A 56373-nucleotide genomic window follows, 5' to 3' on the forward strand; every position below is an offset into this window, starting at 1 on the left:
CGGTTGCCGGCGATATTGCGGCCAAATTCGACCGGCCCGGCTGCGGTGCCGGTGCACGCGCCTTCGCGACACTTCTCTATGCCGACCCCGAAAGCGCTGAAATATGCGAGATACTGCGCAGCCTGCGTCCGACATCGGCTGCCGCGTTCGGCTGTACCGATCTCGATGGCATCGTCCTTGCGCGCTTTCTTGCGCCGAACGGACAGGCCTTGAGGGCGGCTCTCAGGCCCGTGCTGGAAAAGTTTCGCGGCGGCGAAGGCCTGCCGCGCGTATGGATGATGTGAAGCGATTGTAAGGAAGAGGCGAAAAATGAACCTCACGCCCCGTGAAAAGGACAAGCTTCTGGTCAGCATGGCCGCCATGGTCGCCCGCCGCAGGCTGGAACGCGGCGTCAAGCTGAACCACCCCGAAGCCATCGCGCTGATCACCGATTTCGTCGTGGAAGGCGCGCGTGACGGACGTTCCGTCGCCGATCTCATGGCCGATGGCGCGAAAGTCATCACTCGCGAACAGGTGATGGAGGGCGTTGCGGAGATGATCCACGATGTCCAGGTGGAGGCGACATTTCCAGACGGTACGAAGCTCGTCACCGTCCATGAACCGATAAGATAGGAGCGCGCCATGATCCCCGGAGAAATCATCGCGGCGAGCGGCGAGATCGAGCTGAACGCCGGTCAGCCGACCGTAACCCTTTCCGTCGCCAACACCGGCGACCGGCCGGTTCAGGTCGGAAGCCACTATCATTTCTACGAGACCAACCCTGCGCTCGATTTCGACCGCGAAAAAGCGCGCGGGATGCGGCTTGACATTGCCGCCGGCACCGCCGTGCGTTTCGAGCCCGGCCAGACGCGCGATATCACACTTGTCCCGGTCGCCGGAGCGCGCACGGTCTACGGCTTCAACGCCAGGGTCATGGGGGAGCTTGACTGATGCCGGCTCGTATATCCCGGGATACTTACGCCGCAATGTACGGCCCCACCGTCGGCGACAAGGTTCGACTTGCCGATACGGAACTTTTCATCGAGGTTGAAAAAGACCTGACAACCTATGGCGAGGAAGTGAAATTCGGCGGCGGAAAGGTCATCCGCGACGGCATGGGCCAGAGCCAGCTTTCGCGCGCGGACGGCGCTGTCGATACGGTGATCACCAATGCGCTGATCGTCGATCACACCGGCATCTACAAGGCCGACGTCGGCCTCAGGAACGGGCGCATCGCCGGTATTGGCAAGGCGGGCAACCCCGATACGCAGCCGGGGGTGGACATCATCGTCGGACCCGGCACGGAGGCGATCGCAGGCGAAGGCAAGATCCTGACCGCGGGCGGGTTCGATGCGCATATCCACTTCATCTGCCCGCAGCAGATAGACGAGGCGCTTTATTCCGGCGTCACCACGATGCTTGGCGGCGGGACGGGCCCTGCAACCGGCACCAACGCAACGACTTGCACGCCCGGCCCCTGGCATATCTCGCGCATGCTGGAGGCCGCCGAAGCCTTCCCGATGAACCTTGCCTTTGCCGGCAAGGGCAATGCTTCATTGCCCGATGGCCTTCTTGAACAGATCAGGGCCGGTGCCTGCGCACTCAAGCTGCATGAAGACTGGGGCACTACACCGGCGGCCATCGACAATTGCCTTTCGGTTGCCGACGATACGGGCGTCCAGGTGATGATCCACACCGACACGCTGAACGAGTCCGGCTTTGTCGAAAACACCGTCGCTGCCTTCAAGAACCGGACGATCCATGCGTTCCATACCGAAGGTGCGGGCGGTGGACACGCGCCCGACATCATCAAGGTCTGCGGAGAGGCGAACGTGCTTCCCTCCTCCACCAACCCGACACGGCCCTATACCGTCAACACGGTCGACGAACACCTCGACATGCTGATGGTTTGCCACCATCTCGATCCGTCGATACCGGAAGACATCGCCTTTGCCGAAAGCCGCATCCGCAAGGAAACGATTGCGGCAGAGGATATTCTGCACGACATCGGCGCCTTTTCGATCATCGCGTCGGACAGTCAGGCCATGGGCCGCGTCGGCGAGGTGCTGATCCGCACATGGCAGACGGCCGACAAGATGAAACGTCAGCGCGGGCGCCTGGCGGAGGAAACTGGCGACAACGACAATTTCCGCGTCCGCCGCTACATCGCCAAATACACCATCAACCCGGCCGTCGCCCACGGCATGTCGGCGCATATCGGTTCCGTGGAAGCCGGCAAGCTTGCCGATCTGGTGCTCTGGTCGCCGGCCTTCTTCGGCGTGAAGCCGGATCTCGTCCTCAAAATGGGCTCGATTGCCGCCGCCCCCATGGGCGACCCGAATGCGTCGATCCCCACGCCGCAGCCCGTGCACTACCGGCCGATGTTCGCAAGCTTCGGCAAAATGCTCACGCGCAGCCGCGTCAGCTTCGTCTCGCAAGCTGCGGTCGAAGCGGGCATCGCCGAAAAGCTCGGCCTTGAGAGCGAGGTTCTGGCCGTCGACAACACCCGCTCGGTGACGAAACGCGATATGCGGCTGAACGACAGCCTGCCGAAAATCGAAGTCGATCCCGAAACCTATGAAGTGCGAGCGGACGGCGAATTGCTCACCTGCGAGCCGGCGGATGTTCTGCCCATGGCACAGCGCTATTTTCTGTTTTGAATTTGGAGCCGAGATCATGGCGCTTCGCGCATCCGAAGTCTTGCCGGCAAAACATTGGTCAGGCAATGCCGTGGATGAGATCACCCTGGAAAAAGACCGGCGTCACCGCCGCCGCGTCCTTTTGAAGAGTGACGGTGGCATTGAGTTCCTACTCGATCTGGCCGAAGCCACGTTGCTTCGCCATGGTGATGGCCTGAAGCTTGATGACGGGCGCATTATCGCGGTGCGCGCCGTTCCCGAGCCGCTTCTGGAAGTACGGGCGTCCTCCCCGCTTCATCTGCTGCAACTCGCCTGGCACCTCGGAAACCGGCACCTGGAAGCGCAGATCGAGGAGAGCCGTATCCTGATTCGCCGCGACCATGTGATCGCCAACATGCTTGAAAAGCTCGGCGCGACGACGGCTGAGGTCATTGAGCCGTTCGATCCGGAAGGCGGTGCTTATGCCGGCGGGCATAATCATGATCACTCCCATCATCACGGGCATGGCCATGGTCACTGACGCCGCCCTCTATCGCCTGCTTACCTGGCTTTCGCCGTCCTATCCCGTCGGTGCCTTCGCCTACAGCCAGGGGCTGGAAAGCGCGATATCCGGCGGCGGCGTACGGGACGTGGACACTGTCAGGCAGTGGCTTTTGGATAGTCTGGAGTTCGGAGCGCTCTGGAGCGACGCCATGATCTTCGCCCGCAGCCACGATGCGGCGTTTGCCGGCGACCGGGATGCGCTTTTTGAGATCAACGCCTTCGCCTGCGCCTTTCAGCCGACGCGCGAATTGCGCCTGGAAACGCTTGCTCAAGGCCGCGCGTTCATGGAAGTGACCGCAAAGGCATGGCCCTGCGACGCCATCGCTCACCTCTCAGGGTCAGGCCGAGAGATCGCCTATCCGCTCGCTGTGGCAAGTGCCGCCGCCGGACACGGAATTGCTTGCAATGCCGCGCTCGATGCATGGCTTCACGCCGCCGTTTCCAATCTCGTCTCGGCGGCGATCCGTCTCGTTCCCCTTGGCCAGACGGAAGGCCAGTGCCTCATCGCCGGAATCGAGGACGATCTTCGGAACACGAGAGATCGCGCGATCGACACTCCGCTCGATGCGCTTTCCACGGCGTCGCTCGCTATGGAAATCTTGTCCATGAACCACGAAATGCAGGAAACGAGGCTCTTCCGCTCATGACTTCGCAACATGGCCCCCTTCGCATCGGCATCGGCGGCCCGGTCGGTTCGGGCAAGACCACCCTCACCCAGCGTCTTTGCGAGGCGATGCGGGGCCGCTTTTCAATCGGCGTCGTCACCAACGACATCTACACCCGCGAGGATGCGCTTTATCTCGCCCGTCATCAGGCGCTTTCGGAAGACCGTATCATCGGCGTGGAGACCGGCGGCTGCCCGCATACCGCGATCCGCGAGGATGCTTCCATCAATCTGGCCGCAATCGCCGATCTGGCCCGCCGCCATCCGGATCTCGACGTGGTCTTCATCGAATCCGGGGGCGACAATCTCGCCGCGACCTTCTCTCCCGAGCTTGCCGATCTCACGATCTATGTCATCAGCGTGTGCCAGGGCGGGGACATCCCGCGAAAAGGCGGTCCGGGCATCACGCGCTCCGATCTCCTCATCATCAACAAGGCGGACCTCGCGCCCCATGTCGGGGTCGGTCTTGAGGCCATGGCGCAAGACGCCGAAGCATCGCGCAAGGGCGCACCCTTCGTCTTCACCGATCTGAAACGCGGCGAAAGTGCCAGCGAAATTGTGGATTTTATCGTCCGGCAAGGCGGCCTCGTGGCGCATGAACCGGCGAATTGATGTCGCCTTACCGATCTTCCATCGTCAGTAGCCCTGCCCTCACCGCTCGAGCTATCGTCGCCGCAGGTTTTTGATGCGCGACGAATCGGGGACGGATGATGGCGAAAAGGTTGAGGGTTGCGGTTCTTTTCGGCGGGCGGCCGCATGAGCATGTGGTTTCCCTCATGTCGGCTCAAAACGTTGTCGCAAGCCTCGATCCTTCGAAATACGAGGTCGTGCCGATTGCCGTGAGCCGTTCTGGCCGCTGGTTTTCAATGGAATTGAATGATGGAACGCTGCCAGGCAAAATCTCCGAAGAGGGCGACGAGATCTGCCTGTTTCCCGGCGGAGGCGGCCGGGCTCTTCTGGTTCCGCACTTCGGAACACCTCGAGAGATCGCGCCGATAGATATCCTTTTTCCGGTCCTGCATGGCCTGCATGGCGAAGACGGCACGATACAAGGTGCTGCCGAGGTTGCGGGCGTTCCGCTTGCCGGCTGCGCTCTTGCGGGCTCTGCATGTGCGATAGACAAGGATATCGCCAAGCGCCTATTGCGCGAGGCTGGATTGCCGGTCGCAAAGTCGGTGACGATCCGATCCGGCGAAAAACCGTCGTTCGAAGAGATCGCCGAAGTTCTCGGAACACCCGTGTTTGTGAAGCCGGCACGGCAGGGTTCGTCCGTCGGTGTTGGCAGGGCGAGCTCGGCGGAAGAGTTCGAAAGCGCTCTCGCGGAGGCATTTCGGTGCGACCGGAAGGTACTGGCAGAGGAATTCATCCAGGGTCGCGAGATCGAATTCGGCATCCTCGAAAAGCCTGACGGATCGGTCCTCGTATCCGTTCCGCGCGAAATCGCTCCCGCCGACACGCATCGCTTCTACACCTACGAGGCCAAATATATTGACGCGGATGGCGCTCATCTGAGTGCACCCGCAGACCTTTCGCCGGATGTGGCGGAGAAGCTTCGGGGAACGGCTCGCCGGGCCTTCAGGACGCTTGAATGCGACGGCATGGCCCGTGTCGATTTCTTCGTGCGGCCCGACATGAGCTTCGTCGTCAACGAAATCAACACGATCCCGGGTTTCACCGATATCAGCATGTACGCGAGGGCTTTTGCGGCAAGCGGCATTCCCTATCCGGAAATTCTCGATTGTCTGATAGAATTCGGCTTCTCCCGGGCAGAACAAACTGTCTGAGAACGATCCACTGCCAGCAGAGCCTCGATTTCGGGTTCCTGGATTGGGAACCTATACAAGCTTCTCAACCAAACAACCCCAGATCCTATTCAACCAATCCGGGCAGAAATAGCGATACCTGCGGTACGAAGGTCACGAGCATAAGGACTGCAAGCACCGCAAGGTAGAACGGCAGGATCGTCCGCACCGTTTCTTCCATCTTTATGCCGCCGATGGAACATCCAACGAAAAGGCACGTCCCCACGGGTGGTGTGGTTAACCCCAGACCGAGGTTCATCATCAAAAGAATTCCGAATTGCGTCGGATCCATTCCCAATTCGCGTGCGACGGGCAGAAAGATCGGCGTCGTGATCAGGATGAGCGCCGCCATGTCCATGAATGTTCCCAGCGCCAGTAGCGCCAGGTTGACAAGCAGGAGAAGGACAACCTTGTTGTCCGAGACCGACAAGAGCCCTTCCAGGACCAGAGACGGTACCCGGTACAGGGACAGGAGATAGGCGAACGCGGAGGCGGTTGCGACCAGGATCAGAACCATCGAGGTGGTGCGCACGGTGGCCAGAAGGCTGTCCCGCAAGACCGCATAGCTGAGCGTGCGGTATAGAAGGGCCGTGACGACAAGAGTGTAAATCACCCCGATTGCTGCGGATTCCGTGACAGTGAAGATGCCGGACAGCACACCGCCCACGATCAGCACACCGGTCAGAAGGCCCGGAACAGCACCCGCCGCAAATCGCAGTGTCTGCGCCAGCCCCGGGAAAGGAACCGAAGGGTAGTCCCGGCGCAAGGCCACAAGATAGGCCGCGGCGCCGAGTGACAGGCACATAAGAACGCCCGGCACGATTCCGGCGAGAAATAGCCCGGTCACCGAGGCCGCGCCGCCCGCGGCCAGGGAATAAAGGATCATGTTATGGCTCGGCGGGATGACGATCCCGGCAAGAGAGGACGTGACGGTGACATTGACGGCGTAGTCCTTGTCGTAACCCGCCTTTTCCATCATCGGGATCATCATCGACCCGATGGCCGACGTATCCGCCACCGCCGATCCTGAAATGCCGCCAAACAGCATGCTCGTCATGACGTTGACCGTCCCGAGCCCGCCCCTGATACGACCGAAAAGCGCCGTGCAGAGGTTTATCAGGCGTTCGCCGATTCCGCCTCGCAGCATAAGTTCTCCCGCGAAGACAAAGAACGGCACGGCAATCAGGGAGTAGCTGTTGATCCCGCCTATGGCCCGCTGAAATGCGATGGCGACGGGGATACCCTCCCAAAGGAAGGTCGCCACGGCCGCAAGGCCCAGCGCATAGGCGATCGGCAAGTTGATCGCGAGCAGCAGGATGAAGAGAAAGAACAGAATTGCCAGGCCCATAGGCGTTCAGGCCTCTATCACCGGCCGTGGGCGGGATATGAACCGCTCGGCGCAAAACAGAATTGTCAGACCGCCAGACAGCACTAGCGGCAGATAGGTCCAGGCCTGACTGATCCCCAGTAGCGGCATCTTGCTGGTGGCAGTCCGCCCGATCAGCAACGCGCCGCCCCACACCATCGCAACGCCGAAAAGCAAGACCGCCACGTATCCGGCAAGATCAAGCCAGACACGCGCGTGCGGTGGCAACATGTCTCTGAGCATCGTCACCGACAGGTGTGTGGCCTCCCGCAATCCAACAGCTGCCGACAGGAAGACGACATACTGGATCGTGAGCAAGGTGACCGAGGTGGTCCAGGTCGGTGTATCGTTCAGGACGTAGCGGCCCCAAACCTGCCAACCGGCCATCGCGATCATTGCGATGAGCGCCAGCGCGGACGCTGTCTTGACCAGAAAGGCCAGACCGTCACACAGACGGGCAAGGGCGACCGTCACGACCGCCGGCTTGCCAGAATGCGTAAGGAATGGGAGCAGCCTGTGGCCAGGACGCTCCAGTTCGTTGAGATCATTCCTCAAGTCATCGATCCTATTGAACGGCCTGAATGTCCTTCAGGAACACCTCGATCTTCGGATCGGTGATCAATTGCTTATACGCGCTGTCCATCGCATCGACGAAGGGCTGCTTGTCGGCGACTTCGATAATCTCGACACCAGCCGCCTTGATAGCCTCCAATGCCGTTTCCTCGCGCTCATGCCACAACTTTCGCTGAAGCTCGGCGGATTCCACCGCCGCCTCGCGGAAGATCTGCTTATCTTCGTCGGACAGGCTGTCCCACAGTGTCTTGGTAACGACCAGCGCCTCGGGAACTCGCAAGTGTTCATCCAGCGTATAGTATTTGATTACCTCATGATGGCGCGTGGAGACCACCGAGGGCGGGTTGTTTTCCGCACCGTCGATCACGCCGGTCTGAAGCGACGGGAAAACCTCGGCAAACGCCATGGGCGTTGCATTTGCGCCAAGCGCCTCGGCCGTCGCGACGAAGATCTCCGCATTCGGAACCCGGATTTTCTGCCCTGCCACATCGGCAGGCGTCTTGATCGGCTTTTCCACGGTGTAAAAGCTGCGCGCACCCGCATCGTACCAGGCCAACGCCACCATGTTGGCCGGCGCCAATTCGTCGGACAGGCGCTTTCCGACCTCACCGTCCACGACATTGAACATGTGCTCGGTGCTCCGAAACACGTAAGGTAGGCCAACCACCTTTAGCGCGGGCGCGACATCGCCCAACTGCCCGCCGTTGAAGACGGCGAAATCGATACCGTCGAAAGTCATCTGCTCCACGGCCTGCTGCTGGTTTCCAAGCTCGGCGCTATGGAATGTGCTGGGTACGAAGCGGCCGTTGGTGCGCTCGGCGACGAGTTCGCCGAATTTTTCCATGCCCAACGACACCGGATAATCGGGAACATGAACGTTCCAGCCACGCAGGTCGCGCGCCTCGACCGGTCCCGCCACGGCGGCGAGCGCCGCGGCGGTGAGTAATATTTTCGTCAACGATCCAAAGTGTTTCATGGTTTCCTCCCATTTTTTCTCGATACATCTGCGATCGGCTTTCCAGGCCGCTCGTCAGAATTTGGTGCAACCCGCAGCCCGCCTCCCCTTCATCGCGCAAGCCATCCACCGTCCACGGGAAGGGTAATCCCGTGCACGTAATCGGCAGCGCTCGATGCGAGAAAAAGTACGGCGCCGGAGATGTCCGATGCCTCAGCCCAACGCCCGGCCGGAATGCGCTCGACAATAGCGCGGTTGCGCTCGGGATCCTCCTGCAGGGCCTTGGTGTTGTTCGTCCTTACGTAACCGGGCGCGACCGCATTCACGTTGATGCCCTTGGACGCCCATTCACAGGCCAGGAGCCGCGTCAGGCCTGCGACCCCGCTCTTGCTCGCCGTATAGGACGGGATCCGGATACCTCCCTGGAACGACAGGAGCGAGGCGATATTGACGATCTTGCCACGCCCCTCGGGCACCATCACACGCGCCACCGCCTGGCTCAGGAAGAACAGTGATTTCAGGTTGACCTGCATCACGTCGTCCCAGTCCGTTTCGGTGAAGTCGAGCGCATCGGCCCGACGGATAATGCCTGCATTGTTTACAAGAATGTCGATCCTGCCCGCCCAGGCGAGGACTTCGGAGACAATGCGGTCGATCGGCTCGAGGCTGCTGAGATCGGCCTCGATCGCAAGCGTGCGGTCCGGCGCATCGATCGCGGCGAGCGTCTCGTCCATCGACGATCTGCCGACGCAAGCCACCAGCGCTCCCGCCGCGGCCATATCGCGGGCAAAGGCCTGGCCAAGCCCGGTATTCGCCCCCGTGACGATCGCCACCTTGCCTTCGAGCGCGGAACCGAATGTCGCAGTCATCTGAGATCCGCCATATCTACGAAATCCATGTCGTTGAAGTCCTGATTGTCGCCGGCCATCGACCAGATGAAACCGTACCGCCCCGTTCCAGCGCCGCTATGGATGGACCAGCCGGGAGAAAGCACCGCCTGTTCGTTCGCCACGATCAGGTGCCGCGTCTCATCGGGCTCGCCCATCAGATGGACGACGCGCGTATCCTCGGCCATGTCGAAATAGAGATAAGCCTCCGTCCGCCGGTCATGGGTGTGGCATGGCATGGTGTTCCAAACGCTTCCGTCCGCGATCAGCGTCACTCCCATCGTCAACTGGCACGACGTACAGACGTCCGGATGGATGTATTGCCGGAGCGTTCGAATGTTCGCGCCCGACTGAGTGCCGAGCTCGATACGATTGGCTTCGTCCATGGTAATCTTCTTGAGCGGATGCGAGGCATGAGCCGGCGTGCTGATACCGTAAAAGCGCGCCGGCGCTCCGGTATCACGGCTTGCGAAGCGGACGTTCTGCGCGCCCTTCGGGAGGTAGACCGCCTCAAGTCGACCGACGTCATGCCGCTCATCACCGACCAGCACCGTTCCGGGCCCACCGATATTGAAAACACCCAGCTCGCGCCTGTCGAGGAAGCCTGGAGATCCAATTTGCTTGTTCGAGATCAACTCGATCGGCTCATCCAGCGGCACAACGCCCAACAGGACCGTGCGATCCAAATGACTATAGGTCATTGCCAATTCGCCCGGTCTGAACAAACCCTCCACGAGATAATGCGCACGAAGGGCGGCGGTGTCGTAACCTCTTGACTCGCCAGGGCTGCTGACCTGTCTGACATCCATATTGCTATCCATCGTAATACCGGGCGGAATGCGATTCCGCGAAGGAGCGCCGGTTCAGCTCCAACCCGCGCATAAGGTGAGCCCGCATTGATTCCGCGGCGGCTTTCGGATCCCTCCTCTTGATTGCACCGGCGATCTCGGCGTGCTCGTCCCTCAGGCTCGCCTGGTAGATTTCGCGCTCGTCGTCCGGCATCTGCCTCATGGCAGATTGGGGGATGATGAAAGGTCCGAGAAAACGCAGGAAATCGGCGACATAATTGTTCTGCGTCGCCTCTGCGATGGCCAGATGAAAGGCGAAATCCTCCTTCTGACCTCCCGCGCCGACAAGATGTGCGGCGTGATGGCTTCGCATCGCCGCCTCGATCGCCTCGAGATCGGTATCGGTTCGCCGCGCGGCCGCCAGTTCGGCGCTCGCGACCTCCATGCTGAGCCGCAATTCCATGGTTTGCAGCATATGCTCCGCAAGGCTGAGTTCCTCTCGGTCGAGGCGGAAAGGCTGATGACTGAGATCGTCCGAGACGAACACTCCGCGCCCTTGGTGCGCACGCACGAGACCATCCACGCGAAGCCCGGAAATCGCCTCGCGCACTACGGTCCGGCTGACACCGAACAGGGCGACCAAAGCGCTTTCGGTTGGCAACCTGTCTCCGGGAGCAAGATCCCCGCGCTGGATCATCGCGCGCAATTCTCCTCCCACCTGCTCGCTCAATTTCGGACGAGGGCGCGCATGCAATCCTCTTATGGTCTCACCGCTCCGCACCATCCGGCTTGCCTCCTTACTCTTAACTCTTGTCCGCAAGCCTCGCGCCGCGGTTCGCGAACTGTTATTGACACTTATCAGTTCATCATACAACTTACAACATATAACATACAAATAGCGACTTTGGCCGCCGTCCTGGCGGCCCGCATTCAGGGAGGAGAGATTAATGACGCTTTTCAAGCTAGCCGCGGCGAGTCTTGTATCAACGTGCCTTGGCGCCTCCGCCGCGCTCGCAGCGGACTACAACCTGCGGATTCAGACCCATTTCAGTGCTGAATCCCTGAAGGGACAGAATGCTCAAGCCTTCGCCGACGACGTGGAGCGGATGTCGGGCGGCCGTGTGGATATCGAGATGTTTTTCTCCGCTTCGCTCGTCCGCGCGACCGAAACCTTCGATGCCGCCGTCAACGGCGTTCTTGATGGCGACATGACGGGCGGCGCCTACCAGACCGGCAAAAACCCGGCCTTCCAGTTCGTTGGTGACATCCTCGGCGGCTATGACACGCCTTGGCAGATGTACTCCTGGCTCTATTACGGCGGAGGACTGGAAAAGGCGCAGGAGCTTTACAACGCGAACGGCATGCATTTCGTCGGCTGGTGGATCCCGGGCCAGGAATCGCTTTCGTCGACGAGCCCGCTCGCGAGCGTCGAGGACTTCAAGGACTGGAAGTTCCGCTCGCCCCCCGGCATCGAGACCGAAATCTTCGCCGCCCTTGGCGCGAGCCCGATCGTGATGGACTTCGGCGAAGTCTTCACCGCGCTCGAGACGAAGGTCATCGACGGCGCTGACGCGTCCAACATCGCCACAAACAGCGAGATCGGCCTTTACGACATCGCCAAGCACGCGACCTACCCCGGCTTTCACTCGATGCCAGCCGATCACCTCGCAATCAACAAGGAAGTGTGGGATGAACTGCCCGACGATATTCGGGCGATCATCGAAGTTGCGATGGAAAAGCTTGCCTTCCGCGACACGCTGAGCCATTCGCTGGAAATGGAAAAGGCGGCCAAACGGCTCGCAGCCGGGGACGTCACCCTTTACGACTGGAACGCCGAACAGCGTGCAGCATTTCGCAAATTTTCGCGCGGGAAATGGGAGGCATGGGCGGAAAAGTCTCCCGAGGCCAATATCCTCGTATCGAGTCACATCGATTTCATGAAGGAACTCGGGCTGATTTCCGAGTAACCGGAAGCTTCGGGACGAGCCTGGGGCATCCGGCGTTCATTCGAATGCCGGATGCCCCGGAATCTTGAACGTTATCAACATCTCCGCGTCCGGGTGGCTTCACCAGAACGCATGTTGTCCCGGCACGCACCGCCCTTCCTTCATAAACGCAACTGAAGTTCCATTATGCCAACTCTAACACCATCCGGGTACGCCTGGGTTGCCGCGATCGGCGCGGGCTTGCTTCTCTGGATGATCTTCCTCGCCCCAAGGCTGATGCCGGTCTTGACCCGCAGTCTCCACGGGCAGGCTCCACCCCCCTTGACCGTTGTGGACCGGATCACGCTTGCGGTGTCGTCGGTCCTGATGTTTTTCGTGGCGGTGATCACGACGATCATGATGTTCGAAGTCGTGTTGCGCTATGTCTTCGAGGCTCCAACGCTATGGGTCGAGGAACTTTCACGCTGGCTCGGTGGCGTGATTTTCCTTGTCGCCGGTCTCTACGCCATGCAGCAGCGCAGCCACATCCGCGTGGTCATCCTCTATGAGGCGGTACCCCGCGACGTCCAACGCGTCATGGATGTCGCCGCCACACTTTGTATCTGCGTCTTCTGTTGGGCCGTCGCGTGGGGCTATTGGGGTAACGCGCTCCGGAAATTCGAAGCCTGGGAACTATACGGATCGGCATGGAACCCGCCGATCCCCGCCATCATGAAACCGCTGATCTGCATCACCTGCGTCTGGATGAGCGTGCAGGCGATCAACAACCTGATCGTCGACTGGCGCCGCGCGCACGCGATCGTTCCTGCCGAGGACGCCTGATGGGCATCGCGGAACTGTCAATCCTGCTGGTCGTCGGCATCATCGCACTTCTGGCAATCGGCGTCCCTCTCGGGTTGGCCTCTGGCTTTCTCGGGGTTCTCGTAGCTTATTGGAAGCTCGGGGATCGGGGGTTCTTCATCCTCGGTCAGCGGATGTACGACCTGACAATCGAACACGCGCTTCTCGCGGTGCCGCTCTTCATCTTCATGGCGATGCTCCTCGAACGCAGCAACATCGCCCGCGACATGTACGATGCGCTTAACGTCTGGCTGGCGCGGACCCGCGGCGGGATCGCGATCGTCACCTCGATCATGGCGATAATTATGGCCGCCATGTCGGGCATCATCGGCGGTGAGATCGTGCTGCTCGGCCTTGTGGCGCTGCCGCAGATGCTTCGCCTGAACTATAACCGGAACCTCGCCTGCGGCACGATCTGCGCAGCGGGATCGCTGGGAACCATGATCCCGCCCTCAATTGTTCTCATAATCTATGGGGTCGTAACCGAAACTTCGATCCATGCGTTGTTCAAGGCGGCGATCATCCCGGGTCTGCTTCTCGGCGGATGCTACATTGTCTACATCGCATTTCGCGCCCGGCTTCACCCCGAGGATGCTCCCCTGCCGGAGCGCGAGGCCGATGTCACTTTCGGCGAAAAGATCGTCGCCCTGAAAGGCCTCCTGCCCCCGGTCATGCTGGTGGGTGCGATCCTCGGCTCGATATATGGCGGCATTACGGGTATCACCGAAGCGGCGGCGATCGGATGTGTCGGCACGCTTTTGCTGATCGCGGTCCGACGGGAGTTGACCGGCCCGCTGTTTCTCCAAGCACTGCAACGGACGATGCGGTCCACCGGCACAATCCTTTGGGTAACCTTCGGCGCGACGGCGCTGGCGGGCGCCTATTCTCTGGCTGGAGGCCCTACCTTTATCGCCGGGTCGATTCTGGGCCTCGACATTCCCGCCATGGGGATTATCGCGGTCATGATGCTGATCTTCCTGTTTCTCGGCGCGCTTCTTGATTGGATTGGCATTGTTCTGCTTGCGATGCCCGTTTTCCTTCCCATCGTCGCGCGCATGGACCCTGCGGACTTCGGCGTCCTCGGCACGCTTTCCGCCTCCGAGGTGTCGGTCTGGTTCGGCATCCTGTTCTGCATCAACATGCAGGTGAGCTTTCTGAGCCCACCTTTCGGCCCTGCTGCGTTCTACCTGAAATCTGTGGCGCCACCAGAAATCAGCCTGACAGACATCTTCCGCGGGTTCCTTCCGTTCATCGGCATCCAGCTTTTGGTGCTGACGATCATGATGGTCTTTCCCGAGATCACGACGATATTGCTTTGAGGAAACCGATCCTATGTCGCATTCGATTCACCCGTCCGTCATGCCGCTGGTGCGCGCCTACTCGATGCCCGACGCACGCGTCGACAGGTTGCAGGTTCCGCCCCGTGACCTCCAGACGGCCTACCGGATCCAGAACGAGATGATTTCCGAGATCGCAGCACCGGTCGTCGGATGGAAGCTTGCCCTATCGACGAAAGGTGCGCAGGAGGCCAACGGCCTCAGCGCCCCTACTGTCGGACGCCTGATTGGCGACGCTCTGCAACCCTCCGGAACGGTATTGGCCGGAGAAACCCTCAACCGGCCCGAGGTGGAGCCGGAAATCGCCATAACGCTTTCCAGGGACATTCCTCCGCATGCGCCGCTTAAGGACAGGGACGCGGCACGTGCGGCAATAGGGCGGATTCAGATCGCGATAGAACTTGCCGATAGCCGCTACATCGACAAGCCCGGCATGAGCCAACCGGAGATCATCGCCGACAACAACGCGGCCGCATATCTGATCCTTGGACCGGATATCCCCTTTGACGATCTCGAAAGGCTCATCGCATCACCTATCGAGGTGGAACTCGGCGACGGAACCTTGGTTGAGGCGTTTCCTCCCGAAAACCGCCCCGATCCGGTGGAAGCCCTTATGTTTTTGTCGGCTTTCGCGGCCGAACACGGCCTTGTGCTCGGCACGGGCCATGTCGTCACAACCGGCACCTGCGCACCGCCGACCCCGGCCGCCCCTGGCCGGAACAAGGCCTCGTTTGGAGACTTCGGAACCGTGGTCGTCACGTTGGCGACCCAACAGGACACTTGAAGAAAGGACCTCATCATGATGATGACCAAACCCGTCGCCGGAGGCGCCATGCCCCGGATATCGTTTCCGAAACTCGGAGGCGGCACGTTGGCCGTCGGCGGACCGGGTGACCGCCACACCCTGTTCGTGATCTATCGCGGCAAGCACTGCGGGCGGTGCAAGCCTTATCTCAACAAACTCGATTCCCTCCTTGGCGCCTGGCAGGAAGCCGGGTTTGACGTCTTGGCATGCTCCGCTGATCCCGAGGAAAAGGCGCAGGCGGACTTGGACGAATACGGCTGGCGCTTTCCGGTCGGCTACGGGCTGACCGAAGAGCAGATGCGCACGCTCGGCGTGTATGTTTCCGACCCTCTCTCGCCTGACGAAACGGACCGGCGCTTTGCCGAACCCGCCGTCTTCTGCATCCGTCCCGACGGTGTGATCCAGGTGGTCTGTCTCTCGAACGGGCCCGCCGCGCGCCCCGATCTCGAAGAACTGCTGGACGGCATGAAGTTCAACATCGCTCACAACCGTCCCGCTCGCGGAACTGTTTGAGAAACAGGCGCGATTGCGGCCGTCTCTCCTCCTATGGACCTATCTTCGGCAGGCCGAAGAGGAACCGCACCCACTGCGCCGCTTTCTGAACATGATTCACCCTGGCGACAGTGTTTGCCGGGGTGATCATGCCAGGCGAACGAGACGGTGAAACGACGTTCGGTGATCTGAACGTTGAGAACGCGTGCCGGCATATCCCGCAAGTTTTTGACAGTGCGCCCGGCCGACGCGAAATCGAGGTGCCGCGTTCCGACGAACCCCTCCCGGTCGGCGGAGCCTCTGTCAAAAACCCGGAAGGCTCTCCGGTCGAGTGCGTTCTCCCGGCTTGATGGAAAATACTTCAGGATTGATATATCGGATCATTTCCTGCCAATACCGCTTCGGATTTGGCAGGGAATGCTCAATGCGCGGTTTAGAGAATTTCAGCCTGGCACCGAAAGCACGCGGCCCGACGGTGCAAGCTCGATCAATTTCACCGGTGAATGAAGGGACTTACGTACAGCACACGTGTACGACAATTTGCCCAAATCAGAGTCCAGCCAACCCGAAACACAAGAAAATCTGCGAAAAGATTGATTGGATGGCTGGGGCGGCAGGATTCGAACCTGCGCATGCCGGTACCAAAAACCGGTGCCTTACCGCTTGGCTACGCCCCATCGAAGAATGAACGCCTGTATAGCGAGGGGCCCGTGCCCATGCAAGTGGCCCGATAAGGCAACTTCCGCGACGATCCACAACCTCTCTTCGTATTTTGACGCTGCGCAGCCTGCCGTCATCCACAACCATGCGAAAAAAGCGATACGAGCAGGGTTGCTAAGGCCAAAGGCGGGTGATATTAGACCGCCTCACGACGCGGCGGGAAACCCGATGATCTTTCTTGAAGATCAACCATCGCGATGCCAAAAATCGGAGTGTAGCGCAGCCTGGTAGCGCACCTCGTTCGGGACGAGGGGGTCGCAGGTTCGAATCCTGCCACTCCGACCATAATTTCAAGCACTTACCCCCCCTCTCTTCCTGCACCGATACGTCTATTTGGCGCGGCGCAATTTTACATGTCGGCGAATACAAAATTGTGGGGGCGGTTACAATCGCTGTTCGATACCCGGTCAAAATACATTCGAAACGCATTTTCCCGTATTGATCTTCCCCACCCGGAATCTAATTCCATTCGTGAATATCGATTCTCTTCCAAGCTTTCCTTTTGAATTGGCGCGAGACAGGACAATGAGAAAACACGGCAAGTCTTGTATATCGCTGATCTGCGTTTTACTCGCACTGGCAAACACGGCGTCACTCGCTCAGGCGCGGCCCGACACGCGGTCCATGACCTGTGCTCAGGCGCAGGCAATCGTGAACCAGCGCGGTGCGGTCGTCATGTCGACAGGTCAGTATACGTACGACCGCTTCGTGGCGTCCCGCGCCTATTGCATGCGCGATGAAATCCTGAAGCCGCTTTATGCGCCGACGCGCGACACGGCCCAGTGCCCTGTCGCTTATGAATGCAGGCAGATCTTTCGCCCTACGAATTAAGCTGCGGTGGCGGATTGCTCAAAAGATTGCAACCCGAGGCATTCGCAAGCAGGCGCAGCTTTTCGGCGATTTAAGCCTGCCTCCGGTGGAATCCGTAAAAATGTCAATTGACGTTACGTAATTATAACAAGACGATATTCTGAGGGCTTTTGTTTGTTTATTGGATGACCAGCGAGGTACTTCCATGATTTACGGGCCCATTCGTCTTGCAAGCTCTATCGCCGTTGGAACCCTGACGCTTTTGCTTGCGGCAGTGCAATCTCATGCTCAAGCGCTGCCGGACACGCGCGCGATGACATGCGCCCAGGCGCAAGCGTTCGTAGTGCAAAGCGGCGCCGTCGTCATGGCAACCGGCCGATACACCTATGACCGGTTCGTCAGTTCACAGGCCTACTGCACCCCGGAACTTAATTTGAAGGCGTTCTACGCCCCGACCGCCGACGTTTACGAATGTCCCGTAGCCTATCGTTGCGCGGATATTTTCCACGGCAACGGAGACCGGGACACGGATTGATTTCCGCATCCGCGCATAGAACGCCGCCTGAAGCCGATAAGAAACGCTAACCCGTCGCCCGTCCCGCCACTGCTGCGGTTTGCCAGCCGAGATCCGGCAGCGTGACGATCCGGTTGCCGCGCAAATCGCTCGCGCAAACAATGAAGCCGCGCTCTTCAAGGTGTGTCAGCAGCCACCGCGCGCGACCCAGCGAACGTGTGCCGTAAGCGCGCGCGATCTCTTCCTCGGAAGGACAAGGCTCGCCGCGTGCGGCCGCTTCCGCGATCAGCAGAAAGATGCCGCGCATATCTTCGCTCACACTTTCGGCGATGAGTTCGGCCTGCGCCCATTCGGCCTCGTCGATCTCGCCGGCGCCCACACCGGCCCGCGCGAGCGTCACCAGCCGGCGGAATTCCGAAAGGTCCGGGGGCGGTGCCGTAACGCGGGCGATCCTGAGCCTCACCTGGAAATCCTGATAAAGCTGCGCGATCGGCTGATAAGCGGCTTCGGGTTCGGACATGAGGCCTGCGAGAACCGCCTGCAGGGCGGCTTGCCGTTCCGCAGCGTCCTCCGGTTCCGCCTCCGCGCCCTCGCGCATCTCGCCCTGCTTTTGCCTGCGGCTCAGTTGCTCCAGGATTTCGGCGGGCGCCGCAGATGGCGTGGGCCTGCGCTGTATTTCGCTTCGCTCTTCATCGCTCGCCGGCTGAAAGAGAAGGTCCTCAACGTTTTCCGGCGCGGTCTCGGGCAACGGCGTCAGCTTCGGCCCGCCGCCGCGTGCCGCCGTTTCCACCTCGCCGATAACGAGTTTCACCGGGCGGCGGTAAAGCGCGGGGCCGAGCGCGACGAACTGCCCGCGCTGGAGATCGCGGAAGGTTTCGGCCTGCCGCTTTTCCATGCCAAGCAGGTCGGCCGCGCGCGCCATGTCGATATCGAGGAAGGTGCGCCCCATCAGGAAGTTGGAGGCTTCCGCGGCGACGTTCTTGGCAAGCTTCGCCAGGCGCTGCGTGGCGATGACGCCGGCAAGCCCACGCTTTCGGCCCCGGCACATGAGGTTCGTCATCGCGCCCAGCGCCACGCGCCGCGCCTCCTCACCCGCGTCCCCTGAGGCTGCGGGCGCGAAAAGCTGCGCCTCGTCGACGACGACCAGCATGGGGTACCAGTGATCGCGCTCGATCTCGAAAAGCGCGTTCAGGAAGACGGATGCAGCCTTCATCTGGCGGTCGACGTCGAGCCCTTCCAGATTAAGAACCACGGAAATGCGGTGCTTGCGCACCCTTGTGCCGATCACCGCAAGCTCGCGCTCGCAGGCGGCCGCATCGATGACAACCTGCCCGAACTTGTCGGCCAGAGTGACGAAATCCCCTTCCGGGTCGATCACCGCCTGCTGCACCCAGGTGGCGCTTTGCTCCAGAAGACGGCGCAGAAGATGCGACTTTCCGGACCCGGAATTGCCCTGCACCAGCAGGCGGGTCGCCAGAAGCTCTTCCAGATCGAGCACGGCCGTCTCGCCCGAGACGGTCCGGCCCATGTCGATACTCACCGTCATGGATTAGGAGTGCTTTCGAAATTTCGCCGATTTCCGCGAGTTTGAACGATTCGGCTGACCGGTTCAAAGCGAAGAGCAAGGCGCGTGTGGACAAGGGGTGCGCATTGATGAACAAATCCGATGTTACAAAGAACGTCATCCCGGCCCGTGTGCGCGTCAGCGCATCGCGAGATAGCCGGGCTTGTCCCCGACATGATCGGGGAACCCGGCGCATAGGCCGCGCAATAGCGCGCTTCCTTAAGAAGAGCGGGCTTTGCCCGCACCATATGTCCGGATACCGGATCAGCGCTCGGCTTCGCCTCACTTGTCCGGCATGACACGTCCCGAACTTGGATCTCACCTACCCCGCGAACGTGTCCTTGTAGGTATCGCGCAGCACGTTCTTCTGGATTTTGCCCATGGTATTACGCGGCAACTGGTCGACCATATAGACGGTCTTCGGCTGCTTGAACTTGGCAAGCTTGTCGACAAGCGCTTCGCGCACGCTATCGGCACTCAATTCCGCGCCCGGCTTTTTCGCCACCACCGCGACAACACCCTCGCCGAAATCGGGGTGGGCTACGCCGATCACCGCGTTTTCGGCAACGCCCGGTATCTCGTCGATCAGGGCTTCCACTTCCGCGGGATAGACGTTGAACCCCCCGGAGATGATCAGGTCCTTCGCCCGGCCGACGATCGACACATAGCCCCACTTGTCGATGACACCCATGTCGCCCGTGATGAAAAAGCCGTCGGCGCGGAATTCTTCCGCCGTCTTCTCCGGCATCCGCCAGTAACCTTTGAAGACATTCGGCCCCTTGACCTCGATAACGCCGACCTCGCCATCCTCCAGCACCTTGCCGGTTTCCGGGTCGGCGATCCGAAGGTCCACGCCCGGCAGCGGAAAGCCCACGGTTCCTGGCCGCCTGTCGCCGTCATACGGGTTGGATGTGTTCATGTTGGTTTCGGTCATGCCATAGCGCTCGAGAATGGCGTGGCCCGTTCGCTCGCTGAATTCCTTGTGCACTTCGGCGGAAAGCGGCGCGGAACCGGAGATGAAAAGCCGCATGTGCGCCACGAGATCCCTGGTGAAGTCGCTGGTGGACAGAAGCCTCGTGTAGAACGTCGGAACGCCCATCATCGAGGTTGCGCGCGGCAGAAGGCGCAGCACTTCGCCAAGATCGAATTTCGCCAGGAACAGGAGCGATCCGCCGGCCATCAGCGTCACATTGGTCGCGACGAAAAGCCCATGCGTATGGAAGATCGGCAGGGCGTGCAAAAGGACGTCGTCCTTGGAAAAGCGCCAGTAGTCGACAAGCGTCCTTGCGTTGGAGGCCAGGTTTTCGTGCGAAAGCATCGCCCCTTTGGAGCGTCCGGTCGTGCCGGAGGTATAAAGGATCGCGGCGAGATCATCGGGCCCTCGCGCGACATCCTCAAATGCTGAAGAAGCCGCGTCAGCATTCTCGCGCAAGCTGCCGCTGCCATTTGCATCCAGCGTTTCGACGCCCGCACCCACCCCGCCCGCAATGTCGGAAAGTGAGGCGACGCGTGCCGGATCGCAGACAAGCACCTTTGGCTCCGCATCACCGACGAAATAGCCGATTTCGGCCGGCGTATAGGCTGTGTTGAGCGGCAGGAAAATCGCGCCCGCCCGCACGGTGGCAAGGTAAAGCAGCAGCGCTTCGGGGGATTTTTCCACCTGCACCGCCACGCGGTCGCCCGGCGAAACGCCAAGCGCTTGCAGCGCATTGGCGAACTGGCCGGACCGCGCGATTACTTGCCCATAGGTCAGCTTCTGTCCGCCGGGCGTTTCAAGAAACGTTTTAGCTTCATCGGATATGCGCGAGCGGATTTCGTCGATGAGATGGTTCGTCATGCTGCGGGCACCACGGTCTTTTTCTTGTCCGGTACGGCCTTGAGCAGACGGGTCACCGCCGACGATGTCGCAACAGTCCCGTTCGCCGCGAAGGCCTCGTGATTCTTTTCGATGTCGCCAAGGTCATAGAGGTAATTCACCATGACGCCAAACGATTGACGGATACCATTGGGCGAAGGATCGCCGAACCGGTTCACCCGCTCAAGCCGCGCGCCGTTGCCAAGGTGGAACCGGGCGACCGGATCGAGCGGACGGTCCGTGTTCCCGCGCTTCTCACGCACGAGGTAATGCGCGCAAAGCGCCCGCAGCGGATCAGTCAGGCGGGTGCGCATTTCCTCATCGTATTCCCAGGCGTCATTGCCGATGGCTTCAACCTGATCGGGGGACAGGACCCTGCGCGCGACGCTGTCTTCGCCATCCATGTCCCGCGCCAGCCACGCCCGGAACCCCGGCACCGGCGAAAGCGTGACGAAGGTCTTGAGGTTGGGCAGCTCGCGGCGAAGTTCCTCCACCACCTGCTTGATCAGGAAATTGCCGAAGGAAATGCCGCGCAGGCCCTTCTGGCAATTGGAGATGGAATAGAATGTCGCCGTCGTTGCGTCCCGCGCCGAAATTTCCGCCCGTTCCTCGGCCAGGATCGGCGGTATCGCCTCAGGGATCTCGCGCGTCAGCGCCACCTCCACGAAAATCAGCGGGTCGTCGACAAGGGCGGGATGGAAGAAGGCGTAAAGCCTGCGGTCGGCGAGATCTATGCGCCGGCGCAGATCCTCCCAGTCGCGGATTTCATGCACCGCCTCGTAGCGGATGATTTTCGAAAGGATCGACGCGGGCGTCGACCAGTCAATCCGTCGCATGACGAGGAACCCCCTGTTGAACCACGACGAGAAAAGATGCTCGAAATCGCTGTCGACCTCGGCAAGTTCCGGCTTGTCCTTCAGGCGCTGAAGCAGCTCTGCGCGCATGGCAACAAGCTCGCTCGTGCCCCCGGGCGCCAGGTTCAGCCGTCGGATCAGTTCCTGCCGCTTCGGTTCTGACGCCAGATGCATGCGCCGCACCAGCTTCTCGTCGCCGGGATTTTGCGCGATCTCCCGCGCGAGGCGCTCGATCTCGTCACGGTTGGTTCCGAAGCGCGAGAACAGCTCCTCGAAGAACTCCGTTCGCGCATCCCCGCCCAAGGCGCGGTAACTTGCCAGCACATCGCCCGCGAGCGCCACGCCCGAAGCTTCGCCCCGGCCCGATAACAGCGCCTCGCAGGTGTCGCCCACCGCCCTGCCGCTTGTGCTCCTGTCGCGCCGGCGCTCGAGCAGGCTGCGCCCCTGCTCGGCGATGGAGGACAGCAACTCGTTGAAGAAACTGGTGTTCATAGGCCGGGTCCCATCAGCAGGTCTGGCAGCCAGGTTGCAATACCCGGCATGAGACACAGCAATATGATACCGACAACCATACATCCGACGTATGGCATCGCGCCCCTGAGAATCTCACTTAGGGTTATCTTCGGCGCGATGCCATTGATGACATAGAGATTCAATCCCACGGGCGGAGTAATGAGGCCGATTTCCATGTTGATGGTGAAGACAACCGCGAACCAGTAGGGGTCGAAGCCGGCTTGCGTGATGATCGGCAAGAGGATTGGCGCCGTCATCAGGATTACGGCAACAGGCGGCAGGAAGAAGCCGGCGAACAGCAGGAATACATTGATGATCGCCATCAGCACCCAGCGGTTAACCTCCAGCCCGGCGATCCATTCGGCGATGGACTGGGTGATGAAGAGCGAGGAAAGCGTGAAGGAGAACAGCTCCGATGCGCCGATGATCATCATGATCATGACGCTCTCCTTCAGCGTGTCGCGAAAAAGCCCCGTGTAGAGCGACGGCTTCCAGAGCCTGTAGATCACGGCGACGAAGACAAGGCAGATTATCGCGCCCACGCCCGCGGCCTCCGACGGTGTGGCGATGCCGCCGTAAAGCACGTAGAGGATCGCGACGATAATCGCCAGGAACGGCAGCACGCGCGGCAGCGCGCTGAGGCGCTCGCGCATGGAATAGGCGCGCGTGATCTCGCTGAGGCCGATGCCCTGCCGCTTGCAGGCGTAGACCGTCCAGATCATGAAGAGCGCGGTCAGCATCGCACCGGGTACGAGGCCCGCCAAAAACAGCCGCCCAATCGAAGTTTCCGTCGCGATCCCGTAGACGATCATGGTGATCGACGGCGGAATGAGAATGCCGAGCGTGCCGCCGGCCGCGATGGAACCCGCTGCGATCTCGTTCGGGTAGCCACGCTTCGTCATTTCCGGAATGCCCATCTTGCCGATGGCGGCACACGTCGCGGGCGACGAGCCGGAAAGGGCCGCGAAGATGGAACAGGCCCCGAGGTTTGAAAGCACAAGCCCGCCCGGCACGCGGTTCAGCCAGCGGTCGAGGGCTTCGTAAAGGTCCTTGCCGGCGGGCGAGGATGCAACGGCCGCCCCCATCAGGATGAACATCGGAATGGAGACGAGGCCGAAGGAGGCAAGCCCGCCGAAAAAGGTTTCGCCGAGGATGCTGAGCGAACCGGAGCCTTCCGCCAGCATGAGGATGACGATCGACACGAAGCCGAGTGCGAAGGCGATCGGCGTTCCAAGCGCAAGAAGAGCGAGCAGGAACACCAGAACGATGGCACCCCAAAGAAGCGGCGTCATGCGTCTTCTCCGAAAAGCTTCATGATTTCAGCGATATATTGCAGGACGAGCAGCCCGATGCCGAGGGGCAGCGGCAACAGCGGGATCCAGAGCGGGATCGCCCAGACCGTGTCGGTCGTCCAGCCGCCTTCCCATGCTTCGTGGAAATACATCCACCCCGAATAGGCGAGCAGCGAGCAAAACGCGACGCCCACGAGGCCGGACAGAAGCTTCATGATCCGCTTGACGTTGTCGGACGCCGTGATCTGCAGAAGGTCGACGTTCACATGCCCCTTTTCCAGCAGCACATAGGGCGAGCCGATGAAGGTCGCCGCGACCAATGCGTAGATCACATATTCGGTCTGCCAGACGGTCGAGGCGTTCAGCACGTAGCGCATGAAGACCATTTGCGTGACAACAAGCGCTGCGGACGCCGTCAGCAGGATGGCGAACACGCCGCCGATCCGCGAAAGAGCTGTAACCAGGCGGATATAGAGTGACATCTTGAAGTTACCTCGCCGTGGCTCGCTTGAGCATATCTCGCAAAATCCGGATCGAATTTCGCGATGAGGATATGCTCCAGGCCGGCAAACGGGGCGAAAAAGGGCGCGGAACCTGTCGCCGCGCCCTTCGTTTTCGGCAATGCCGATCCGGTCAGTCGACGGCCAGCGCCTTGGCGATCAACTCGTCGCCACCTTCGACGTTTTCGGAGAAGTTCTTGTAGGATGTCTCCTTGGCGATGCCGAGCCACGCCTGATAGTCGTCCGGCGACATCTCGACCACCTCGACACCTGCCTTCTTGTAGGTATCGACCAGCGTCTGGTCGAGTTTCTTGGCCTCGCCGACGAAATACTCCTCAGCCACCTGGCCGGCGGCCATCAGCGCGTCCTGCTGCTCTTTTGAAAGCCCGTCCCACGTCCGCTTGGAAATCAGGATCGGCTCATACATGAACCAAAGCGCGTTCTCGCCCGGTGCCGTCAGGCAGGTCGCCTGCTCGTAAAGCCGGTAGGAAACGAAGGAGCCGGAAGAGGTGTTGGCCGCGTCCAGAACGCCCGTTTGCATCGCCGTGTAGATTTCTGACGACGGCATGGACGAGATGGAAGCGCCCGCCCCCACCAGCATCTGTTCGAACGCCGGGCCGGCCGCTCGCGTCACCTGCCCCTGCATGGTCTCGGGCGAGGTGATGCACTGCTTCTTGGAGGCGAATGCGCCTGCAAGCCAGGCATCGGAAATCACCTTCACGCCGGCGTCCTCGATAATCGCCTTGATGTCGTCCATGAACGGGGAATCGTTCAGCCTCAGCGCACGGTCGTGGTTCTGCACGAGACCCGGCATCAGGGTCGCTGAAAACTGCGGGTGACGGCCGGAAGCGTAGTCGAGCGGGAAGGCCGAAATGTCGAGCTGGCCTTTCACCATCGCGCCCCATTGCTCCCTCGGCTTGAAGAGCGAGGCTCCCGGATAGACCTGGATCTTCAGGTCCACACCGGCCTTTTCCACTTCGCGAGCGAGGATCTGCACCATCTCGTCGCGCACGTCGCCCTTGCCGCCCGGCCACTGGTGAGACGCCTTGAGCACGGTTTCGGCCTGAGCGGCGGGTACTGTCACCGCCATTGCAACGCCGAGGCAAAGAGCCGCCTTGGTAAATGTCTTGAGCATTCTTTCCTCCCATTGCCCGCCGCTTGCCGGCAGGCCTCATCCCATGTTTTCGGCTTTGCCCCGCTTTCAGCGGTTGTCTCGCCGGTAAAAAGCATGCCAGCGCAGCCGCCTCGCCTCCACCCGGATTTTCACACCGGACATCGCAGGCACCCTCGCGCTGCCGCCGAGGAAGAAGGCAATCACGGTCTGTGCATTCAAGTCAATTGTTTTTGTATACAATCGAATGGATTTTGCATAAATTCGACCCATGATGGAGTTGAAGACCCGCCCCAGAACGGCGCAAACCCTGCGTGAAGCACTGGAAGATGACATCGCCGTCGGGCGTTATCCGCCCGGTTCGCGCCTTGATGAGGTGACGCTCGCCAAGCGCTTCGCCGTTTCGCGCACGCCGATCCGCGAGGCGCTGATCGAGCTTTCGGTCGCCGGCCTTGTCGAGATACGTCCCCGGCGGGGCGCATTCGTGCGCGATATCGGCATCTCGCGCCTTGTCGAGATGTTCCAGGTGATGGCGGAGCTTGAGGCCATGTGCGTGCGCCTTGCCTGCCGGCGCATGACGGCGCAGGAGCAGGCGGAGCTTGTCGCCGCGCATGAGGCCTGCATTCTGGCGGCGGACCAGCAGACGCCGGACGGTTATTTCCACGCCAACGAGCGCTTTCACGAGGCGATTTATGCCGCCAGCCACAACGGTTTCCTGGCAGAGCAGGCCCGCGCGCTGCAAAACCGGCTGAAGGCTTACCGCCGCCTGCAGCTTCGCGTGCGCAACCGGGTGAAGGGTTCGCTCGCCGAACATCAGGCCATCGTCGACGCCGTTCTGGAGGGCGATGCCGAAAAGGCGGAAAACGTGCTGCGCTCGCACATCCTCATTCAGGGCGAACGCTTCAACGACTTCGTCGCTTCGCTGGGTGAGCAGCGAAGTTGAAGGCCACCCCTTCCCCGACGACACCGTTGCATCGCCGCGCCGGACCGTCCAATTTGACAATGGATCAATGGAAAAGGGACGGCTCGCACATCATGATGACCCGTGCGGAATATATCGCCGACAGCGTAATCCATGTGATCGGGATCGCTCTCGGGCTTGCCGCCGCCGTCACGCTGGCGATTCTCACATGGCCCGGCATGGAGGCCGGTCGCATCGCCAGCGTCTCCGTCTACAGCGCCTGCCTGATCATGATGCTCACCGCTTCCGCGCTCTACAACATGACCGCCAAGGACAACAAGACCGGCGTTCTTCGCCGGCTCGATCACGCGGCGATCTTCCTGATGATCGCCGGCACCTACACCCCCTTTTCGACGATGGTGATCGGCGGACGCGTCGGCAATATCATCCTCGCCGTCGTCTGGGCGGGGGCAGCCGCCGGCGCGCTGATCAAGCTTTTCGCCTTCAAGAAGCTGGAGAAGCTCACCGTGCCGATCTGCCTCGCGCTTGGCTGGGTGATCGTCTTCGCCTATGAGCCGCTTCTCATGAATGCATCTTCGGCGGGTTTCTGGTTCCTGATCGCGGGCGGCTTTCTCTATACCGCCGGCACTGCGTTTTACGCGTGGAAGTCGCTGCCCTTCCAGAACGCGATCTGGCACGGCTTCGTGTTGGCTGCCGCCATCTGCCACTTCGTGGCGATTGTCTCGGACGTGGCGCTGCCGGGAATTGCGTGAGACCGCCCCTCACGCCGTCTTCGCCGATGCTTCCTCGCTCAGCACCACCACTTTCGTGTGCAGCGGCACCCGGTCGTAAAGGTCGATCACGTCCTGGTGCCACATGCGAATGCATCCGCTCGAAACGCTTCGCCCGATAGAGCTCGGCTCAGGCGTTCCGTGGATGCGGTAGAGCGTGTCGACGCTGCCCTGCCAAAGATCCATGGCGCGCGCGCCGAGCGGGTTCTTCGGTCCGCGCGGGTAACCCTCTTCCCAGTATTTGGCGAGTTCCGGGCGCCGCGCGATCATCTCCTGCGGAGGGCGCCAGATCGGCCAGGGCCGCTTCACGCGCACCTTGGCATCGCCCGACCAGGCGAAACCCGCCTTGCCGACACCGATGCCGTAACGCAGTGCCCTGTCGCGCCCCAGCGTCCAGTAGAGGAAATTGTTGTATGGATCGACCACGATAGTGCCCGCCCGCTCGCGCGTGTCGTAATCCACCACCTGGCGCCAGAATTTGCGGTCGAACGCCTTGTAGTCGATCGCCGGGATCCTGAATTCGTCCTCTTCCTTCGCCGCATAGGCAAGCTCGTAGTCGAATTCGTCGTCCGGCAGCGGCGGCTGGTTGGAAAGCCCCACCAGCGCGGTCTGGCAGGCCGTCAGCGCAAGCGGCGCGCCGATGATGAGCGTACGCCGCGAAAACGCCACTCCCTTGAACCCTTCGTCTTGCCGCTCGATTGCCGCCATTGGCGTTAACTCCCGAATGCAGGCAGCCCCCGCCCGCGCCCCTCGCTTGTCGCGGAGGATTTGTCCGATTTCAAGCGCCAGCCGCTCAATTTCCTCCGACCGGCTCCAGATTTTGCCAGGCTGCGGCAATTAGCTCACGGGTGTAGTCCTGCACCGGATGCTCGAAGATCGCCTCCGTCTCCCCGGCCTCGACGATCCTTCCGTGCTGCATGACCATCACCCGGTCGGCGAGCGCACGCACGATCGCCAGATCATGGCTGATGAAAAGGTAGGTCAGCCCATGGTCGCGCTGCAGTTTGCGCAAGAGTTCCACGATCTGTTTCTGGATCGTCCGGTCGAGGGCGGATGTCGGCTCGTCAAGCACGACGAGCTTCGGTTTCAGCACCATGGTCCGGGCGATTGCGATGCGCTGGCGCTGGCCGCCGGAAAATTCATGCGGGTAGCGGTTGCGCATGGCCGGGTCGAGCGAAACCTCCTCCAACACCTCGCAGGCGCGCCTGTCGCGATCCTTCGCGGAAAGCTGCGGCTCGTGCACCAGCAGGCCTTCGGTCACGATCTGGCCCACGGTCATGCGCGGGGAAAGCGAGCCGAACGGGTCCTGGAAGACGAGCTGCATCTCGCGCCGCAGCGGGCGCATCTCGCGTTTGTCGGCGTTGGAAATGTCGTGGCCGGAAAAGCGCACCCGGCCCTGGTGCGGCAGAAGCTGCAGGAGTGCGCGCCCCAGCGTCGACTTGCCGGACCCGCTTTCGCCGACGATGCCGAGCGTTTGCCCTTCCCTTACCGTCAGCGTCACGTCATCGACGGCCTTCAGCACCTGCGGTGCCTTCAGGAAGCCGCCGCCGAGGTCGAAGGCGACAGAAAGTTTCTGCCCCTCCAGCAGGATGGGGCGGCTGTCCGGCACCGGGCCTTTTCGCCCTTCCGGTTCGGCGTCGAGCAGCATCTTCGTGTAAGGGTGCTTCGGTGCCTTCAACAGGCTTTCCGCTTCGCCCTCTTCCAACACCTCGCCGTCTTTCATGACGTAGACCCGGTCGGCGATCTGGCGGACGATGCCGAGGTCGTGGGTGATGAAGACGACGGCCATGCCAAGCCGTTTTTGCAGGTCGGCCAGAAGCTCCAGGATCCGCGCCTGCGTGGTCACGTCCAGCGCCGTCGTCGGCTCGTCGGCGATCAGCACGTCCGGGTCGTTGGCAAGCGCCATGGCGATCATCACGCGCTGGCGCTGCCCGCCGGAAAGCTCGTGCGGAAACCCCTTGAGCTTGCGCTCGGGCGACGGAATCTGCACAAGCTGCAAGAGCTCAAGCGCCCGTTTCCTCGCAGCAGACCAGGAATAGCCGCCATGTTCCACCATCGGCTCGCAGAGCTGGCGCTCGATGGTGTAGAGCGGGTCGAGCGAGGTCATCGGCTCCTGGAAGATCATGGTGATCTTCGCGCCCCGGATGCGGTTGAGCCGCCTTGCCGGCAGGCCGAGGATATCGTCGCCGCGATAAAGTACCTTGCCCTTCGTACGCCCGTTCTGTGCAAGAAGGCCCATCGCCGCCATCATCGTCTGGCTCTTGCCGGAGCCGCTTTCGCCGACCACCGCCACCGTCTCCCCCTTGGAAACGGCGATGTCGACGCCCCTTACCGCCTTCACGGTGCCCGTCGGAGTGTCGAAATCGACGGTAAGCCCGCGGATGTCGAGAACGGCGCCCCCATCCATTGTCTTTGCCCCCGTCATCCTCAACGGTCCTTCGGGTCGAGCGCGTCGCGCAGTCCATCGCCGATAAAATTCAGCGCGAACAGCGTCGAGGTCAGGAAGATGGAGGGGAAGATCAGCATCCAGGCCGCCCCTTGCACGTTGCGCGAGCCTTCTGAAATCAGAACGCCCCAGCTTGTCATCGGCTCCTGCACGCCAAGGCCGAGGAAGGACAGGAAGCTTTCAAGCAGGATCACCTTCGGCACCAGCAGCGTCATGTAGATCACCACCTGCCCCAGTGTATTGGGAATGATGTGGCGTTTCAGAACGCCTGTATTGTCAACGCCGAGCGCTTCGGCCGCCTGCACGAATTCCTGCCGTTTCAGGCTCAGCGTCTGCCCGCGCACGATGCGCGCCATGTCGAGCCATTCCACCGCGCCTACCGCGATGAACATCAGCACGAAATTCCGTCCGAAGAAGACGACGAGCAGGATGACGAAGAAAATGAAGGGCAGCGAATAGAGGATATCGACGATGCGCATCATCATCAGGTCGGTGCGCCCGCCGAGGTAGCCCGACACCGCCCCATAGACCACGCCGATGGCGATTGCGACGAATGTGGCCAGAAGCCCGATCGTCAGGGAAACGCGGCCCGCGATCAGCGTTCTCGTCATCAGGTCGCGGCCGTTGGAATCGGTACCGAAGAAGAAATAGAGCGTCTTCACGTCGGCGCGCACGGTGGCGGATGTTTCATCCGCCGAAAAACCGAATATCTCGGCGTTTTCGAACAGATCCGATCGGTCGACATAGCGCGTCACGCGCGGGTCGATCTTGCGCGAGGATGAGATCTTCGCGGTGAAGCTGCCGCTTTCGACGTCGAGTTCGTCAATCGTCACCCGCGCCCGGCGAAGCACGCTTTCGATTTCCGGCGTCACCTGGTCGGCGCGGGGATAAGGTTGAAGGCTTGCCGGCACCTTCACATACTCGCGGTAGACCTCATCATAGTCGTGCGGCGAAACAAGGGGGCCGAGAAAACAGGCCACCGCTACCACCGCCAGCAGGATCATGCTGGCCACCGCCGCCTTGTTGGCCAGAAGCCGGTCGCGCGCATCGTCCCACAACGAGCGCCCACGCACTGCCGAGCCGGGTTTGATGTCTCTTTCGTCCGTCGTGCTGGTCATTAGGGTCAGAACCTCAGTCGTAGCGCACGCGCGGATCGAGGAGCGCGTAGAGCACATCGACGATCAGGTTGAAGACGATGACGAAGACGGCGACCACCACCACCGTCCCCATCACAAGCGTGTAGTCGCGGTTGAGCGCGCCTTGCACGAAGTAGCGGCCGATACCGGGAATGCCGAAGATCGTCTCGATGACGACAGAGCCGGTCAGAAGTGCCGCGGCCGCGGGGCCGAGATAGGAAATCACGGGCAGGATCGCGCCTCTTAGCGAATGCACCACCACGACCGCGTAGTTCGAAAGCCCATAGGCGCGGGCGGTTCTCACGTGGTTGGAGCGCAGCGCCTCGATCATCGAGCCGCGCGTGAGACGCGCCACCACGGCAATCTGCGGCAGGGCGAGCGTGATGATCGGCAGGATCATGTTTTGCGCCGCCCCGTTGTTCCATCCGCCGACGGGCAGCAGCCCCAGCCAGACGCCGAAAAAGAGCGTCAGCAAGGGCGCGACCACGAAATTCGGGATCGTCACGCCGATGGTTGCCGCCGTCATCATGGCGTAGTCGGTGCTTCTGTTTTGCCGCAGCGCCGCGATCATGCCCATGAAGCCGCCAACGACAAGGGCAAGCAACAGGGCCGATGCGCCGAGCGTGATGGAGATCGGCAGGGAGGCCGCGAAAAGCTCATTGATGGAAAAATCGCGGAAATAGAAGCTCGGCCCGAAATCGCCGGAGGCGACGCTTTTCAGGTAGAGCAGATATTGCTGCCATAAAGGCTTGTCGAGCTGGTAGATGCGCTGGAGGTTTTCCATCACCTTGGCTTCCAGCGGACGTTCCAGGTCGAACGGCCCGCCGGGCGCGACCCGGATCAGGAAGAAAGAGATCGTCACGATCAGAAAAAGCGTCGGGATCGCGCTGAGCAGCCGGCCCAGGATATATCGCGCCATCGTCGTCTACGCCTTTCTCAACTGGCAGTTCGCCACGCTATTCCGTTCAAGCTTGCCACGCATGCGGCGAGGAAACACAGCGGCCCTCGATGCCTCCAGGCATGCGATACCCCCACCCGGTGCGACGTCGTGCGCGTCCTGAGATTCAGGATACTGCTCAATTGCTCGTTGGCACATTTTGTCAGTGCGGTTGGGAGCGCAAATAATCGATGCAGAGAGGCGCCGCTGTCGTCCCCTCTCCCTTGAAGGGAGAGGGTTAGGTCACGGACCCATAAATAAGGCCGGAATGGCGCTACAAACGGCAAAGAGATGCCAGGAGAAATGCGCCGGGCGGGTCGGCCACCCGGCCAAGCACTTCGACGTGGCAGGTCGAAGCCGTTTTCGCGTCCTTTCAGGATATGGCGGATTTGCCCGGTAACACCGTTGCAAACCTTTGAAAACCGGATGGTTTCCTGCAGGCTTGCGCCTCGTATCCAAACAAATCCGCGCATACCATTTCAGTCTTATTTATGAGTCCGTGACCCGAGGTGAGGGTGGCATCGCAAAGGATGACACACGAAAAGATGGATGGATGACGCTGGCCGCGATCGTTGCGCGACCAGCGATTTCATTACTCCGAGATGCTCATGTAGCGGCTCGGATGGACGTTCAGGAGATTGTCCTCCCAGCCGTGCAGCTTGTCGGAGACAAGGCTCAGAGATCCGTAGTAGAGCAGCGGAATATACGGCAGGTCACGCATGAAGATCACTTCCGCCTGCTTGAGGATATCCGCGCGCTTTTCGAGGTCCGTCTCGGCGGCCGCCTCATCCATCAGCTTGTCGTATTCCGGATTGGCGTAATTGGCGTAATTGAAGCCGTCATTGTCGGATTCCACGAGGAACAGGAAGTTCTGCGGGTCCGAATAATCGCCGATCCAGCCCGCGCGCGCGACGTCGAAGTCGCCCTTGTCGCGAAGGTGCGCGTAATGGGTCTTCGTATCGGTGTTGACGAGGTTCACGTTGACGCCGAGCGGCTTCCACATATCGGCGATGGCGACCGCCGTGTTCTTGTGGTTTTCCGAGGTGTTGTAGCGGATTTCCAGCGTCAGCGGATTGTCATCGCCGAAACCGGCCTTCTCCAGCAGTTCGATCGCCTTGTCCTCGCGGTCGATCTGCGCCATGTCCTTGTAGTCGGCATAGGCCGGCTCGCCGTAGTTGCCGATGCCCGGCGGCACCATGGAATATCCCGGGACCATCGCCCCGCCCCAGATTTCCTCGGCCAGGAACTCGCGGTCGATCGCCATGGAAAGTGCGGTGCGCACATCCGGGTTCTTCAGCGCCTCGTCCTTGTGGTTCAGCGCGTAATAATAGGTGCCGAGATAAGGTGCTACACGGAACTGGCCGCCCAGGCTCTCGCGCATGAACTTGATCTGCTCGGTCGGCGCGTCGTTGTTGGAATGCAACTCGCCCGCCTGGAAGCGGCGCAGTGCGGCACCCCGGTCTTCCGTCGGGTAGAACATCACGGTGTCGATCTTGACGTCATCGGCATCGTGGAAATTCGGGTTCTTCGTCACCTTCACGTGGCTGTTCGGCACGAATTCGGCCAGCACATAGGCGCCGTTGGTGACGATGTTTTCAGGCTTCACGAAATCTGAGCCATGCGCCTCGACGCTTGCCGGATGGACGGGAAGCCCCGTCTGATGCGTCAGAAGATCGATGAAATAGGGCGTGGCCCCTTCCAGCGTGATTTCCAGCGTGTGGTCGTCCAGCGCCTTGACGCCCAGGTCCTCCACTTTCGCGTTGCCGGAGTTGATGGCTTCCGCGTTCTTGATCGGATAGAGGATGCTTGCGTATTTCGCGCCTGTCTCCGGCGCCATGATGCGGCGCAGCGAATAGACGAAATCGCCGGCGGTCACCGGATCGCCGTTCGACCATTTGGCGTCGCCGCGAAGCTTGAAGGTATAAACCGTGCCGTCGTCGGAGAGCTCCCAGCTTTCGGCGACGCCCGGCACCGTTTCCCCCTTGGCGTTGAAAGCGGTAAGTCCCTCGTAGAGATCGCGCAGGATGTGACCTTCGTAAACAGTCGAGGTCTTGTGCTGGTCGAGCGTTTCCGGATCCGCGGAATTCCCGCGATGATAGACGGTTTCGGCGGCCGCTGTCAGCGACGTTGCCGCCACGAGCGCTGCCGCGAGCAGGCCCGTTCTGAATGATTTGTACATATTATCCTCCTCCCCTTGGCGAGGCCGGGGCTTGAACGAATTGCCATGAAACCCGCCTGGCGGAATGCCATGCGGTAATTCATGAATTGCCGGGCCGGGCGGCTTGCGTATTATTCGTTCTCGCAATGCGCCGGCCCGGCGTGTGAAAAATATTTCACCGTCTGAGGCATTTCGCAATGACGAGAACGGGCCTTTCACAGCCATTGCACGAAAAAGCTGAAAATTTTTTCGTGTAAGCGCTTTGCGGGAATATCCTTGCAATATATCGCGAATTTGATCGATTTTTCCTCATCCGCATCGGAATCCGGCTGCCTGTTTCACAGGACTTTTCCGAGTTTTCGACATAAAGTTGAACGGTAACGGGTTGCGTTTGGACAAGTTCGCTGCCTCTTGCAGGGCTCGTATCACCTGTTTTTGAAGAATCCGGCCGCAGAAACCGGACTCACGAGGGACAAAAGGCGGAGACGTGCGTGACGACACAAAAGCTTAAGGACGTGGTCGCGGAGAAGATCGCGCTGAAGATCATCGACGGAACGTATCCGCAAGGCGCGGTCCTTCCGACGGAAACCGATCTTTTGAACGAGCACGGCGTCAGCCGCACCTGCCTGCGCGAGGCGCTACAGGTGCTTTCGGGCAAGGGCCTCATTTCGTCGAAGCCCAAGCGAGGCACCATCGTACGTCCCGATGTCGACTGGAACTTCCTGGACGCGGCCATGCTGGAATGGCGCCAGAAGGTCGTGCCGGCGGAAAAGATCCTGGTGGAACTCACCGCCATCCGTACCATGGTCGAGCCGGAGGCCGCCGCCCTTTCCGCGCTCAACGCCTCCGACGAGCAGATCGAGGAGATGGGCCGCGCGCTTGACGACATGCGCGTGGCCGAAGGGCGCCGCACGCCGGAAACGATGGAGGCGGACGTGCGCTTCCACCGGCTTATGCTGGCCGCCAGCGGCAATCCGCTTCTCTCCGGACTTGGCGCTTGCGTGGAAGGCGCGCTCAGGGCCTCCATCGCCGTCACCTCGCGGCCCGAGGTGGAAGATCCGATCGCCCTTGCCCAGCACGCGAATGTTTTCGACGCCATCCGCGACCGCGATCCGGAAAAGGCCCGCCACGAAGCCAAGGTTCTCCTGCAGATGACGCGCGAGCTGCTTTTGAAGGCGAAGGCCGTCGCCTGATCGCAAAGCGGACGGTTAACCGAACAGGCGGGCGAGCACCCGCTTGCCGACGGCGAGCGAGTGCGCCCCCTCGATGCGGGATTCGAAGCGGCCGGAATAGACCTCGCGCACCATCGCGAGTTTCGAGGCGAGCGTGTGGTCGATTTCGACCGCGAATTCCCGTTCGCCGCTTCTCACGATCCGCCCGGACATGGTCTGGCCGTTGATACGGAAATTGACCGGTGTGCCTACGGCGGCGCCGCAATGTCCTGCGAAGCGGATCCCCGAAATCGAGATATCGAGCATCTGGAAGTCGGCTTCGGTATCGCCGAAATTCAGCTCGACCGCCCCTCTCGCCCGCATCCTCTCGCTCTTGCGTTTTCTGGGGCGTTCCACGCAGCAGGCGATGGCGATCAGGAGAACGGTGATGTTGTACCAGCTCCAGAAGAGCGCGACGACGCTGGAGTTTTCCAGCGGCCGGTTGGCATCGGCATAGAAGGAATAGCCGAGAGACAGGAGCGTGACCGCCAGCAGGGTGCCGAAAAAGCGTATCATTCGCCACTGGACGATTGTCTTGCTTCTGTCGCCGCCTTTCGCCGTCACCGCGAATTTGTGCCCCTTCGGCCTGGCGATGCCCAGCACCACGGAATAGAGGATCTCGCGCATCGTCAGGAGTTGGGTGACATCCGTCAGGATCGGCAGGATGCGCGTAGCCGACAGCCAGCCGATCACGCCGACATGGCCGATGAAATAGGGCAGGAAATAGGAGATTCCGTCGGCGAGATCGACATCGACCGCCTTGAGATCGAACAGGAAGTAGGCGATCGGAACGATGAGGCAGGCAAAGCGGAAGAGAAAGGTGCCCGCCCAGTAGAGAAAGCTTTCAAAAAGGGCCATCCGGTCGATGAACTTCAGCCCGTTCGCCGGATTGAACGGCCCGTCGCGGCCGCTGAGAATCTGCATGAAACCCAGGCACCAGCGGCTTCGCTGGGTGACGTATTCGTTGAGCCCCTCCGGCGCAAGGCCGAGAGACAGCCGTTCGTTCAGATAGACGGTCTGATAGCCGTATTGTTTCAGCCTGAGCGTCAGCAGGTAGTCCTCGGTGACCGAGGTGACAGGAAGTCCGCCGGCCGCTTCCACCGCCTCCCACCGGATGACGGACGACGTTCCGCAGCAAAATGCCGTGCCCCAGGCATCTTTCGACGGCATGAGCACATCGAAGAAGAAGCGCTGCTCGTCCGGCCACACGTCCGCGGCACCCAGGTTAGACTGGATCGGGTCGGGATTGATAAAATGCTGCGGCGTTTGCACGATGCCAACGCCGTCATCGCTAAAAAGCGTGAGGCAACGCGTCAGGAACGCGCGCGTCGGCACGAAATCGGCATCGAGGATCGACACGAAGTCCGGCGGCTCCGGCAGCCGCGCCACATGGGCGAGCGCATGGTTGATGTTGCCGGCCTTGGCGTGGGCGTTATCGGGGCGCGTCAGATACCGGCAGCCGAGTTCGTCACACAGATCGGCAAGCCATGGTCTTCGCCCGTCGTCCAGCACCCAGACCCTGAAGTTTTCATGGTCCATGCCAAGCGCGCCGGCGATGGTGCGTTGCAGGATTTCGCGTTCCTCGTTGTAAGTGCAGATGAAGACGTCGACGAGGGGCGGGCCTTCGCCGTGGCCGGCCGTTCCTGCCGTTCGTTCGGCAAGTGCCGCATCCACTGCCGGCGTGCGGTTTTTCACCCGCGAAAGCGTGATGAGCGTCAGGATCGAGCCGAGCGACGTTATCCCTTCAATGAGAAGAAAGCCGATCGCAAAAGTGAAGTCTCCCAAATCGGCGGAAGTTGGCAGCGTTTGCGTCGCGCGCCAGTGGAGATAGCGCAGGGTCAGGAAAAGAACCGCATAGACGGGCAGCCACCGCCACCGCCCTTCGGGGTTAAGCCACGGAAGGAGGAAAAGACAGAAGCCGAAGGCGATCATCCCCGGCGTGATACCGTCCTGTATCGCCGTCAGAAGGGGGTTCATCTGTTAAACGGCATCCAGATGCCGCGCCCGTTTTCGTCGCCGCTTTTGAAGACCACACGGCCCGTCTTGCCGACGAGGCAGCCGTCGGCTTCGCCGAGCCCCGCGACGCTGACGGTCGCGCGATAAGGCTCCTTTTCAAGCGCGGACGGAAGGATCGCAAGGTTGGCCGGCGCGGAGGCAACCCCGCTCAACTGGACGATGCGGGCCGGATATTCCATGCCCCCTTCGCGCAGGATGAAGGTCGCCGCATCTCCAGGAGAAAGCTTGTTGTAGACCTGCTCATTCACCGCCGTGGTGACGATCGGATGCGCGCAGTCGAGCAGCCGGGCAAGGTCCTGCCCCCGCACCACATGCTCGCCGTCCGTGACCAGCGGCTCCCAGACCCGGCCGCCGATGGGGGCCGAAACGGCCGCATACGATGCCCGGCGAAAGTTCGCCCGCTCCTCTTCGCGCGCGCGCTCCAGCGCTTCGATACGCCGGCTCTTGGCTTCTATCGCGACATCCAGATCGGCGATCCGGATCGTGACGTCGTCGAGTTCCTGCATGGATTGCGGGCGGTCGTTATAATGGTCACCGATGAAGACGCCCTTGCGCAGCGCCTCGATCTCGACGCCGATCCTCTCAAGCCTTGCTGTGGCCTGCGCCTTCCTGCCCTCATGCACCTTGAGCGCAGCGAGCGCGTCCTCCGTTTCCGACTTTGCGACGACGGAACGTTCGAAAAGGGTGTTGCGGCGCTCCAGATGCGCCCTCGCGCGCTCCACCTCGGCGTCGATTGTGGCGATCTCCGCATCCGCCTCGTTGAGCCTTGCCTGAAGCTCGGCGATCCGGCCCTGCCGGAAGTTCTCAACCTGCCGGCGGTATGTCGCCTGCGCCCGCAACAGCGGTTCCTTCGAGGAGATCAGCGCGGCGCGCTCGATCCGTGCCGTCTCGATTTCCCTGTCGAAATCGATCAGCCGTCGTCGGTCTGCATGAGGATCGGAAATCGTGGCGAGAATGGAATCCTTCGTGAAAACGCCGTTCAGATCGTTGAGATCCGCCTTGAAATCGACCACCCCCTCGATAGGCGCACGGAGGGTGACCACGCGCGCATTCACCACCGCTTCCGTGCTGGAAACCTGGAAAAGGCGCATCGTCGGGCCCCAACCCGCCAATATGACAAGGGCAAGCCCGAGCGCGCTCTTGATGGCCCGGCTCCAGAACCTGGCCGGTTTCTTCGCCGGCTCCGGTGTCGCCTGCGCCGGTGCGGGTGCGGGGGCTTCGGCCCCGGGCTTGCGCGCTACGCCCGCCTTGCGGGCAGCCGGCCGGGCAAGCTGCTCGCACTCCTCGCGCGCCAGTCGCTGCAGTTCCTGGACGTTGGGCCCGTCAGCGCCGGCCGGCTTCGGCGGCCGGCGCACGGGCTTTTCTTTCGCAGCCGTCTTGACGGGCTGGCTTTTCAATTTCCGAACTGGCATTGCCTTACCCTGCGATCAATCCGAGGATTGACTTCGCCCCCTTTGTTGACGCAGATGTATACGAATTGAATGAAGTTGAATTTAAAAAATAAAGTTAAGATTGTTTATACCTGACATAAAGGAATTATTATTATTTAATAGTCTATCGTGTTTATTGGGATTTTAATTATTAGTAAAATTTATTATTTCTCGTCGATAAGACTTGGGAAGAAGCGATACTCCCCCTCGGGACACATTAAGCTGGCATTAATAATTTCAGCCTGCCGGGACCTCGTGCCAGACCCAGAGCATCAACTTGCTCCCATACCTCTCCCCCTATCTTCCCAACTCGGGAACACCCGAGTTCGAAGGGAGAGGTCGGCGCGAAACGTGCCGGGTGAGGGTGAAAACAAAAAAACTCTGTCCCCTATCCCGCAAAACCTTCCCGCTCCAGGCGATAGACGAAGCAATCGTCGTTACCGAACCGCCGTTTTTCGACAAACCGGAACCCGAGCCGCTCGTAAAATCGATGCGCACGCGAATTTACGGCAAGAGGATCGAGCAGCACCGCCTTCACGCGCGGGTCGGCGAAACACCGGGACAGCGCAAGCCGCATCATTTCACCGCCGACCCCCCGCCCCAGAGCGTTTTCCTCGCCGATCCAGATGTCGATGGCTCGAAGATCCGCTTCGACATCGCCCCAATAGTGCGTTTCCTCGCGCGCCGGGTCGATGATCCGTAAGAAGCCGACGGGCCGCCCCTCTTCCTCGGCGATCAGGCACTCGCCCCAATCGGCCTCATTGCCGATCTCGGCTTCCCAGTCGCCGTCGTGGTTTCCGCCATAGGCCGCCTGCACGTGCGCCTTGGTGTCCCAGTAGCGCAGCAGCGCGACATCGGCGAGCGTGGCGGTGCGCAGTTTCATGCGGTGGAATCCGGTTACTGCGGTTGGTACATGTAACGAACCATCGCGAAGGAACGCCAGCGGCTCAAGCGTCATGCAACGGCGTTCGGACAAATTCCTGGCATCGCAGCTTCGACTCCCATCCCGCACGCCGAATGTGATAGACGGTGCCGCTCCGGCTTTCGAACTCCCGAACAGATATCCGATATGGCCCCACCGCTTCTGCATATCCGCGACATTGCGCTCACTTTCGGCGGCACGCCGCTTCTGACCTCCGCCGAGCTACAGGTGATGGAGGGAGACCGCATCGCGCTTGTGGGGCGCAACGGCTCCGGCAAGTCGACGCTGTTGAAGATCGCCGCCGGCCTGATCGAACCCGATGCGGGGGAGCGTTTCCTTCAACCCGGGCGCACCGTGCGCTACCTGCCGCAGGAACCGGTGCTGACCGGCTTCGAAACCGTGCTCGACTATGTGCGCGAAGGGTTGGCGCCCGGCGATGACGCCTACCGCGCGGACTATCTGCTGGAGGTTCTGGGACTTGCCGGCGATGCCGACCCCGCCCGCCTGTCCGGCGGCGAGGTGCGCCGTGCCGCCCTTGCCCGCACGCTTGCGCCCGAGCCCGATATTCTCCTTCTCGACGAGCCGACGAACCATCTCGACCTTCCGGCGATCGAGTGGTTGGAAGGCGAGCTTGCCTCGCTCAAATCCGCCGTCGTGCTGATCTCGCACGACCGCCGTTTCCTGGAAAACCTGTCGCGCGCCACCGTCTGGATGGACCGCGGCGTTTCCCGCCGCCTCGACAAGGGCTTCAGCCATTTCGAGGAATGGCGCGACGAGGTCTATTCGGAAGAGGAGCGTGAGCAGGCGCGCCTTGCCCAGAAGATCCGGCGTGAAGAGCACTGGATGACCTACGGCGTGACGGCGCGGCGCAAGCGCAACATGCGCCGCGTGCGCGAGCTTGCGGACCTGCGCGAAAAGGCCCGCAACCATCGCGGGCCCCAAGGCACGGTCACGATGAGCGCGACGGAAGCCGAAGCCTCCGGCAAGCTCGTCATCGAGGCGAAATCGATCTCGAAATCCTACGGCGGCAATCCTGTCGTGAAGGATTTCTCGACCCGCATCAACCGGGGAGACCGTGTCGGCTTCGTCGGCCGTAATGGCGCGGGCAAGACGACGCTCATTCGCCTGCTGACGGGCGATCTTGCGCCTGACAGCGGCTCTGTGCGCCTTGGCGCGAACCTTGAAATGGTCACCCTTGACCAGAAGCGCGAGCACCTGAAATCCGAAGACACGCTCATGGAAGTGCTGACCGGCGGAGGCGGCGACACCGTCGTTCTCGGCAACGAGACCAGGCATGTCATGAGTTACATGAAGGATTTTCTGTTTCAGCCGGAGCAGGCGCGCACGCCCGTTGGCGTTCTATCGGGGGGAGAGCGGGGCCGCCTCATGCTCGCAAGGGCATTGGCCCGTCCGTCCAACTTCCTCGTGCTGGATGAGCCGACCAACGACCTCGATCTCGAAACGCTCGATCTCTTGCAGGAACTTCTGGCCGATTACGCCGGCACCGTGCTTCTCGTCAGCCATGACCGTGATTTTCTGGACCGGGTCGCAACCTCCGTTGTCGTGTCGGAAGATGGCGGCATCTGGCGCGAGTACGCCGGCGGCTATAGCGACATGGTCGCCCAGCGCGGCGTGGGCGTGACGGCGAAACGCACCGAAAAGACGCAGCGGAAATCGGAGGATCGACCCCGAAAGCCCAAGCCGGCCCAACCTGCGAAAGCGCCTTCGAAATCGAAGCTGACATTTACGCAAGCGCACCTTCTCAAGACCCTGCCGGATACGATTTCCGGGCTTGAGAAAAAACTGTCGGACCTCCAGTCCCAGATGGACGATCCCAACCTCTACAGCCGCGAGCCGGCCAAATTCGCAAGGCTCAGTGACGAGATCACGAAACTTCAGGGCGAGTTGGAAAAGGCCGAGGAACAGTGGCTGGAACTAGAGATGCTGAACGAGGAGAGTTAGAGCGCATTCCGGTCAGGCGGAATCGCCTGACCGGAAAGAATTCGCTCGATCGATCCTCAGAACGCGCTTTCCTCGACGAGAGTTTTTCCATCCAGCGTGATCCGCAAGGGAGCGGATATCCCCGCCTCGGTCAGCGCGACGACGAGCCTCATTTTCTCCCGGTCGGAATTCTCGAGGATTTCTCCTTTACCCTCCTGGATATAAAAAGCGTCGAGATCATACGCTATGGATATTTCCTCGCCGCCCGGACGCGCGCTCACGCGGCCCCGGATCGCGAGCGTGGCCCCTTCCGGGCGCGCCTTCGATATCCCGGTGGCGCGGGCGATCCCCTCGCCGTCCCGCTCCAGCGAAACATAAACTGTATCGCCGCGCGCAAGCTCCTCGCCGGGGGCGAGTAGATCGGCCGAAACACGTTCGATTTCCAGCGTTACGACCACATAGTCGCCGCGCAGAAGATCGCGCGGATCGACGGGCCGCATGGCAAGGATCACTTCCTCGCCGGTCATATGGACCCGAATGCGCTCGGCAAGCGTCGTCGCGACGAGACCGAGCTGGATCAACGCAACAAGGCCCCACTTGAGATAGGCCTTGCGATCTCCCTGCCCGCTCATGCCGTGCCCTCCATCTCGCCACTCCGCCTACGGATGTGCCAGGCGCTTAAGGCCGCTACGGCAATTAAGAGGACGCCGGCAATCAGGAAGAAGAGAGACTGTCCGATCAGCGAGCCGATCGTCTCGTTCAGAAGCCAAAGCACCACTGCGGCGGTGCCTATATGGCCGAATGCAGTCCAGGTCCCGAAGCCGGCGACTGTGCCCGCCGCGCTCATGCCAACGGTCGCCGCAAAAGAAAATGCCGCTACGATAACAACCGCATTCGGCGCGACAGCCCCCAGGAACACGGCAACGACGGCCACGCCGGCGGCGGCACCGAGCGCACCCGTTTCGAAACGCCCGAAGGAGCGGGCGAAAGCGAGGATAAATCCGCCACCAGCCAGCAGGATCGTCGCCGGGATCGGCCAATATGCGAGGATGGCGCCCACCGAAAGCCCGCTGCCGCTGCCTGACATGGCGGCGATCAGCGAAATCACGACAAGCCCGATCAGCACCACCGCGCCGGCATCGAGGGTGGAGCGGGCGAACAGGAACGCACCATCCTTTTCGCGCACTTCCGGCAATCGGCTCTCGGAATGCCGCAGCAGCGCGAGCGCCCAGCCCGAAAGTGCTGCCGCAAAGAGCGATAGCGCGAACATTACCGCCTCCTCCGGATCGAAGCGGGTGCCGGCCGCCTCGATCAGGAAGCGCAGATAAGCGGCGAAAACAAGCGCCAGCACCGCCCATCGCCCAAGCCGCAACGGGTAGAGGATCACATGCGCGACCATGGCCGCGATCAGCAGCAGCGCGATGCCTGATCCGGCGATATCCAGACCTGCCGGCTCGCCGCGCGCAAAGACCCAGGAAATCGCCGAAACCGCCGCGACAACGAGTGCCGCGCTCGATTGCGCAAGCCATGCCGCGGCAAGCGCGCCCAATGTCGCAAGCATCGCACCCGCCGGCCAGTCCTGCGGCAGATGATAGATCTGGCCAACAAGCGCCAGCCCTGAGATGAAGACGAGCACCGCGAACAAGGTTGCAAGATCGGCTATCAGGTTGCGGCCTCTGGCTGCGGAATACGCGGCAAGAAAATTCGCCCCGACAATCGCGGCCGCGATCCCGCAAAGCTTTACGATGCGGGGGATAACGGCCCAGTTCGCGGCAACGAAGGCCGCGACGGCAAGCGCAAGGCAGATCACGCCGATGATTGCGAAAACGGCCGGAAGCCGGCTTTGTCCCTTCGCCCGTGATGCCGCGTCCTTGCGAATTCTGTCTGCCGCGTCATCGTCCAGATAGCCTTTGCCAACCCACTCCTTCAGGTCATTGTCCAGGCGGCGGCGATAGTTGGCGTCGAAGATCAAGGCACGCATCTCCCTTTCGCCAATTCATACCACGAAGTCATGGTGCCGGGGATGGATCAGCCATTTCCAAGCAGAACGAACAATTGAAAAAGCACACCCGCAAGCAGCGCGGAAACAGGCACCGTTACCACCCAGGCGGCGAGAATCGTCGTCAGATGGGCACGGCGGACGAGCTTGCGCCGCTTCGCCTCGATCACCGCCTTGTCGGCGAAATCTAACCTGAAGTCATCATTAGAAACAGAGTCAGGCACGGCCGGCAAAGCCTTGCGGGCGTTGTACCATTCGCGAAACAGTCCAACGCCGAAAACCGCGCCGACGACGATATGTGTGGAGCTTACCGGGAGCCCGAACCATGACGCGATTATGACGGTGATCGCGGCCGAAAGCGCGACGCAAAAGGCGCGCATGGGATTGAGCTTGGTGATTTCTCCGCCGACCATCCTGACCAATTTCGGGCCGAAGAACAAAAGGCCGAAAGAGATGCCGAAGGCCCCGATCACCATCACCCAGATAGGGATCGGCACGACGGCCGGGAGGACATCGGATTCCACGGAACGCACGATCGCGGCAAGCGGACCGACCGCGTTGGCGACGTCATTGGCGCCATGCGCGAAAGACAGGAGCACCGCGGAAAGGATCAGCGGCAGATGGAACACCTCACGCAGCGAGCGGTTCGAATTGTCGAGGCCTTGAAGTTTCGAGACGACAAAGGGGCGCGCCAGGGCGAAAGCGCAAGCCGCGACGGCAATGGAGGCCGCGAACATGACCGGAAAGGCAAACCCGAACCCATGGTGCGCCCCTTTCAGCGAAAGATAAAACGTGAACGCTCCGGCCATGACGGCGATCAGCACCGGCACCCAGCGGCGCGCCGCCGCCAGCTTGTCGTCCCGGTAGATGATGTTTTCCTTGATGAACGCCAGAAAAAGGATGGCGATGATTGCGCCAAGGAACGGCGAAACGATCCAGCCTGCGGCAATAGTGCCCACACCCGCCCAATTCACGACCGACAGGCCGGCTGCGGAAACGCCCGCACCCAGAACTCCGCCGATAACGGAATGCGTGGTGGAAATCGGGGCACCGATCCAGGTCGCGAAATTGATCCAGAGCGCGGAAGCGAGAAGGGCCGCCATCATGACCAGTGCGAAGGGACGATGGTTCGTCATGATCGTGGGATCGACGATGCCGCCGGCAACCGTTTCCACCACGCTGCCCCCGGCGATCAAGGCACCCGCACTTTCGGCGACCGCTGCGAGGATCAGCGCGCTCGTCAGCGTCATTGCGCGCGCGCCCACCGCCGGGCCCACATTGTTGGCGATATCGTTGGCACCGATGTTGATCGCCATGTAGGCGCCGATGGCCGATGCCGCCGCAACCAGGAGCCATTCCGGCTGATCGACGAAGAAAAGTCCCGAAAGGGCCGCGGAAAATCCGAGAAAAAGCAGCGCAAGCCCGGGTGCGACAAGTGTCCTTGCCAGCGACGAGGTCGCTTCCTCAACGCTTGTCAGCTTGTCCAGATCCTTGTCGAGAGTAGGCTTTGCGGTCGCCTGATCGGAATGCGGCATGACGCCTGTTACCATGAACGGGAATTGTTTGTCGCGATCTTGGCAAGATGTTCGGCGGTGAACGGTTGCCAACAGCAGATCCGGCAGACGAATCGGCCGTTTTAAGTCATTTTGTCCGGAAATTTCCGCAAGATAGCGGCAAGCTCAGGCTCGTCGACGCGCTCTGCCGCCTCTTCGCAGGTGGTCCAGTGGATCTCGCGTTGCCCCTGTTCGGGCCAGACATCGCATTCCTGCCTCACCTCGAGGGGAAACACGGAAACCCGAACGCGGCGGTTAAGCCCGGTATCAAGCCATTTCAGGTAGTTGTAGTGGCCGACTTCCCTATCCGCCACCCGGCCATGAACGCCCACTTCCTCATAGGCTTCCTGCGATGCGGATTCACCCAGCGTCTTGCCCTTGTGCGGCCAGCCTTTCGGCAGGACCCAACGGCCGGTGTCACGGCTGGTCGCAAGCAAGACTTCGACCGTACCGTCCGGCCTGCGGCGCCAGGGAAGTGCCGCGGTCTGAATAGCAGGCGGCTTGCCACCGAGAAAAAGACGAAGCCTTTCAACCAGCCGCATAGCAAACGCCCGTAAATCGGGCCCAAATCCGGTGGCCCTCCCGAACTGGCCACTCGCCTGCCGCTTCACATTAGGCTCGAAAATCGTCAATTCCCGAAGGTCTCCGTTTCACATCACCTGAAATGGGTGCGCGCTGACGATTCCCCTTTCGGCGAATCACCAATAGCGCACTCATTGCACTTATATGGAGCCGTCAGATAAAATTCAATAAAAAGCGCACAAATTACGCTTTCGTGATGCGTTCAGTGAACATGACGTAATGTATTCAATAAGCTCTACAAAGGATAATGCCCAAAGGCCAAAGGCTTCTTCGCCCCTGTTACAGTTCTGATTCAAGACCCACTCCGCTTCAGCTTTCGTCCGTATGAACAATTTCGCGGGTCTCGCGGAAGCGGATATCGGGGTTTTTCTCGCCGATGTAATTCACCTCCCAGGCACTCTTGAAGAGGAATACCGGCTTGTCGTCCCGGTCGTTCGCTACGTTCAGGCGGTTGCCTTCCAGAAATTTCTTCAGCACCAGTTCGTCGTCCGCTTCGATCCAGCGGGCGGTATTGTATTGAACGGCATCAAAGCCGATTTCCGTCGAATATTCCTGGCGAAGACGCTCCACCACGACATCGAGTTGTAGCACACCGACGACGCCGACGATCCAATTCGAGCCGATGGCCGGCTTGAAGATCTGAACGAGGCCCTCTTCCGCCAGATCTTCAAGGCCCTGGCGCATCTGCTTGACGCGCATGGTGTCCGACAGGCGCACGCGGCGCAGAACTTCCGGCGCGAAAGCGGGAAGGCCCGTCACGTGAATGTCCTCACCCTCCGTCAGCGTATCGCCGACGCGAAGCTGGCCGTGATTGGGAATGCCGATCACATCTCCGGGATAGGCCGTTTCCGCGATCTCGCGCTCTTCGGCGAAGAAAAAGATCGGCGCGGACACGGCAATCTGCTTGCCGGCGCGCACGTGCTTTAACTTCATGCCGCGCTTGAAGGTGCCGGAGCAAAGCCTGACGAAGGCGATCCGGTCCCGGTGCTTGGGGTCCATATTCGCCTGCACCTTGAAGACAAAGCCCGAAACCTTGTCTTCATCGGGTAAGATGCGCCTGCCGGTCGCGGGTTGCGAATGGGGCGAAGGGCCAAACCTGGCGATAAAGGAGATCAACTCCTCGATCCCGTAGTCGCGAAGGGCGGAGCCGAAGAAAACGGGCGTCATATGGCCTTCCATGAAGGCCTCGCGGTCGAACTCCGGATAGGCTTCCGATCCAAGCTCGACGTTCTCGGTCAACTCTTCCATGACCCGGTCGAAGACCACGCCGGTCAGTTGTTCGTCATCCAGGCCGGAAACCGGCTTCACCGTGTCGAACGGTCCGCCGCGACCGCCGCTTGCGGTGCGGAAAAGCTTGTTCTTCCAGTCGTATACGCCGAAGAAATCGGAACCCATGCCGACGGGCCACGTCATCGGCGTGACGTCCAGCGCAAGCGCCTCCTGAATTTCGTCGAGCGCCTCCAGCGGATGACGTCCCTCACGGTCGATCTTGTTGACGAAAGTGATGATCGGGATATCCCGCAAGCGGCAAACCTCGAAAAGCTTGCGGGTCTGCGCCTCAATGCCCTTGGCCGCGTCGATGACCATGATCGCGGCATCCACCGCCGTCAGCGTACGGTAGGTATCTTCGGAAAAGTCTTCGTGGCCCGGCGTGTCCAGCAGATTGAAGACGATACCGTCCCGCTCGAACGTCATGACAGAGGACGAGACGGAAATGCCGCGTTCCTGTTCGATCTTCATCCAGTCCGAACGTGCCCTGCGCCGCTCGCCGCGCGCGCGCACCTGCCCCGCCGCCCGGATAGCGCCGCCGGACAGAAGCAGCTTTTCCGTCAGCGTCGTCTTGCCGGCGTCCGGATGCGAGATGATGGCGAAGGTACGCCGGTTCTCGTAAGGGATCGCGCTCGCTTTCGCGACAGGTTCGGCGTCGATGACGCTCATGTTGCCTCCTGAAACACTGAAAAAGGCGGCGGCGAACGGAGATAGGCTGGATATTCATCCGCACGCGCAGGAATCCGCTGCCACATATGGCGCTTCCTTTGCCGCCGTCATAGTGGAGAGCGGCGAAAAATGCCAGTCCCACCTATTTGACGAAACCACCAATTGACCTAACGTCCGGGAGATTTTCGCTTCAATTGTCAGGATTTTCTCAAAGGTGAACCATCGAGCCGCGACGTCCCGCCCCCTCCCCATTATTCTGACAGGCGCTTTCCTGCTCGCCCTGACCGCTGCCATCCTGCTTGCCATGGGCCGGGTGCCGATCTGCACCTGCGGCGAGATAAAGCTCTGGACCGGCGACGTGACCTCGTCTGACAACTCCCAGCATATCGCCGACTGGTACACCCCCTCGCATATCATCCACGGCTTTCTGTTCTATTGGTTCGCCTGGCTGATTTTTCCGAAAATGGCCGTCGGCTGGCGGTTGATTCTTGCGATCATCGTCGAAGCCTCATGGGAAATCCTGGAAAACAGCCCCATGATCATCGACCGCTATCGGGAGGCGACGATCGCGCTCGGTTATACCGGCGACAGCGTGTTGAACTCGGTATTCGATATTATCTGGATGATCGTCGGCTTCGCTCTCGCCTGGCGCGTGCCGGTTTGGCTGACCGTGACAATCGCGCTTTTCTTCGAGGTGCTGACGGCAGCCCTCATCAGGGACAATCTGACGCTCAACGTCGTCATGCTCATCTGGCCAATCGAGGCCATCAAGACCTGGCAGACGGGCGCTTGAAGGTTACGAGTCGCCGCCGAAGACCTCATTCACGACGTTGACGACAAGCGCCGTCGTCCAGCCGAACATGATGAGGCCGATGGACGCCTGAAAGGACGCGACAAGCCGCCAGTCGTTTTCCAGCACGATGTCGCCGTAACCGAGGGTGGTGAAGGTCACCATCGAGAAGTAGAGCGCGGTCGACAGATCTTCTATCGCCCCCTGCCCTTCGTAAACCAATGCCCAGATCAGGGCTTCAAGAACACTGGCGATGAACATCAGGAACACGAAAAGCGCCACGATCAGCGTGCCGCGCAGTTTTTTGGGGCGGGTGCGCGTATGGCGATGCACGAACGAAAGGCCGGCGAACATGAAGCCTGCGTGGATGAACGTCGTGGCAAGGATCATGCCGGCAATGAAACCCGTTACATTGACCACCGAGCTCTCCCGTTCATGAACAAAGGGCGGCATTCCGCCGCTCCGGAATGCCGCCCTTTCTTTCTAACCGGGATTTTTAAAAATCAAATACCGCCGAGGCACATGTATTTGATCTCAAGAAAATCATCGACGCCGTATTTCGACCCTTCACGGCCGAGGCCCGACTGCTTGACGCCGCCGAACGGCGCCACTTCCGTCGAGATAAGGCCCGTGTTGACACCGACCATGCCGTATTCCAGCGCCTCTGCCACCTTCCAGACCCGCGACAGGTCGCGGGCGTAGAAATAGGAGGCGAGGCCGAATTCGGTGTCATTGGCCTGCTCGATCACCTCATCCACCGTCTCGAAGCGGAAAAGCGGTGCGACAGGGCCGAAAGTTTCCTCGCGCGCGACCTTCATTTCCTTCGTTACCTGGGTCAGCACCGTTGGTTGGAAGAAGGTGCCGCCGCGCTCGTCCGGCTTACCGCCGGTCACGACCTTGGCTCCCTTGGAGAGCGCGTCCTCGATATGATCCTTCACCTTCTCAAGGCCTTGCTCGTCGATAAGCGGGCCCGTCGTCACGCCTTCCTCAAAGCCGCTGCCGACCTTCAGGCTCTCGGAAACCTTCTTGGCAAGCTTTTCGGCAAATTCCTCGTAAACGCCGGCCTGAACATAAAGCCTGTTGGCGCAAACGCAGGTCTGGCCCGCATTGCGGTATTTGGAAATCATCGCCCCTTCGACAGCAGCATCCACATCCGCGTCGTCGAAGACGATGAAGGGCGCATTGCCGCCAAGTTCCAGCGACACCTTCTTGATCTGCTCCGCACTCTGGCGCATGAGGATGCGCCCCACCTCGGTGGAACCGGTGAAGGTGATCTTGCGCACCTTGTCGTTGCCGCAAAGCTCCTTGCCGATGGCCGGGCCATCCGTGCCGATGACGACATTGAAAACGCCTGCGGGAATGCCCGCACGCTCTGCCAGAACCGCGATCGCTATCGCCGAAAGCGGCGTCTGTTCGGCCGGTTTTGAAATCACGGTGCAGCCTACCGCAATGGCGGGCGCGACCTTGCGGGTGATCATAGCGTTCGGGAAGTTCCAGGGCGTGATCGCGCCGACGACGCCGACCGGCTGCTTGAGAACGACGATGCGCTTGTCCGGCTGGTGGCCGGGGATCGTGTCGCCGTAAACGCGCTTGGCTTCCTCCGCGAACCATTCGATGAAGGAAGCGCCATAAACGATCTCTCCCTTCGCTTCCGCCAGAGGCTTGCCCATCTCCGCGGTCAGGATCAGCGCAAGGTCATCCGCATTGGCAAGCAGCAGGTCGTTCCACATGCGCATGGCGAGCGAACGTTCCTTCGCCGTTTTCGCCGCCCAATCCTTCTGCGCGTCATAGGCGGCATCGATCGCACGCGTCGTTTCCTCGACGCCCATGTCCGGCAGTTCGGCCAGGACGGCCCCGGTTGCCGGGTCGGTCACCTCGAAGGTCTTGCCGGAGGCGGCTTCAGCCACCCATTTCCCGCCGACATAGCCCTTGGCAGTCAGCAGTTCGGGATCCTTGAGGCGGGCGAGAAGTTCGCTGGAAATCGACATCTTTGCTTCCTCCCCGGCGCGCCGTCGTCCAAGCGGTAGATCTTCGCTCGCAGCGCGTCGTTTCGTGTTCAACTCATGAGATGAGATAGGGTGAACCACCCGCTGGCCAATGCGTCAAGCCGCAAGCCGCGACGTTATCGATGAAATTGCCCGTACAGCCTCACAACGGGATTTCCAGGTGGAAAGTCGCGCCACGGCCCTTGCCCTCGCTCTCCGCCCAAACGCGCCCGCCGTGCGCCTCCGCAATCTCGCGAACGTTCGAAAGTCCGAGTCCGACAGAAGCTTCTCCCGCCGTGGGTTTGGCCGAAAGCGGCTGAAAGGGCTGGAACGCCCGTTGCAGGTCTTCCTGCGTCATGCCTTGTCCTTGATCGCGAACCGAAATGCAGAGGCGGTTGCCCGCCTTCCCCCATTCGATCTCGACACCCGAACCGGAGTGGGAATATTTGATCGCATTGCTGACGAGGTTGTCGACGGCATCGAGCAGCAGGTCTTCATCGCACGAACACCGGGTGCAAGCGCCATCCTTCGTGCTGATGGAAATCTGTTTACGGTCCGCCGCCGAGCGATTCACTTCGACGGCGGTAGAGACCAGCACGCCAATGTCGACGCTCACCGGGTTGATCGACAAGGAAGAGGTTTCGCGTCGCACTTCCTGCAGGGTCGAACCGATCCGCGCCGACATCCGATCGGCGCTGGCGACCACTCTGTCGGCGTTTGCAATTGCCCGTTCGATATTTGGCTCCGCGCGGCAAAGATGCGTCTTGATCAGTTCCGCCTGACTCGTGATCGCGGCAAGGGGATTGCGAAGGTCATGCGCGATCATGCCGAGCAGCCTTGTCTTGAACGCATTTGCCGCCCGCAACGCCTGATAACGCCTGCGAAGCCTCGTCGAACTTTCGCGAAGATCGACGATGAGGCGCTCACGCAATTCAGCCGCCGCCACCTGGCGCCGCTCCGCCTCCACACGCTGTCCGAATATCCGCACCAGACTTTCAGCAAATGCTGAATCGCGGATCGGCGATTCGGAAAAAACGGCCAGATGCCCGCCCACCATGTCGCCCTCCGCGAAAAGCGGCACGCCTACATAGCTGCTAAAGCCTTCTTCTCGGGGAAAGCGCTCGGCAAGATCGCAAGGAATGACAATACGCTGTCCGGAATAGACGACGCCGCAGGGCGTGCCCGCCAGGTCGTAGGATATATCCTCAACCTCCGCGCCGTCCCTCAGCGCAAAGATGGCCCGCGCGCTTTTTACCGGCTCGCCTTCGCCAACCGTGATCAGGGCAAGCGAAACGTCCATAGCCTCCTGAAGGGCCGCCACAAGCGCCTTCAGAAACGGGACGCCGACCTCACCGGAGATGCTTTCCGCGATTCGCAGCAGCAGATCCGTCCGCGATGTCGCAAGCGCTGAAGGAGGTGTAGACACCAAAGCTCCTGATCGATCGTCAGCCGATTGATTTCTCAGGACCTTACGACGCGTCGCGCTCTTGGTAAATTCTTTATCGTCAAATTTCACAAGACGATGAGGGTGCGGCGCAATATGCCGCAGTCCCGAACCTCGTGGTTATCCGCCCGTGTGAAGGCGCAATTCACTCAAGTAAGGGTTCTGCTCCCGGCTGGCGTCATATGCGCCTTTGTCCAATTCAGCGCAAATGACCGCCGGACCAGCCTCAGCAGCCTGAGCAAGCAGCGCCCCGTCCGGCGCGGCAATGCAGGAAAGGCCCTGGTAGGAAAACCTGGCATCGCTTCCAGCGTGATTGGCGTAGACAACGAAAACCTGGTTCTCAAAGGCGCGCACCGGGATGACCGACGTCGCGATGAAACGCCCGCCATCGCTCTGCGGCAATGCTGTCGGGACGAGAATTGCCTCCGCCCCCCGCAACGCCAGATCGCGCACGCGTTCGGGAAACTCCACGTCGAAACAGATAAGCAGGCCGAAGCGCATGCCCTTGTAGTCGAAAAGGGGTGGCGCGCCACAACCCGGCCGAAAAAGCGCTTTCTCGTAGTCGCCGTAAAGCTGAATCTTGTTGTAACTCGAAACCGTTCCGTCCGGCGCGATGAAGGCGCAAGAATTGTAGGCGATACCGTCTTCGACAAGCGGCAGTCCGATGACGAGCGCCACGCCGAATTCCGCCGAAACAGCCTTCAGGCGCGCAATCGCCGGCCCATCGATGGGTTCAGCGAGTGCGCGAATTTCGTCTCCCAGGCCATAGCCTGTCGTTGCCAGTTCGGGGAAGACCGCGATATCCGCACCTTTCGATCGCGCCTGCCGCACGATATCTGCAATCGCCGCGAGGCGTGCATCCACGTCTTCAAGCTCAGCCGGCATCTGGCAAGCGACGATCTTCATCCCTTGTCTCCTTCCGACCACGCACCGAGAAGTTTCGGCAGATCGCCAAAACGCGCCACGAGCCCGAAGACGACGACCGCGACCAGGACAAAGAAGACCGAGACGCTCGCCATCGTCGGCGTATAGCCATAGCGAAGGGCATTGAAGATCTTGATCGGGATCGTTTCAAGCGTGAAGCCGACCGTCATATAGGCAACGATATATTCATTGAGCGACAGCACGAAGGCGAAAGCGAAGCCCGAAATTATGTAGGGCCGCACGAGCGGGAAAACGACGGTTTTCAAAAGCGTGCGGTCGTCCGCGCCCATCGTCATTCCGGCTTCGATGATCTCCCGGTCGATGGTGGCGAAACCGAGCGTGACGGTCACGAGCGGCAGGCTGACGAAAAAGATACCGTGGCTTATGACGACCGTCCACGGCTGGCCGTAGAAGCCGGTCGTCGCCCAGAAGCTCAGCGCGCCAAGCGCGGTGATTACCGGCGGCAGGATGAAGGGGGCGAGGCCCAGCACCTCCACGATCCGCGCCCAGGGCGCTACGCGACGCCACAAAAACCAGGCGATCGGCACCGCTATAGACACGCTGATCGCCGCCGCCGCAGTGGCCACAAGGACCGAATGGACGAGCGCCGCCCGCCAGCCGTCGTCGGTGAAGGCCTGCGCATACCATTCGAGAGAAAACCCTTGAGGCGGGAAGGCAAGCGTCTTCTTTTCATTGAGCGCGACGCCTGCGATCACCAGGATCGGCAGTGTCATGAAGGCGGCAAGGGCTGAAAGAAACAGCCGTTTCAGCCAGACCGCGCTCACTGCCCTGCCCCCTTTCGGTTTAGCGCCGCTACGATAACGACGAGAGAAAGGCTCGCCACCACGAGAAAAACAGCCATGGCGGCCGCAAAGGGCATGTTCGACTGATAGACCGCCTGATCCGTGATCAGCACGGAAAGCGTCCAATGCTGCGGGCGGCCAAGGATTTGCGGCAGTAGATAGGCGCCGAGCGCAAAGATGAAGACGATGATGAAAGTGGCGATCAGCGTCTTGCGCAAGACGGGCAGGACGACCGTGGAGAACGCTTTCAAAGGCGATGCGCCAAGCGTTCGCGAAGCTTCCATTAACGACGGGTCAAGCCGCGAGAACGAGGGATAAAGCACGAGTACCGTGTAAGGAAACGCCTGATAGACGAGTCCGGTGAGGACAGCGGCGAAGCCGGGCGTCCATGCATCGGGACGGTCCATGACGCCAATAGCCACCAGAAGATTGGAAAGCCCGGCGGTGCGGCTCAAAAGGGTCGACCACGCAAAACCTATGATGACTTCGGATAGCGAAAGAACGCCAAGCAGCGCGACCAGCCAGAAGACCTGCGCCTTTCGCGATAGCTTCGTCAAAAAATAGGTGAAAGGTACGCCGAGCAGGAGACAAACCGCGGAAACAAGACCTGCAAGGACCAGCGAAAAAACCAGCACCTCGCCGAAGAATACGGAGAGGAAACGTCCGTAATTGGCGAAAGTGAAGGCAGGCTCGTAAAAGCCGCCCTGCACCCTTCGAAAGAACGATACCGCCACCATGATGGCGAAAGGCACGACGAAAAAAAGACCCAGCATGAACGCCGGATAGGCGATCGGGAAATAATCCGCAGCGCGTTCGGGAGGGGTGCGGCGCATGGTATTATCCCCTCCCGCTTTCGAAGACGACGCAGGCTTCGGCGGGGATCGTCAGGCCCACCGTATCGCCGACCCTGCAATCTGGCCGCGCCTGGGGCGAAGCAACCACCACATAGTGCGCACCCTCGCTGTCGAGATGGATTTCGATACTTGCGCCCATGTCACGAATGAAGCCGACCCTTGCATGGATCGGCGCGTCTTCGCGCGATGTCACCATAACCTCTTCAGGACGCACGGAAATTCGGCCGCCGGACCCGACCAGAGAAAGCCCGGGTATCCGACCGCCCGGCACAAGCGCGTCAGGACCATCCGCCTTCGCGTCGATGAGGTTCGCCTGGCCAAGGAAATCCGCGACGAAGGAATTGGCCGGATTACGGTACATATCTATGGGCGCCGCCATCTGCTGGATACGCCCCTCAGACATGACGACGATCTGGTCCGACATGCTCATCGCTTCGCGCTGGTCGTGCGTGACGACGATCGTGGTAATGCCAAGCTGCTGCTGCAGCTGGCGTAGTTCGACCTGCATGGCTTCGCGCAGCTTGGCGTCGAGCGCGGACAAAGGCTCATCGAGCAGGAAAAGCTTCGGCGAGACCGCGAGCGCGCGAGCAATGGCGACACGCTGACGCTGGCCACCCGAAAGCTGGGTTATCGCGCGCTGTTCGATGCCCGGCAGATGCACAAGCTCGAGAAGTTCCTTCACGCGCGCGCCCTGTTCGGAAGACGACCGCCCGCGAATGCGCAAGGGATAAGCGATGTTTTCGCCGACGGACAGATGCGGGAAAAGCGCAAGAGACTGGAACACCATCCCGAAATCGCGCTTGTGGGCAGGTGTGGAGTTAAGCCGGTTTCCATCGACCGAGATGACACCGGATGTCGGCTCCTCAAGGCCTGCGATCATGCGCAGGAGCGTGGTTTTGCCGCAACCCGACGGGCCGAGAAGGCAAACGAACGTGCCTTGAGGCACCGTCAGGCTGACATCGTCGACGGCAGCGACAGCCCCGAACCGCTTGGTTATGCGATTAAGCTCAAGACCCGACATTCATTCATCCGTTGTTCAAGCGGCATTGCTGGCCCGCTCGCCCGACCCGGCCATGGTCAACGCCAGACCGGGCGAGCGGTTTTTCAATTCGCGTCAAGCCATCAGTTGACGATCAGTTCCGTCCACTTCTGGTTCAGCCAGTCGGCCTTGGTCGTATAAAGGTCGTAGCGCGGAATGATCGGGTCGATATCGGAGGACACCGCCGCGAATTCCTCGTCGCTCAGTTCAAGCACCGAGCGTTTCATGGTCGGTGCGGTGCCGACTTTGCGCGACATCAGCGACTGGATTTCCGGCTGCGTCATGAAGTCGATGAAGATATGCGCCTCGTCCGCCTTGTCGGACGCACGCGAAAGGGCCCAACAACCGGAATCGGAGATGCCGCCTTCCTTCGGAAATGTGGAGCGGACCGGAAAACCATCCGCCGCTGCAAGACCCGTAACGTCATGATAATACTGGCCCATCGGGATTTCGCCGGACTTCAGCGCCTGCTCGAACTGCGCCTCGTCGCGATACCACAGTTGGACGTTGGGCTTCACCTCGGCAAGCTTGTCCATGACCTTGAGGATGCCCTCTTCGGTATCGAGAATGCCGGTTCCGCCAAAATGCGTCTTCGCCGTGACCTCCAGAAGGAAGGAGTTGGAAACAAGCGCGAGCAGGCCAAGCCTCTCCTTGTTCGCAGGATCCCAAAGGGCCGCCCAGGAGGTCGGCGCTTCCGGGAAAACGTCCGTGTTCGTCACAAGCGTGATGTACCATGCAACCGCACCGACACCGGCCACGCGCCCGTCCGGATACTTGTTGACAAACTGCGGTAGCAGATCGTCCGCCTTGGCAATCTTGGCAAGGTCGATCGGCGCCCAAAGGTCTGTCGATTGTCCCTTGAGCATGGCGACCTGGGACATCATGGAAAGGTCGGCAGGCGCGGCTCCGGCACGTGCGGCCTGTTCGAGCTGGACGAGCCAGGCTTCACCGGTCGGCTCGGCGACGGATTCTACCGCGATGCCGGTCGCGTTCGTGAACTCCGGGAAGACATGCTTGTCGAAGCTGTCCTTGAAATAGCCGCCATAGACACCAACCTTGATCGTCCGGTCCTGGGCTCTCAATACATTCGGCATTGCCAGAACGGATGCGCCTGCCGCCGCCCCGGCAAGGAGCGTGCGCCGTGTGAATGAGAATTTCGTTTGTTTCATCATTTTCGTTCCCCTTGGTTTCGAACCTTGGTTTTTTTGCCGGTGTACGCCGGCT

Annotated in this window: 54 protein-coding genes and 2 tRNA genes (1 of these 56 running past the window's edge); 22 read left to right on the top strand and 34 right to left on the bottom strand. The window is 60.9% G+C overall.

Annotated elements, in window-relative coordinates; genetic code table 11:
* From HPQ64_RS17445 to HPQ64_RS17480, 8 genes are all read left to right on the top strand, one after another.
* A protein-coding gene (locus HPQ64_RS17445) for an urease accessory protein UreD (RefSeq protein WP_172889920.1) crosses the window boundary here: on the top strand, window positions 1-284 show its 3' end. The gene continues 595 nt to the left of window position 1, outside the view; only the last 284 of its 879 coding nucleotides appear in the window; its start codon lies beyond the left edge, outside the window; the stop codon is at window positions 282-284.
* Between the two features lie 25 nt (window positions 285-309).
* On the top strand, window positions 310-612 hold the full coding sequence (locus HPQ64_RS17450; RefSeq protein ID WP_172889921.1) for an urease subunit gamma: 303 nt from the start codon (window positions 310-312) through the stop codon (window positions 610-612).
* A gap of 9 nt (window positions 613-621) precedes the next feature.
* Entirely contained in the window at window positions 622-930 is a 309-nt protein-coding gene (locus HPQ64_RS17455) for an urease subunit beta (RefSeq protein WP_172889922.1), read from the top strand.
* On the top strand, window positions 930-2639 hold the full coding sequence (gene ureC / locus HPQ64_RS17460) for an urease subunit alpha (RefSeq protein ID WP_172889923.1): 1710 nt from the start codon (window positions 930-932) through the stop codon (window positions 2637-2639). Before HPQ64_RS17455 ends, ureC begins: the two co-directional genes overlap by 1 nt.
* Before the next feature lie 16 nt (window positions 2640-2655).
* A complete protein-coding gene (locus tag HPQ64_RS17465; protein ID WP_172889924.1) occupies window positions 2656-3138 on the top strand; it encodes an urease accessory protein UreE in 483 nt (160 codons plus the stop codon).
* Window positions 3098-3808 carry an urease accessory protein UreF gene (locus HPQ64_RS17470; protein WP_172889925.1) on the top strand — a complete coding sequence of 237 codons (711 nt, stop codon included), beginning with the start codon at window positions 3098-3100 and terminating at the stop codon, window positions 3806-3808. The genes HPQ64_RS17465 and HPQ64_RS17470 overlap by 41 nt, the downstream gene beginning before the upstream one ends.
* Window positions 3805-4437, top strand: a complete 633-nt coding sequence (gene ureG / locus HPQ64_RS17475; protein WP_172889926.1) for an urease accessory protein UreG — start codon at window positions 3805-3807, stop codon at window positions 4435-4437. The genes HPQ64_RS17470 and ureG overlap by 4 nt, the downstream gene beginning before the upstream one ends.
* A 98-nt stretch (window positions 4438-4535) precedes the next feature.
* On the top strand, window positions 4536-5609 hold the full coding sequence (locus HPQ64_RS17480) for a D-alanine--D-alanine ligase family protein (RefSeq protein ID WP_172889927.1): 1074 nt from the start codon (window positions 4536-4538) through the stop codon (window positions 5607-5609).
* Window positions 5610-5694: 85 nt separating this feature from the next.
* On the opposite strand, the gene HPQ64_RS17485 is transcribed toward HPQ64_RS17480, so the two are convergent.
* The 6 genes from HPQ64_RS17485 to HPQ64_RS17510 form a co-directional block, all read right to left on the bottom strand.
* Window positions 5695-6975 (bottom strand): TRAP transporter large permease, encoded by a 1281-nt coding sequence (locus HPQ64_RS17485; protein WP_172889928.1) that lies wholly within the window; start codon window positions 6973-6975, stop codon window positions 5695-5697.
* Between the two features lie 6 nt (window positions 6976-6981).
* Window positions 6982-7548: a TRAP transporter small permease gene (locus HPQ64_RS17490; protein ID WP_172889929.1), complete on the bottom strand. Its 567-nt coding sequence runs from the start codon at window positions 7546-7548 to the stop codon at window positions 6982-6984.
* 10 nt (window positions 7549-7558) lie between these two features.
* Window positions 7559-8542, bottom strand: coding sequence for a TRAP transporter substrate-binding protein (locus tag HPQ64_RS17495; RefSeq protein WP_172889930.1), 984 nt, complete (start codon window positions 8540-8542; stop codon window positions 7559-7561).
* An 89-nt stretch (window positions 8543-8631) separates the two neighbouring features.
* The gene (gene kduD, locus HPQ64_RS17500; protein WP_172889931.1) at window positions 8632-9390 is read right to left on the bottom strand and encodes a 2-dehydro-3-deoxy-D-gluconate 5-dehydrogenase KduD; all 759 of its coding nucleotides are present in this window, start codon (window positions 9388-9390) and stop codon (window positions 8632-8634) included.
* The gene (gene kduI / locus HPQ64_RS17505) at window positions 9387-10217 is read right to left on the bottom strand and encodes a 5-dehydro-4-deoxy-D-glucuronate isomerase (RefSeq protein WP_172889932.1); all 831 of its coding nucleotides are present in this window, start codon (window positions 10215-10217) and stop codon (window positions 9387-9389) included. The genes kduD and kduI overlap by 4 nt, the downstream gene beginning before the upstream one ends.
* 4 nt (window positions 10218-10221) lie before the next feature.
* Window positions 10222-10980, bottom strand: a complete 759-nt coding sequence (locus HPQ64_RS17510; protein WP_281358318.1) for a FadR/GntR family transcriptional regulator — start codon at window positions 10978-10980, stop codon at window positions 10222-10224.
* Between the two features lie 163 nt (window positions 10981-11143).
* Between HPQ64_RS17510 and HPQ64_RS17515 the strand changes: the two genes are divergently transcribed.
* The 5 genes from HPQ64_RS17515 to HPQ64_RS17535 all read left to right on the top strand — a co-directional run bounded on the left by HPQ64_RS17515 (window position 11144) and on the right by HPQ64_RS17535 (window position 15637).
* On the top strand, window positions 11144-12163 hold the full coding sequence (locus HPQ64_RS17515) for a TRAP transporter substrate-binding protein (protein ID WP_172889934.1): 1020 nt from the start codon (window positions 11144-11146) through the stop codon (window positions 12161-12163).
* Between the two features lie 165 nt (window positions 12164-12328).
* Complete coding sequence (locus HPQ64_RS17520) at window positions 12329-12964, top strand: TRAP transporter small permease subunit (RefSeq protein ID WP_172889935.1); 636 nt, start codon at window positions 12329-12331, stop codon at window positions 12962-12964.
* Window positions 12964-14301 carry a TRAP transporter large permease gene (locus HPQ64_RS17525; protein WP_172889936.1) on the top strand — a complete coding sequence of 446 codons (1338 nt, stop codon included), beginning with the start codon at window positions 12964-12966 and terminating at the stop codon, window positions 14299-14301. Before HPQ64_RS17520 ends, HPQ64_RS17525 begins: the two co-directional genes overlap by 1 nt.
* A gap of 13 nt (window positions 14302-14314) precedes the next feature.
* A complete protein-coding gene (locus HPQ64_RS17530; RefSeq protein ID WP_172889937.1) occupies window positions 14315-15103 on the top strand; it encodes a 2-keto-4-pentenoate hydratase in 789 nt (262 codons plus the stop codon).
* Between the two features lie 48 nt (window positions 15104-15151).
* Window positions 15152-15637, top strand: coding sequence for a peroxiredoxin family protein (locus HPQ64_RS17535; RefSeq protein ID WP_210260355.1), 486 nt, complete (start codon window positions 15152-15154; stop codon window positions 15635-15637).
* A 581-nt stretch (window positions 15638-16218) separates the two neighbouring features.
* On the opposite strand, the gene HPQ64_RS17540 is transcribed toward HPQ64_RS17535, so the two are convergent.
* Window positions 16219-16293 (bottom strand) — tRNA-Gln (locus HPQ64_RS17540).
* A gap of 251 nt (window positions 16294-16544) precedes the next feature.
* Between HPQ64_RS17540 and HPQ64_RS17545 the strand changes: the two genes are divergently transcribed.
* The 3 genes from HPQ64_RS17545 to HPQ64_RS17555 all read left to right on the top strand — a co-directional run bounded on the left by HPQ64_RS17545 (window position 16545) and on the right by HPQ64_RS17555 (window position 17681).
* A tRNA-Pro gene (locus HPQ64_RS17545) sits at window positions 16545-16621 on the top strand.
* A gap of 339 nt (window positions 16622-16960) precedes the next feature.
* Window positions 16961-17167 (top strand): hypothetical protein, encoded by a 207-nt coding sequence (locus HPQ64_RS17550; RefSeq protein ID WP_246270779.1) that lies wholly within the window; start codon window positions 16961-16963, stop codon window positions 17165-17167.
* Between the two features lie 184 nt (window positions 17168-17351).
* Window positions 17352-17681 (top strand): hypothetical protein, encoded by a 330-nt coding sequence (locus HPQ64_RS17555; RefSeq protein WP_172889939.1) that lies wholly within the window; start codon window positions 17352-17354, stop codon window positions 17679-17681.
* 46 nt (window positions 17682-17727) lie between these two features.
* Here the strand turns inward: HPQ64_RS17555 and HPQ64_RS17560 are convergent, their stop codons facing one another.
* From HPQ64_RS17560 to HPQ64_RS17585, 6 genes are all read right to left on the bottom strand, one after another.
* The gene (locus HPQ64_RS17560; protein ID WP_172889940.1) at window positions 17728-19206 is read right to left on the bottom strand and encodes a helicase HerA domain-containing protein; all 1479 of its coding nucleotides are present in this window, start codon (window positions 19204-19206) and stop codon (window positions 17728-17730) included.
* Between the two features lie 340 nt (window positions 19207-19546).
* Window positions 19547-21061, bottom strand: coding sequence for a malonate--CoA ligase (locus HPQ64_RS17565; RefSeq protein ID WP_172889941.1), 1515 nt, complete (start codon window positions 21059-21061; stop codon window positions 19547-19549).
* Complete coding sequence (locus HPQ64_RS17570; RefSeq protein WP_172889942.1) at window positions 21058-22425, bottom strand: malonyl-CoA decarboxylase; 1368 nt, start codon at window positions 22423-22425, stop codon at window positions 21058-21060. Before HPQ64_RS17570 ends, HPQ64_RS17565 begins: the two co-directional genes overlap by 4 nt.
* Window positions 22422-23738, bottom strand: a complete 1317-nt coding sequence (locus HPQ64_RS17575) for a TRAP transporter large permease (protein WP_172889943.1) — start codon at window positions 23736-23738, stop codon at window positions 22422-22424. Before HPQ64_RS17575 ends, HPQ64_RS17570 begins: the two co-directional genes overlap by 4 nt.
* Window positions 23735-24220: a TRAP transporter small permease subunit gene (locus HPQ64_RS17580; RefSeq protein WP_172889944.1), complete on the bottom strand. Its 486-nt coding sequence runs from the start codon at window positions 24218-24220 to the stop codon at window positions 23735-23737. The genes HPQ64_RS17575 and HPQ64_RS17580 overlap by 4 nt, the downstream gene beginning before the upstream one ends.
* Before the next feature lie 151 nt (window positions 24221-24371).
* Window positions 24372-25328 (bottom strand): TRAP transporter substrate-binding protein, encoded by a 957-nt coding sequence (locus tag HPQ64_RS17585; RefSeq protein ID WP_246270816.1) that lies wholly within the window; start codon window positions 25326-25328, stop codon window positions 24372-24374.
* A gap of 292 nt (window positions 25329-25620) precedes the next feature.
* Here HPQ64_RS17585 and HPQ64_RS17590 point away from each other — a divergent pair, with 292 nt between their 5' ends.
* The gene (locus tag HPQ64_RS17590; RefSeq protein ID WP_172889946.1) at window positions 25621-26292 is read left to right on the top strand and encodes a GntR family transcriptional regulator; all 672 of its coding nucleotides are present in this window, start codon (window positions 25621-25623) and stop codon (window positions 26290-26292) included.
* Between the two features lie 59 nt (window positions 26293-26351).
* Window positions 26352-27023, top strand: coding sequence for a PAQR family membrane homeostasis protein TrhA (gene trhA / locus HPQ64_RS17595; protein ID WP_210260356.1), 672 nt, complete (start codon window positions 26352-26354; stop codon window positions 27021-27023).
* A 9-nt stretch (window positions 27024-27032) separates the two neighbouring features.
* On the opposite strand, the gene HPQ64_RS17600 is transcribed toward trhA, so the two are convergent.
* The 5 genes from HPQ64_RS17600 to HPQ64_RS17620 all read right to left on the bottom strand — a co-directional run bounded on the left by HPQ64_RS17600 (window position 27033) and on the right by HPQ64_RS17620 (window position 33739).
* The gene (locus HPQ64_RS17600) at window positions 27033-27749 is read right to left on the bottom strand and encodes a L,D-transpeptidase (protein ID WP_172889947.1); all 717 of its coding nucleotides are present in this window, start codon (window positions 27747-27749) and stop codon (window positions 27033-27035) included.
* An 85-nt stretch (window positions 27750-27834) separates the two neighbouring features.
* Window positions 27835-29448 (bottom strand): ABC transporter ATP-binding protein, encoded by a 1614-nt coding sequence (locus tag HPQ64_RS17605; protein WP_210260394.1) that lies wholly within the window; start codon window positions 29446-29448, stop codon window positions 27835-27837.
* Window positions 29449-29468: 20 nt separating this feature from the next.
* A complete protein-coding gene (locus HPQ64_RS17610; RefSeq protein WP_172889949.1) occupies window positions 29469-30605 on the bottom strand; it encodes an ABC transporter permease subunit in 1137 nt (378 codons plus the stop codon).
* A 13-nt stretch (window positions 30606-30618) separates the two neighbouring features.
* Window positions 30619-31542 carry an oligopeptide ABC transporter permease OppB gene (oppB, locus tag HPQ64_RS17615; protein ID WP_172889950.1) on the bottom strand — a complete coding sequence of 308 codons (924 nt, stop codon included), beginning with the start codon at window positions 31540-31542 and terminating at the stop codon, window positions 30619-30621.
* Between the two features lie 610 nt (window positions 31543-32152).
* The gene (locus HPQ64_RS17620; protein ID WP_172889951.1) at window positions 32153-33739 is read right to left on the bottom strand and encodes a peptide ABC transporter substrate-binding protein; all 1587 of its coding nucleotides are present in this window, start codon (window positions 33737-33739) and stop codon (window positions 32153-32155) included.
* Between the two features lie 470 nt (window positions 33740-34209).
* Here HPQ64_RS17620 and HPQ64_RS17625 point away from each other — a divergent pair, with 470 nt between their 5' ends.
* Window positions 34210-34911: an FCD domain-containing protein gene (locus tag HPQ64_RS17625; protein WP_172889952.1), complete on the top strand. Its 702-nt coding sequence runs from the start codon at window positions 34210-34212 to the stop codon at window positions 34909-34911.
* 15 nt (window positions 34912-34926) lie between these two features.
* On the opposite strand, the gene HPQ64_RS17630 is transcribed toward HPQ64_RS17625, so the two are convergent.
* The 3 genes from HPQ64_RS17630 to HPQ64_RS17640 all read right to left on the bottom strand — a co-directional run bounded on the left by HPQ64_RS17630 (window position 34927) and on the right by HPQ64_RS17640 (window position 39258).
* Window positions 34927-36906, bottom strand: a complete 1980-nt coding sequence (locus HPQ64_RS17630; RefSeq protein ID WP_210260357.1) for a glycosyltransferase — start codon at window positions 36904-36906, stop codon at window positions 34927-34929.
* Window positions 36903-38357: an HlyD family secretion protein gene (locus tag HPQ64_RS17635; RefSeq protein WP_172889953.1), complete on the bottom strand. Its 1455-nt coding sequence runs from the start codon at window positions 38355-38357 to the stop codon at window positions 36903-36905. The genes HPQ64_RS17630 and HPQ64_RS17635 overlap by 4 nt, the downstream gene beginning before the upstream one ends.
* Before the next feature lie 406 nt (window positions 38358-38763).
* Window positions 38764-39258, bottom strand: a complete 495-nt coding sequence (locus tag HPQ64_RS17640; RefSeq protein ID WP_172889954.1) for a GNAT family N-acetyltransferase — start codon at window positions 39256-39258, stop codon at window positions 38764-38766.
* Between the two features lie 186 nt (window positions 39259-39444).
* Here HPQ64_RS17640 and HPQ64_RS17645 point away from each other — a divergent pair, with 186 nt between their 5' ends.
* Window positions 39445-41259 carry an ABC-F family ATP-binding cassette domain-containing protein gene (locus HPQ64_RS17645; RefSeq protein ID WP_172889955.1) on the top strand — a complete coding sequence of 605 codons (1815 nt, stop codon included), beginning with the start codon at window positions 39445-39447 and terminating at the stop codon, window positions 41257-41259.
* A gap of 56 nt (window positions 41260-41315) precedes the next feature.
* Here HPQ64_RS17645 and HPQ64_RS17650 read toward each other — a convergent pair whose 3' ends face one another.
* The 5 genes from HPQ64_RS17650 to HPQ64_RS17670 form a co-directional block, all read right to left on the bottom strand.
* Window positions 41316-41870, bottom strand: coding sequence for a GDYXXLXY domain-containing protein (locus HPQ64_RS17650; protein ID WP_172889956.1), 555 nt, complete (start codon window positions 41868-41870; stop codon window positions 41316-41318).
* Window positions 41867-43219, bottom strand: a complete 1353-nt coding sequence (locus tag HPQ64_RS17655) for a DUF2157 domain-containing protein (RefSeq protein ID WP_172889957.1) — start codon at window positions 43217-43219, stop codon at window positions 41867-41869. The genes HPQ64_RS17650 and HPQ64_RS17655 overlap by 4 nt, the downstream gene beginning before the upstream one ends.
* 47 nt (window positions 43220-43266) lie before the next feature.
* On the bottom strand, window positions 43267-44772 hold the full coding sequence (locus HPQ64_RS17660) for an inorganic phosphate transporter (protein WP_172889958.1): 1506 nt from the start codon (window positions 44770-44772) through the stop codon (window positions 43267-43269).
* Window positions 44773-44873: 101 nt separating this feature from the next.
* Window positions 44874-45332 carry an NUDIX hydrolase gene (locus HPQ64_RS17665; protein ID WP_172889959.1) on the bottom strand — a complete coding sequence of 153 codons (459 nt, stop codon included), beginning with the start codon at window positions 45330-45332 and terminating at the stop codon, window positions 44874-44876.
* Window positions 45333-45681: 349 nt separating this feature from the next.
* Window positions 45682-47310 (bottom strand): peptide chain release factor 3, encoded by a 1629-nt coding sequence (locus HPQ64_RS17670; RefSeq protein WP_172889960.1) that lies wholly within the window; start codon window positions 47308-47310, stop codon window positions 45682-45684.
* Here HPQ64_RS17670 and HPQ64_RS17675 point away from each other — a divergent pair.
* Both HPQ64_RS17675 and HPQ64_RS17680 read left to right on the top strand, forming a co-directional pair.
* On the top strand, window positions 47300-47476 hold the full coding sequence (locus HPQ64_RS17675; RefSeq protein ID WP_172889961.1) for a hypothetical protein: 177 nt from the start codon (window positions 47300-47302) through the stop codon (window positions 47474-47476). The genes HPQ64_RS17670 and HPQ64_RS17675 overlap by 11 nt on opposite strands.
* Before the next feature lie 48 nt (window positions 47477-47524).
* On the top strand, window positions 47525-48103 hold the full coding sequence (locus HPQ64_RS17680) for a DUF2585 domain-containing protein (RefSeq protein WP_172889962.1): 579 nt from the start codon (window positions 47525-47527) through the stop codon (window positions 48101-48103).
* A gap of 3 nt (window positions 48104-48106) precedes the next feature.
* On the opposite strand, the gene HPQ64_RS17685 is transcribed toward HPQ64_RS17680, so the two are convergent.
* The 8 genes from HPQ64_RS17685 to HPQ64_RS17720 all read right to left on the bottom strand — a co-directional run bounded on the left by HPQ64_RS17685 (window position 48107) and on the right by HPQ64_RS17720 (window position 56318).
* The gene (locus HPQ64_RS17685) at window positions 48107-48553 is read right to left on the bottom strand and encodes a potassium channel family protein (protein WP_172889963.1); all 447 of its coding nucleotides are present in this window, start codon (window positions 48551-48553) and stop codon (window positions 48107-48109) included.
* Window positions 48554-48603: 50 nt separating this feature from the next.
* Window positions 48604-50088, bottom strand: a complete 1485-nt coding sequence (locus HPQ64_RS17690; RefSeq protein ID WP_172889964.1) for an NAD-dependent succinate-semialdehyde dehydrogenase — start codon at window positions 50086-50088, stop codon at window positions 48604-48606.
* 160 nt (window positions 50089-50248) lie between these two features.
* A complete protein-coding gene (locus tag HPQ64_RS20500) occupies window positions 50249-51511 on the bottom strand; it encodes an ATP-binding protein (RefSeq protein ID WP_172889965.1) in 1263 nt (420 codons plus the stop codon).
* A gap of 138 nt (window positions 51512-51649) precedes the next feature.
* Entirely contained in the window at window positions 51650-52435 is a 786-nt protein-coding gene (locus HPQ64_RS17700) for a carbon-nitrogen hydrolase family protein (RefSeq protein ID WP_172889966.1), read from the bottom strand.
* Window positions 52432-53187, bottom strand: a complete 756-nt coding sequence (locus HPQ64_RS17705) for an ABC transporter permease (RefSeq protein WP_210260396.1) — start codon at window positions 53185-53187, stop codon at window positions 52432-52434. The genes HPQ64_RS17700 and HPQ64_RS17705 overlap by 4 nt, the downstream gene beginning before the upstream one ends.
* Window positions 53188-53234: 47 nt before the next feature.
* Window positions 53235-54089 carry an ABC transporter permease gene (locus HPQ64_RS17710; RefSeq protein ID WP_172889968.1) on the bottom strand — a complete coding sequence of 285 codons (855 nt, stop codon included), beginning with the start codon at window positions 54087-54089 and terminating at the stop codon, window positions 53235-53237.
* A 4-nt stretch (window positions 54090-54093) separates the two neighbouring features.
* Window positions 54094-55131: an ABC transporter ATP-binding protein gene (locus HPQ64_RS17715; protein ID WP_172889969.1), complete on the bottom strand. Its 1038-nt coding sequence runs from the start codon at window positions 55129-55131 to the stop codon at window positions 54094-54096.
* Between the two features lie 101 nt (window positions 55132-55232).
* Entirely contained in the window at window positions 55233-56318 is a 1086-nt protein-coding gene (locus tag HPQ64_RS17720; RefSeq protein ID WP_425483838.1) for an ABC transporter substrate-binding protein, read from the bottom strand.
* Window positions 56319-56373: the final 55 nt, after the last annotated feature.

It is taken from the genome of Hongsoonwoonella zoysiae (assembly GCF_013266695.1).
GTDB classification, from domain to species: Bacteria; Pseudomonadota; Alphaproteobacteria; order Rhizobiales; family Stappiaceae; genus Hongsoonwoonella; species Hongsoonwoonella zoysiae.

Coding starts and splice junctions, on each gene's coding strand:
- HPQ64_RS17450 (WP_172889921.1), top strand. CDS start 310: ATGAACCTCACGCCCCGTGAAAAGGACAAGCTTCTGGTCAGCATGGCC.
- HPQ64_RS17455 (WP_172889922.1), top strand. CDS start 622: ATGATCCCCGGAGAAATCATCGCGGCGAGCGGCGAGATCGAGCTGAAC.
- ureC (WP_172889923.1), top strand. CDS start 930: ATGCCGGCTCGTATATCCCGGGATACTTACGCCGCAATGTACGGCCCC.
- HPQ64_RS17465 (WP_172889924.1), top strand. CDS start 2,656: ATGGCGCTTCGCGCATCCGAAGTCTTGCCGGCAAAACATTGGTCAGGC.
- HPQ64_RS17470 (WP_172889925.1), top strand. CDS start 3,098: ATGATCACTCCCATCATCACGGGCATGGCCATGGTCACTGACGCCGCC.
- ureG (WP_172889926.1), top strand. CDS start 3,805: ATGACTTCGCAACATGGCCCCCTTCGCATCGGCATCGGCGGCCCGGTC.
- HPQ64_RS17480 (WP_172889927.1), top strand. CDS start 4,536: ATGGCGAAAAGGTTGAGGGTTGCGGTTCTTTTCGGCGGGCGGCCGCAT.
- HPQ64_RS17485 (WP_172889928.1), bottom strand. CDS start 6,975: ATGGGCCTGGCAATTCTGTTCTTTCTCTTCATCCTGCTGCTCGCGATC.
- HPQ64_RS17495 (WP_172889930.1), bottom strand. CDS start 8,542: ATGAAACACTTTGGATCGTTGACGAAAATATTACTCACCGCCGCGGCG.
- kduD (WP_172889931.1), bottom strand. CDS start 9,390: ATGACTGCGACATTCGGTTCCGCGCTCGAAGGCAAGGTGGCGATCGTC.
- kduI (WP_172889932.1), bottom strand. CDS start 10,217: ATGGATGTCAGACAGGTCAGCAGCCCTGGCGAGTCAAGAGGTTACGAC.
- HPQ64_RS17510 (WP_281358318.1), bottom strand. CDS start 10,980: ATGGTGCGGAGCGGTGAGACCATAAGAGGATTGCATGCGCGCCCTCGT.
- HPQ64_RS17515 (WP_172889934.1), top strand. CDS start 11,144: ATGACGCTTTTCAAGCTAGCCGCGGCGAGTCTTGTATCAACGTGCCTT.
- HPQ64_RS17520 (WP_172889935.1), top strand. CDS start 12,329: ATGCCAACTCTAACACCATCCGGGTACGCCTGGGTTGCCGCGATCGGC.
- HPQ64_RS17525 (WP_172889936.1), top strand. CDS start 12,964: ATGGGCATCGCGGAACTGTCAATCCTGCTGGTCGTCGGCATCATCGCA.
- HPQ64_RS17530 (WP_172889937.1), top strand. CDS start 14,315: ATGTCGCATTCGATTCACCCGTCCGTCATGCCGCTGGTGCGCGCCTAC.
- HPQ64_RS17535 (WP_210260355.1), top strand. CDS start 15,152: ATGCCCCGGATATCGTTTCCGAAACTCGGAGGCGGCACGTTGGCCGTC.
- HPQ64_RS17550 (WP_246270779.1), top strand. CDS start 16,961: ATGACCTGTGCTCAGGCGCAGGCAATCGTGAACCAGCGCGGTGCGGTC.
- HPQ64_RS17555 (WP_172889939.1), top strand. CDS start 17,352: ATGATTTACGGGCCCATTCGTCTTGCAAGCTCTATCGCCGTTGGAACC.
- HPQ64_RS17560 (WP_172889940.1), bottom strand. CDS start 19,206: ATGACGGTGAGTATCGACATGGGCCGGACCGTCTCGGGCGAGACGGCC.
- HPQ64_RS17565 (WP_172889941.1), bottom strand. CDS start 21,061: ATGACGAACCATCTCATCGACGAAATCCGCTCGCGCATATCCGATGAA.
- HPQ64_RS17570 (WP_172889942.1), bottom strand. CDS start 22,425: ATGAACACCAGTTTCTTCAACGAGTTGCTGTCCTCCATCGCCGAGCAG.
- HPQ64_RS17575 (WP_172889943.1), bottom strand. CDS start 23,738: ATGACGCCGCTTCTTTGGGGTGCCATCGTTCTGGTGTTCCTGCTCGCT.
- HPQ64_RS17580 (WP_172889944.1), bottom strand. CDS start 24,220: ATGTCACTCTATATCCGCCTGGTTACAGCTCTTTCGCGGATCGGCGGC.
- HPQ64_RS17585 (WP_246270816.1), bottom strand. CDS start 25,328: ATGGCGGTGACAGTACCCGCCGCTCAGGCCGAAACCGTGCTCAAGGCG.
- HPQ64_RS17590 (WP_172889946.1), top strand. CDS start 25,621: ATGATGGAGTTGAAGACCCGCCCCAGAACGGCGCAAACCCTGCGTGAA.
- trhA (WP_210260356.1), top strand. CDS start 26,352: ATGGATCAATGGAAAAGGGACGGCTCGCACATCATGATGACCCGTGCG.
- HPQ64_RS17600 (WP_172889947.1), bottom strand. CDS start 27,749: ATGGCGGCAATCGAGCGGCAAGACGAAGGGTTCAAGGGAGTGGCGTTT.
- HPQ64_RS17605 (WP_210260394.1), bottom strand. CDS start 29,448: ATGGATGGGGGCGCCGTTCTCGACATCCGCGGGCTTACCGTCGATTTC.
- HPQ64_RS17610 (WP_172889949.1), bottom strand. CDS start 30,605: ATGACCAGCACGACGGACGAAAGAGACATCAAACCCGGCTCGGCAGTG.
- oppB (WP_172889950.1), bottom strand. CDS start 31,542: ATGGCGCGATATATCCTGGGCCGGCTGCTCAGCGCGATCCCGACGCTT.
- HPQ64_RS17620 (WP_172889951.1), bottom strand. CDS start 33,739: ATGTACAAATCATTCAGAACGGGCCTGCTCGCGGCAGCGCTCGTGGCG.
- HPQ64_RS17630 (WP_210260357.1), bottom strand. CDS start 36,906: ATGAACCCCCTTCTGACGGCGATACAGGACGGTATCACGCCGGGGATG.
- HPQ64_RS17635 (WP_172889953.1), bottom strand. CDS start 38,357: ATGCCAGTTCGGAAATTGAAAAGCCAGCCCGTCAAGACGGCTGCGAAA.
- HPQ64_RS17640 (WP_172889954.1), bottom strand. CDS start 39,258: ATGAAACTGCGCACCGCCACGCTCGCCGATGTCGCGCTGCTGCGCTAC.
- HPQ64_RS17645 (WP_172889955.1), top strand. CDS start 39,445: ATGGCCCCACCGCTTCTGCATATCCGCGACATTGCGCTCACTTTCGGC.
- HPQ64_RS17650 (WP_172889956.1), bottom strand. CDS start 41,870: ATGAGCGGGCAGGGAGATCGCAAGGCCTATCTCAAGTGGGGCCTTGTT.
- HPQ64_RS17655 (WP_172889957.1), bottom strand. CDS start 43,219: ATGCGTGCCTTGATCTTCGACGCCAACTATCGCCGCCGCCTGGACAAT.
- HPQ64_RS17660 (WP_172889958.1), bottom strand. CDS start 44,772: ATGCCGCATTCCGATCAGGCGACCGCAAAGCCTACTCTCGACAAGGAT.
- HPQ64_RS17665 (WP_172889959.1), bottom strand. CDS start 45,332: ATGCGGCTGGTTGAAAGGCTTCGTCTTTTTCTCGGTGGCAAGCCGCCT.
- HPQ64_RS17675 (WP_172889961.1), top strand. CDS start 47,300: ATGACGCTCATGTTGCCTCCTGAAACACTGAAAAAGGCGGCGGCGAAC.
- HPQ64_RS17670 (WP_172889960.1), bottom strand. CDS start 47,310: ATGAGCGTCATCGACGCCGAACCTGTCGCGAAAGCGAGCGCGATCCCT.
- HPQ64_RS17685 (WP_172889963.1), bottom strand. CDS start 48,553: ATGCCGCCCTTTGTTCATGAACGGGAGAGCTCGGTGGTCAATGTAACG.
- HPQ64_RS17690 (WP_172889964.1), bottom strand. CDS start 50,088: ATGTCGATTTCCAGCGAACTTCTCGCCCGCCTCAAGGATCCCGAACTG.
- HPQ64_RS17700 (WP_172889966.1), bottom strand. CDS start 52,435: ATGAAGATCGTCGCTTGCCAGATGCCGGCTGAGCTTGAAGACGTGGAT.
- HPQ64_RS17705 (WP_210260396.1), bottom strand. CDS start 53,187: ATGACACTGCCGATCCTGGTGATCGCAGGCGTCGCGCTCAATGAAAAG.
- HPQ64_RS17710 (WP_172889968.1), bottom strand. CDS start 54,089: ATGCGCCGCACCCCTCCCGAACGCGCTGCGGATTATTTCCCGATCGCC.
- HPQ64_RS17715 (WP_172889969.1), bottom strand. CDS start 55,131: ATGTCGGGTCTTGAGCTTAATCGCATAACCAAGCGGTTCGGGGCTGTC.
- HPQ64_RS17720 (WP_425483838.1), bottom strand. CDS start 56,318: ATGAAACAAACGAAATTCTCATTCACACGGCGCACGCTCCTTGCCGGG.